Annotated in this window: 56 protein-coding genes (2 of these 56 running past the window's edge); 27 read left to right on the top strand and 29 right to left on the bottom strand. The window is 64.4% G+C overall.

Annotated features, from left to right (window positions below; translation table 11 throughout):
• From AC2TZ7_RS05135 to AC2TZ7_RS05110, 6 genes are all read right to left on the bottom strand, one after another.
• A protein-coding gene (locus AC2TZ7_RS05135) for a flagellar hook assembly protein FlgD (RefSeq protein WP_489866122.1) crosses the window boundary here: on the bottom strand, positions 1 to 637 show its 5' portion. Its footprint begins 44 nt before the window's first position; 637 of the gene's 681 nt are visible here — the first part of the coding sequence; its start codon is at positions 635 to 637; the stop codon falls past the left edge of the window.
• 10 nt (positions 638 to 647) lie between these two features.
• Positions 648 to 2,018, bottom strand: a complete 1,371-nt coding sequence (locus AC2TZ7_RS05130) for a flagellar hook-length control protein FliK (protein WP_489866121.1) — start codon at positions 2,016 to 2,018, stop codon at positions 648 to 650.
• 13 nt (positions 2,019 to 2,031) lie between these two features.
• Positions 2,032 to 2,796, bottom strand: a complete 765-nt coding sequence (locus tag AC2TZ7_RS05125; RefSeq protein WP_489866120.1) for a hypothetical protein — start codon at positions 2,794 to 2,796, stop codon at positions 2,032 to 2,034.
• A gap of 10 nt (positions 2,797 to 2,806) precedes the next feature.
• Positions 2,807 to 3,550, bottom strand: a complete 744-nt coding sequence (locus AC2TZ7_RS05120) for a sigma-70 family RNA polymerase sigma factor (RefSeq protein WP_078540288.1) — start codon at positions 3,548 to 3,550, stop codon at positions 2,807 to 2,809.
• Between the two features lie 239 nt (positions 3,551 to 3,789).
• Positions 3,790 to 4,197, bottom strand: coding sequence for a hypothetical protein (locus AC2TZ7_RS05115; protein WP_489866119.1), 408 nt, complete (start codon positions 4,195 to 4,197; stop codon positions 3,790 to 3,792).
• 354 nt (positions 4,198 to 4,551) lie between these two features.
• Positions 4,552 to 5,295 (bottom strand): response regulator transcription factor, encoded by a 744-nt coding sequence (locus tag AC2TZ7_RS05110; RefSeq protein WP_489866118.1) that lies wholly within the window; start codon positions 5,293 to 5,295, stop codon positions 4,552 to 4,554.
• A 322-nt stretch (positions 5,296 to 5,617) separates the two neighbouring features.
• Here AC2TZ7_RS05110 and AC2TZ7_RS05105 point away from each other — a divergent pair, with 322 nt between their 5' ends.
• The 3 genes from AC2TZ7_RS05105 to AC2TZ7_RS05095 all read left to right on the top strand — a co-directional run bounded on the left by AC2TZ7_RS05105 (position 5,618) and on the right by AC2TZ7_RS05095 (position 7,876).
• Positions 5,618 to 5,887, top strand: coding sequence for a MucR family transcriptional regulator (locus tag AC2TZ7_RS05105; protein ID WP_489866117.1), 270 nt, complete (start codon positions 5,618 to 5,620; stop codon positions 5,885 to 5,887).
• Between the two features lie 169 nt (positions 5,888 to 6,056).
• Positions 6,057 to 6,521: a Ros/MucR family transcriptional regulator gene (locus tag AC2TZ7_RS05100; protein ID WP_489866116.1), complete on the top strand. Its 465-nt coding sequence runs from the start codon at positions 6,057 to 6,059 to the stop codon at positions 6,519 to 6,521.
• A 200-nt stretch (positions 6,522 to 6,721) separates the two neighbouring features.
• Positions 6,722 to 7,876, top strand: coding sequence for a flagellar motor protein MotB (locus tag AC2TZ7_RS05095; RefSeq protein ID WP_489866115.1), 1,155 nt, complete (start codon positions 6,722 to 6,724; stop codon positions 7,874 to 7,876).
• A 76-nt stretch (positions 7,877 to 7,952) separates the two neighbouring features.
• On the opposite strand, the gene dapA is transcribed toward AC2TZ7_RS05095, so the two are convergent.
• The gene (gene dapA / locus AC2TZ7_RS05090) at positions 7,953 to 8,825 is read right to left on the bottom strand and encodes a 4-hydroxy-tetrahydrodipicolinate synthase (RefSeq protein WP_078522012.1); all 873 of its coding nucleotides are present in this window, start codon (positions 8,823 to 8,825) and stop codon (positions 7,953 to 7,955) included.
• 157 nt (positions 8,826 to 8,982) lie between these two features.
• Here dapA and AC2TZ7_RS05085 point away from each other — a divergent pair, with 157 nt between their 5' ends.
• Positions 8,983 to 10,926, top strand: a complete 1,944-nt coding sequence (locus AC2TZ7_RS05085; protein ID WP_489866114.1) for a lytic transglycosylase domain-containing protein — start codon at positions 8,983 to 8,985, stop codon at positions 10,924 to 10,926.
• A gap of 112 nt (positions 10,927 to 11,038) precedes the next feature.
• On the opposite strand, the gene AC2TZ7_RS05080 is transcribed toward AC2TZ7_RS05085, so the two are convergent.
• Positions 11,039 to 11,914 (bottom strand): DMT family transporter, encoded by an 876-nt coding sequence (locus tag AC2TZ7_RS05080; protein ID WP_489866113.1) that lies wholly within the window; start codon positions 11,912 to 11,914, stop codon positions 11,039 to 11,041.
• Entirely contained in the window at positions 11,907 to 12,581 is a 675-nt protein-coding gene (gene mnmC2 / locus AC2TZ7_RS05075; protein ID WP_489866112.1) for a tRNA (5-methylaminomethyl-2-thiouridine)(34)-methyltransferase MnmC2, read from the bottom strand. Before mnmC2 ends, AC2TZ7_RS05080 begins: the two co-directional genes overlap by 8 nt.
• A gap of 49 nt (positions 12,582 to 12,630) precedes the next feature.
• Between mnmC2 and AC2TZ7_RS05070 the strand changes: the two genes are divergently transcribed.
• A complete protein-coding gene (locus AC2TZ7_RS05070; RefSeq protein ID WP_489866111.1) occupies positions 12,631 to 13,680 on the top strand; it encodes an NAD(P)/FAD-dependent oxidoreductase in 1,050 nt (349 codons plus the stop codon).
• 212 nt (positions 13,681 to 13,892) lie between these two features.
• Here the strand turns inward: AC2TZ7_RS05070 and AC2TZ7_RS05065 are convergent, their stop codons facing one another.
• The 7 genes from AC2TZ7_RS05065 to AC2TZ7_RS05035 all read right to left on the bottom strand — a co-directional run bounded on the left by AC2TZ7_RS05065 (position 13,893) and on the right by AC2TZ7_RS05035 (position 20,982).
• Positions 13,893 to 14,636 (bottom strand): sterol desaturase family protein, encoded by a 744-nt coding sequence (locus tag AC2TZ7_RS05065; protein WP_489866110.1) that lies wholly within the window; start codon positions 14,634 to 14,636, stop codon positions 13,893 to 13,895.
• 101 nt (positions 14,637 to 14,737) lie between these two features.
• Positions 14,738 to 15,154 (bottom strand): Na+/H+ antiporter subunit G, encoded by a 417-nt coding sequence (locus AC2TZ7_RS05060; protein WP_078540299.1) that lies wholly within the window; start codon positions 15,152 to 15,154, stop codon positions 14,738 to 14,740.
• Between the two features lie 7 nt (positions 15,155 to 15,161).
• Positions 15,162 to 15,431: a K+/H+ antiporter subunit F gene (locus tag AC2TZ7_RS05055; protein WP_078522019.1), complete on the bottom strand. Its 270-nt coding sequence runs from the start codon at positions 15,429 to 15,431 to the stop codon at positions 15,162 to 15,164.
• On the bottom strand, positions 15,428 to 15,919 hold the full coding sequence (locus AC2TZ7_RS05050) for a Na+/H+ antiporter subunit E (protein ID WP_078522020.1): 492 nt from the start codon (positions 15,917 to 15,919) through the stop codon (positions 15,428 to 15,430). Before AC2TZ7_RS05050 ends, AC2TZ7_RS05055 begins: the two co-directional genes overlap by 4 nt.
• Before the next feature lie 13 nt (positions 15,920 to 15,932).
• Positions 15,933 to 17,648 carry a monovalent cation/H+ antiporter subunit D gene (locus AC2TZ7_RS05045; protein WP_489866785.1) on the bottom strand — a complete coding sequence of 572 codons (1,716 nt, stop codon included), beginning with the start codon at positions 17,646 to 17,648 and terminating at the stop codon, positions 15,933 to 15,935.
• Positions 17,648 to 17,986, bottom strand: a complete 339-nt coding sequence (locus tag AC2TZ7_RS05040; protein ID WP_078522021.1) for a Na+/H+ antiporter subunit C — start codon at positions 17,984 to 17,986, stop codon at positions 17,648 to 17,650. Before AC2TZ7_RS05040 ends, AC2TZ7_RS05045 begins: the two co-directional genes overlap by 1 nt.
• Entirely contained in the window at positions 17,986 to 20,982 is a 2,997-nt protein-coding gene (locus AC2TZ7_RS05035) for a monovalent cation/H+ antiporter subunit A (RefSeq protein ID WP_489866109.1), read from the bottom strand. Before AC2TZ7_RS05035 ends, AC2TZ7_RS05040 begins: the two co-directional genes overlap by 1 nt.
• 415 nt (positions 20,983 to 21,397) lie before the next feature.
• On the opposite strand from AC2TZ7_RS05035, the gene AC2TZ7_RS05030 reads away from it, so the two are divergent.
• From AC2TZ7_RS05030 to AC2TZ7_RS05015, 4 genes are read left to right on the top strand one after another with little or no spacing between them, the layout of a single operon-like run.
• Positions 21,398 to 23,050, top strand: coding sequence for an OpgD/OpgG family glucan biosynthesis protein (locus AC2TZ7_RS05030; RefSeq protein WP_489866108.1), 1,653 nt, complete (start codon positions 21,398 to 21,400; stop codon positions 23,048 to 23,050).
• Complete coding sequence (locus AC2TZ7_RS05025; protein ID WP_489866107.1) at positions 23,047 to 23,259, top strand: hypothetical protein; 213 nt, start codon at positions 23,047 to 23,049, stop codon at positions 23,257 to 23,259. The genes AC2TZ7_RS05030 and AC2TZ7_RS05025 overlap by 4 nt, the downstream gene beginning before the upstream one ends.
• Before the next feature lies 1 nt (position 23,260).
• A complete protein-coding gene (gene mdoH / locus AC2TZ7_RS05020) occupies positions 23,261 to 25,075 on the top strand; it encodes a glucans biosynthesis glucosyltransferase MdoH (protein ID WP_489866106.1) in 1,815 nt (604 codons plus the stop codon).
• Positions 25,068 to 26,264: an OpgC family protein gene (locus tag AC2TZ7_RS05015; RefSeq protein WP_489866105.1), complete on the top strand. Its 1,197-nt coding sequence runs from the start codon at positions 25,068 to 25,070 to the stop codon at positions 26,262 to 26,264. The genes mdoH and AC2TZ7_RS05015 overlap by 8 nt, the downstream gene beginning before the upstream one ends.
• Before the next feature lie 13 nt (positions 26,265 to 26,277).
• Here AC2TZ7_RS05015 and AC2TZ7_RS05010 read toward each other — a convergent pair whose 3' ends face one another.
• A complete protein-coding gene (locus AC2TZ7_RS05010) occupies positions 26,278 to 27,174 on the bottom strand; it encodes a LysR family transcriptional regulator (RefSeq protein WP_078522028.1) in 897 nt (298 codons plus the stop codon).
• A 123-nt stretch (positions 27,175 to 27,297) separates the two neighbouring features.
• Between AC2TZ7_RS05010 and AC2TZ7_RS05005 the strand changes: the two genes are divergently transcribed.
• Positions 27,298 to 27,870: an FMN-dependent NADH-azoreductase gene (locus tag AC2TZ7_RS05005; RefSeq protein ID WP_489866104.1), complete on the top strand. Its 573-nt coding sequence runs from the start codon at positions 27,298 to 27,300 to the stop codon at positions 27,868 to 27,870.
• A 76-nt stretch (positions 27,871 to 27,946) separates the two neighbouring features.
• Here AC2TZ7_RS05005 and AC2TZ7_RS05000 read toward each other — a convergent pair whose 3' ends face one another.
• Entirely contained in the window at positions 27,947 to 29,014 is a 1,068-nt protein-coding gene (locus AC2TZ7_RS05000) for a bifunctional transcriptional activator/DNA repair enzyme AdaA (RefSeq protein ID WP_489866103.1), read from the bottom strand.
• Positions 29,015 to 29,273: 259 nt separating this feature from the next.
• On the opposite strand from AC2TZ7_RS05000, the gene ffh reads away from it, so the two are divergent.
• The 9 genes from ffh to rpmE all read left to right on the top strand — a co-directional run bounded on the left by ffh (position 29,274) and on the right by rpmE (position 35,527).
• Complete coding sequence (gene ffh / locus AC2TZ7_RS04995) at positions 29,274 to 30,770, top strand: signal recognition particle protein (RefSeq protein WP_489866102.1); 1,497 nt, start codon at positions 29,274 to 29,276, stop codon at positions 30,768 to 30,770.
• A complete protein-coding gene (locus AC2TZ7_RS04990; RefSeq protein WP_489866101.1) occupies positions 30,767 to 31,318 on the top strand; it encodes a GNAT family N-acetyltransferase in 552 nt (183 codons plus the stop codon). The genes ffh and AC2TZ7_RS04990 overlap by 4 nt, the downstream gene beginning before the upstream one ends.
• Complete coding sequence (locus AC2TZ7_RS04985; RefSeq protein ID WP_078522032.1) at positions 31,315 to 31,611, top strand: chorismate mutase; 297 nt, start codon at positions 31,315 to 31,317, stop codon at positions 31,609 to 31,611. Before AC2TZ7_RS04990 ends, AC2TZ7_RS04985 begins: the two co-directional genes overlap by 4 nt.
• 45 nt (positions 31,612 to 31,656) lie before the next feature.
• Complete coding sequence (gene rpsP / locus AC2TZ7_RS04980) at positions 31,657 to 32,031, top strand: 30S ribosomal protein S16 (protein WP_078540310.1); 375 nt, start codon at positions 31,657 to 31,659, stop codon at positions 32,029 to 32,031.
• Between the two features lie 83 nt (positions 32,032 to 32,114).
• Positions 32,115 to 32,621 (top strand): ribosome maturation factor RimM, encoded by a 507-nt coding sequence (gene rimM, locus AC2TZ7_RS04975; protein ID WP_098409829.1) that lies wholly within the window; start codon positions 32,115 to 32,117, stop codon positions 32,619 to 32,621.
• 4 nt (positions 32,622 to 32,625) lie between these two features.
• Positions 32,626 to 33,441, top strand: a complete 816-nt coding sequence (locus AC2TZ7_RS04970; RefSeq protein WP_489866100.1) for a hypothetical protein — start codon at positions 32,626 to 32,628, stop codon at positions 33,439 to 33,441.
• Positions 33,434 to 34,243: a tRNA (guanosine(37)-N1)-methyltransferase TrmD gene (gene trmD, locus AC2TZ7_RS04965; protein ID WP_489866099.1), complete on the top strand. Its 810-nt coding sequence runs from the start codon at positions 33,434 to 33,436 to the stop codon at positions 34,241 to 34,243. Before AC2TZ7_RS04970 ends, trmD begins: the two co-directional genes overlap by 8 nt.
• Before the next feature lie 673 nt (positions 34,244 to 34,916).
• Positions 34,917 to 35,294: a 50S ribosomal protein L19 gene (gene rplS / locus AC2TZ7_RS04960; RefSeq protein ID WP_075775806.1), complete on the top strand. Its 378-nt coding sequence runs from the start codon at positions 34,917 to 34,919 to the stop codon at positions 35,292 to 35,294.
• An 11-nt stretch (positions 35,295 to 35,305) separates the two neighbouring features.
• Entirely contained in the window at positions 35,306 to 35,527 is a 222-nt protein-coding gene (gene rpmE, locus AC2TZ7_RS04955; RefSeq protein ID WP_078522037.1) for a 50S ribosomal protein L31, read from the top strand.
• A gap of 84 nt (positions 35,528 to 35,611) precedes the next feature.
• Here rpmE and AC2TZ7_RS04950 read toward each other — a convergent pair whose 3' ends face one another.
• Complete coding sequence (locus AC2TZ7_RS04950) at positions 35,612 to 36,322, bottom strand: YoaK family protein (RefSeq protein WP_489866098.1); 711 nt, start codon at positions 36,320 to 36,322, stop codon at positions 35,612 to 35,614.
• A gap of 272 nt (positions 36,323 to 36,594) precedes the next feature.
• Here AC2TZ7_RS04950 and metG point away from each other — a divergent pair, with 272 nt between their 5' ends.
• The gene (gene metG, locus AC2TZ7_RS04945) at positions 36,595 to 38,304 is read left to right on the top strand and encodes a methionine--tRNA ligase (protein WP_489866097.1); all 1,710 of its coding nucleotides are present in this window, start codon (positions 36,595 to 36,597) and stop codon (positions 38,302 to 38,304) included.
• 144 nt (positions 38,305 to 38,448) lie between these two features.
• Here metG and AC2TZ7_RS04940 read toward each other — a convergent pair whose 3' ends face one another.
• The 4 genes from AC2TZ7_RS04940 to argC form a co-directional block, all read right to left on the bottom strand.
• A complete protein-coding gene (locus AC2TZ7_RS04940) occupies positions 38,449 to 38,937 on the bottom strand; it encodes a holin family protein (RefSeq protein ID WP_489866096.1) in 489 nt (162 codons plus the stop codon).
• Positions 38,934 to 39,545: a holin-associated N-acetylmuramidase gene (locus AC2TZ7_RS04935; protein ID WP_489866095.1), complete on the bottom strand. Its 612-nt coding sequence runs from the start codon at positions 39,543 to 39,545 to the stop codon at positions 38,934 to 38,936. The genes AC2TZ7_RS04940 and AC2TZ7_RS04935 overlap by 4 nt, the downstream gene beginning before the upstream one ends.
• Positions 39,546 to 39,630: 85 nt before the next feature.
• Positions 39,631 to 40,074 (bottom strand): cytochrome c maturation protein CcmE, encoded by a 444-nt coding sequence (gene ccmE, locus AC2TZ7_RS04930; protein ID WP_098409822.1) that lies wholly within the window; start codon positions 40,072 to 40,074, stop codon positions 39,631 to 39,633.
• A gap of 63 nt (positions 40,075 to 40,137) precedes the next feature.
• A complete protein-coding gene (gene argC / locus AC2TZ7_RS04925) occupies positions 40,138 to 41,166 on the bottom strand; it encodes an N-acetyl-gamma-glutamyl-phosphate reductase (RefSeq protein ID WP_489866094.1) in 1,029 nt (342 codons plus the stop codon).
• Between the two features lie 102 nt (positions 41,167 to 41,268).
• On the opposite strand from argC, the gene AC2TZ7_RS04920 reads away from it, so the two are divergent.
• Entirely contained in the window at positions 41,269 to 42,075 is an 807-nt protein-coding gene (locus AC2TZ7_RS04920; protein WP_489866093.1) for a DUF805 domain-containing protein, read from the top strand.
• 12 nt (positions 42,076 to 42,087) lie between these two features.
• Here AC2TZ7_RS04920 and murI read toward each other — a convergent pair whose 3' ends face one another.
• From murI to AC2TZ7_RS04905, 3 genes are all read right to left on the bottom strand, one after another.
• Positions 42,088 to 42,900, bottom strand: coding sequence for a glutamate racemase (gene murI / locus AC2TZ7_RS04915; protein ID WP_098409819.1), 813 nt, complete (start codon positions 42,898 to 42,900; stop codon positions 42,088 to 42,090).
• A gap of 40 nt (positions 42,901 to 42,940) precedes the next feature.
• Positions 42,941 to 43,843, bottom strand: a complete 903-nt coding sequence (locus AC2TZ7_RS04910) for a lysophospholipid acyltransferase family protein (RefSeq protein ID WP_489866092.1) — start codon at positions 43,841 to 43,843, stop codon at positions 42,941 to 42,943.
• Between the two features lie 77 nt (positions 43,844 to 43,920).
• Positions 43,921 to 47,331, bottom strand: coding sequence for an indolepyruvate ferredoxin oxidoreductase family protein (locus AC2TZ7_RS04905; RefSeq protein WP_489866091.1), 3,411 nt, complete (start codon positions 47,329 to 47,331; stop codon positions 43,921 to 43,923).
• A gap of 157 nt (positions 47,332 to 47,488) precedes the next feature.
• Here AC2TZ7_RS04905 and AC2TZ7_RS04900 point away from each other — a divergent pair, with 157 nt between their 5' ends.
• The 6 genes from AC2TZ7_RS04900 (at position 47,489) to grxD (ending at position 53,535) form a co-directional block, all read left to right on the top strand.
• Complete coding sequence (locus AC2TZ7_RS04900; protein WP_078522049.1) at positions 47,489 to 48,391, top strand: LysR family transcriptional regulator; 903 nt, start codon at positions 47,489 to 47,491, stop codon at positions 48,389 to 48,391.
• A 426-nt stretch (positions 48,392 to 48,817) separates the two neighbouring features.
• Complete coding sequence (locus tag AC2TZ7_RS04895; protein ID WP_489866090.1) at positions 48,818 to 49,414, top strand: hypothetical protein; 597 nt, start codon at positions 48,818 to 48,820, stop codon at positions 49,412 to 49,414.
• Between the two features lie 141 nt (positions 49,415 to 49,555).
• On the top strand, positions 49,556 to 51,718 hold the full coding sequence (gene purL, locus AC2TZ7_RS04890; protein WP_489866089.1) for a phosphoribosylformylglycinamidine synthase subunit PurL: 2,163 nt from the start codon (positions 49,556 to 49,558) through the stop codon (positions 51,716 to 51,718).
• Between the two features lie 101 nt (positions 51,719 to 51,819).
• Positions 51,820 to 52,812: an FUSC family protein gene (locus AC2TZ7_RS04885; RefSeq protein WP_489866088.1), complete on the top strand. Its 993-nt coding sequence runs from the start codon at positions 51,820 to 51,822 to the stop codon at positions 52,810 to 52,812.
• 78 nt (positions 52,813 to 52,890) lie between these two features.
• Positions 52,891 to 53,133 carry a BolA/IbaG family iron-sulfur metabolism protein gene (locus AC2TZ7_RS04880; RefSeq protein ID WP_075775791.1) on the top strand — a complete coding sequence of 81 codons (243 nt, stop codon included), beginning with the start codon at positions 52,891 to 52,893 and terminating at the stop codon, positions 53,131 to 53,133.
• A gap of 42 nt (positions 53,134 to 53,175) precedes the next feature.
• Positions 53,176 to 53,535, top strand: coding sequence for a Grx4 family monothiol glutaredoxin (grxD, locus tag AC2TZ7_RS04875; protein ID WP_489866087.1), 360 nt, complete (start codon positions 53,176 to 53,178; stop codon positions 53,533 to 53,535).
• 105 nt (positions 53,536 to 53,640) lie between these two features.
• Here the strand turns inward: grxD and AC2TZ7_RS04870 are convergent, their stop codons facing one another.
• From AC2TZ7_RS04870 to AC2TZ7_RS04860, 3 genes are all read right to left on the bottom strand, one after another.
• Positions 53,641 to 54,264 (bottom strand): DUF1523 family protein, encoded by a 624-nt coding sequence (locus AC2TZ7_RS04870; RefSeq protein WP_078540327.1) that lies wholly within the window; start codon positions 54,262 to 54,264, stop codon positions 53,641 to 53,643.
• 7 nt (positions 54,265 to 54,271) lie between these two features.
• Positions 54,272 to 54,550, bottom strand: a complete 279-nt coding sequence (locus AC2TZ7_RS04865; RefSeq protein WP_489866086.1) for a hypothetical protein — start codon at positions 54,548 to 54,550, stop codon at positions 54,272 to 54,274.
• 61 nt (positions 54,551 to 54,611) lie between these two features.
• A protein-coding gene (locus AC2TZ7_RS04860) for a hypothetical protein (RefSeq protein WP_489866085.1) crosses the window boundary here: on the bottom strand, positions 54,612 to 54,664 show its final stretch. The gene runs 256 nt beyond the window's last position; 53 of the gene's 309 nt are visible here — the last part of the coding sequence; its start codon lies off the right edge, out of view — the gene reads right to left on this strand; the stop codon is at positions 54,612 to 54,614.

Genomic DNA, 54,664 nt, shown 5'->3' with positions numbered 1-54,664 from the left:
CATTGCGCAGAACCAGCGACTGCCCCTGCGAGGAGAAGCGCACCTGCTCGACCTGCGTGCTGGGATAGGTGTCATAGGGGACCGCATTGCCATCGGTATCCTGTGCGTCGATCTCGACCCGGAACGTGTCATCGGGCACCGGCAGCCCCGCGGAATCCCGCCCGTCCCAGTTCAGCGCGATCTTCTCGCCCGAACGTCCGGGCAGGCCTGTGATCCGGCGCAGTTCGGTCCCGTCCTCCGTCTTGATGATCGCGGTCACCTTGTCGGCGGGTGCGGCAAGCTCGTAGCTGGTACTGGCCTGACCGTCGCGCAGCTCGATCCGGTCAGAGGCCAGCGACACCGTCTTGCCCATCAGGGCCACATCCGCCATCCCGCCCATCGCACTCAACTTCGCGTCGATGGTCTTGAGGTTGGTATTGGTCTGCACCGATTGCTCGACCTGACTGAGCTGCGCCAGCTGCGAGACGAATTGCGTCGAGTCCATCGGCTTCAGCGGATCCTGATTTTTGATCTGCGCCGTCAGCAGCTGCAGGAAGCTGTTGTAATCCGCCGAGAGCTTCGACTGCGCCGGATTTGCCTTGGCGGTCGTGTCGGTCGCAGTCGCGGCCGGATTGGTGCTTGTCGGGGAGATGCTCATCTGTGGCTCCTCAGGTCCTGATATCCAGTTGTCCGTCGTCGATGGTGGGCTGCCAATCGGCGCCCAGCACGGGGACGTCTTCGTCAATGCTCGCGCTCTGGCCGGAGGAGCGTTCTTCTCCGCCCTCGCCATGACCGCCGAATTGCTCGAAATCGAGCGCGCCGCTATCCATCTGCAAGCCCTGCCCCGCCAGGATCGCCGCGAGCGTCTCGCGATCCCCACGCAAGGCGCTCAGCACCGCCGGGCTTTCGGCCCGAACGACCACGTTGACCTGACCGCGCTTGTCGCGCTCCACGTCGATCTCGATATCGCCCAGCCCGCGCGGGGTCAGGGCCACGCGGGTGCGTCCCTCCTGCAGATCGGCGCGGCGGAGCTGCGTTGCGACGAAGGCCGCAAAGCGCGGCGAGGGCTGGTCCGCCTGCCCTGGTTGCGCCGCCGCCTCGCTGCGGGCTGCGTGACTTGCGTCATGCTGCGTGAGCCGTGCCACGGCCGCATCGGGCAGAGCCCCGGCGCGGGCGGCCTCGGCGAATGGCTGCGCCGGTTTGGGGTCGGCTTTGCTCGGCGCGACGGGCAACAGTGCTGCCTGCGCGTCGGCCTTGCCGGTCTTCGCCGCGCCTTTCGCGGCCGCTTCCAGAACGGCGCGCACACGCGGGTCCATGTCGTTCTGCGGGACCTCCGGCGCCAATGGCGCGGGCACCGCCCCGGCAAGCCCCTGCGGAACGGACGTGATGACCTGCGGCTGCGGCTGCGACGCCTCAGGCTTCGGCTGCGCCGCCGGAGAGGGTAGATCGCCCGCAGAATGTGCGGGCATGAGCGCCATTACCGATGGGGTCTGCGCGCCGCCCTTTTGCGGCGATGCGGGCTCAGGCGGCTTCGCATGCAGACCGAGCGAGACCAGAAGGCTCGCGAAGACCTCGTCGACCGTGTCGCTTTTGTCGTGCGCATGATCCGAGGCGGGCTTTGCCTCCGCGCCACCAGTTTGTAGCTGCACCCCTTTTAGCGCTTGGGCGAGAGTTTCCTGCAATTTCGTGCCATGCGCGGCGTCGAACTCGGCGAGCACCGTCGCGAGCGACGTGCCCAGCTCTTTCAGCACCGTCCCGATCGGCTCGCCCTGCGCCAATTCTGCCAGCGCACCGTCCCGAACCTTCTGCAGCTTCCCGGCCAGCTCGGCCTTAAGCGCGGGATTCCCCGCAAGGACCGCCGCTGTCGCACCCTTGGGCGACGTGGCCACAGGCGACACCCCCGCCTTCGCGGCACTTCCCCCATTCGGGTTCGCGCCCTGCAAAAGCGATCCGAAGCCGGTCGCCTCCGATGACGACTTCCGCCCGGCCCCTGCGCCAGAGGCCGTCGTCTTCAGCAATGTCGCAGCTATCGCGTCCATCTCATCGTCCTCGTCACACTAAACCCAAGCGCTTGCTCCGGCACCCCGACGCCGCCTGCCACTCCGTGAAGGGCGCGAACCAGTCGCGGTCCTTTTCGTAGCGAAGCTGCTCGAGCAGATCGAACAGCACCGGGAAGCGCGAGAACTGGTCGAAGATGCGCGCCTGATGTTCTTCGTCGAGCCACTTCGCGCGGGCCTTCTCGACCGGACGAATGCCGTTGAGCGGCCCCTTCAAATCTTCCGGAATCTCGGCACTGCCGAAATCGGAGAAGTGCCCCTCGAATTTCAGATCGAGCGCATCGCGCAACTTCTCCTGAATCCTGTCGGGATCGTCGGCAAGGTCTTCGTATTTCAGAAGGAAGACGCCTTGCGGGAAAATGCCGGAGTTCAGCACGGTCGCGATCGCCTCGTGGATCTGCAGCAGCCCCGGCATGACCGGCGCGGGCGCATCCGGGCCGCCAATGAAATACATCGCATCTGCCGAGATAAAGTAGTCGTCCGGCACCGCCGAATGACGGCTCACGAGGATGTCGCGCGGATCGCGCAGCGGCACGATCAGATCGATCCGCTTGTTGCGGACATTGGCCCGCGCGATATTCGCGATCTGGAAGATATCCAGCGGCCGCTTGCTGACCCAGTCGCCCGGCTGCCCGATCGTGGACAGCGCGCTGGTCTCGCGCGGAGGGATCTCGAACCCTTTGAGGGTCTCGCGCAGCATATTGTAGAACAGCGTCGTGCCCGCGCGCCCATGTCCTGCGATCATCAGATGACGTGCCATCCCAGCCCTCTCAGTTCAGCATCGCAGGGCTGAACCCGCGCTTTTCAAGGCATCGTTTCAACCGGATGAGCGCGCGCTTTTCGACCTGCCGCGCGCGTTCCCGGCTCATCCCGAGATCGCGGGCCAGATCGTCGAGCGATTCCGGCGGCGTCTGCAATTTGCGCCGCAAGACCATCTCGCGATCCGGCGCATCCAGATCGTCCAGCGCATCTTCGAGAACCTCATGCGCGGCGCGTGCGGCAGAGGCTGCCACAGTCTGCTCTTCCGGCGTGAGGTCCGGGCTGCGCATCATCTCCATCATCTCGGCGTCACTGTCATCGAACGACCTGGCATCGAGCGCCACCAGACCGGTCAGAAGCTGGCTCGCCTCGGGATTGTCCAGCCGCCCCATCCGCGCATCGAGATAGACCCGCGCCGGCACATCGATCACCGTCTTGATCCGGGCAAGCGCATTGAGGACGCAGGTCATCACCCACCAGTGTGAATAGGTGGAGAACCGCACGTCCTGCGTCAGATCGAAGCGTTCGGCGGCGCGCATCAGACCGATGATCCCTTCCGCGACGAGGTCTTCGAGCTCGACCGGATTGGTCGCCCAGCGACGCGCCTGCGCATAGGCCTGACGGACATGCGAGCGCAGGAGAATTTCGAGCGAGTCCCGATCTCCATATTCCTGCCAGCGCGAGATGGCCTGCCGTTCTTCTTCAACATTCAGAAATGGCGCATCAAGTGCAGCACGGAAGCTCAATGCAAACATTACTCCGCCTCTATCCGCTCTATTCTTGAAGAACAGAAGACCACGGGGGCATGTTTGGAGAAAGCTTTACTTGATTAAAGGCAAGTTAATCGGAGGCTTTTCTGGTTAACCTCGGATTAATTCTGCGGGAGGCCGCGCCGCCTTCGGGACGGCGCGGCATACTCATGACTTTGCCAGAAAGGCCCGGTCCGCCAACCGAGCGCAGAACTCATATCGGCCGTTTTCCACGGCCTTCGCGCTCAAAGGCGACTGCCCGTCGCGCTCGCGCCGCGATCCCGCGCATCTTCGTGAACAGAAAAACCACGGCGTGCGGGCGACGCCATCGCTGGCAGCCGGAGGTCGATCGCACGGTCCCCAAAACCATGCTTCACCCCTGCGACATGCGTCGGTTCGATCACCACGAGGCTTCCATAAGGCACCTCGATTCCAAGCTCTTCTGCAAGAATATCACCAAGCGATATACCCGGCAAAAGCTCTTCGGCTTCGGGCAGCACGAGCAAGCTTGCATCCTTGCGAATCGAGCGCAGCAAAACACTGTGCGCAGGCAGAAGCGCAGCCGCCACCAAGCTCCCTTGGGAGCCCGCGGATGATGACGCTTGCGTCACCGAACCCTCCCAAATCTGCGCTAACAAATCGTTATTTTTCATAGACATCCCTGATCCCTGTGTCCCCCAATTCCAGTGACAGCAGATTATCAGCGATTCAGGATCGGGTAAGGTTAAAGATTGTTAAACCGCGAGGCGAGTAAGGATAGATTTTCTGTAAAAAGACCGTGAAACCGGCCCTTGAGTTATCCCCAGACCAACATCGCGTGAGGCGGCCGCAGGCCTGTTTTTCATAGACTCGAACGCTAAGGGTTGTGGTTGCAACCTCGATCATCCACAGCTTGTCGATGCTCCAGCCACAGGTTGTGCGCTCACGGACAATCGCTGAGACGTTAACAATTCGGCGCTTGACAGCTACTACCGCAAAACACGTCACAGCGACTCGGTGACTCAACCTTAGGTTGTGTCTGTTTGCTGCCTTCCTTTGGGAATCTCGTAGAACGAGTATCCAGCCGCCCGAATCGTTTCCACGACGTATCTTTCTCCAAAGGCACCGCGCAACTTCTTGCGAATCTTGGTGATGTGAACGTCGAATTTGCGGTCGCCGTAGACCCACATGCATTTATCGATTCGACGCGACAGCGCGTCGCGCGTCACGATTCGCCCGCCGCTCCGGATCAGCTCGCACATGATCTCCCCTTCCATCGGGGTGAGCTGCACCGCTTCGGCAGCATCGGGCCCGGTCAGCCGGTTTTCCTTGTCGATCTTCAACCGAGCGACGCGTTTTTCTTCGCCCGGGAAGCTGATTGGCAGACTGCTCCCCGCACGCAGCCATAGCCGCGCAGCCAATTCTCTCTCGGAATAAGGCTCACGCAGCACATCATCGGCGCCCGCCAGAATCATTTCGGCGGCCAGATCTCCGCCCGTGGTCGGATCGACGAAGAGGACGAGGCTCTCCATCTCACTGCCGCGCGCGGTGCGGATCAGATCCGCCGCCCCCTCCGGCTCCGCGAGATTAATTAACAACAGGCGTGGGTTTCCATGCAGCAGGATGTACTGCTCCGCCTCAAATGCTTTCGCAAAAGGCAAAGGATCCCAGCCGCAGCACTCGCGAAAGAAGCCGGGCAACTGGCCTTGTTTCGCCTCGTCTTCCGCTACGATGATGACGTTCTGTCTCCGCATGGCATCTGCGCCAAACAAAAGGCAACTCCCCGAATACCCCAGCGCTTCGGGTCGAAACTCAGGTCTCGCGCCCATCCCCGTTGCGCAGTCACTTCCGATTAACGCCGAACGCCAGACGGGACCTCAGAGCATAAATCCGCCGAGCCTGACTTCTTTGCATTTTCGAATTTTTTTACCTGCGATATGCGATACTTCACGCTTTCGTGCCTGACAAGCCGCGCGCACGCTTTGAAATAGCGTGTAACTGCGGCGTCTTGCGGGAAAAAATCGATTTCTTTGACCTAACTTTAAGATTTCCTTCAATCTTTCCCCCTAAGGACAAAAATATGTGAGTGGAGACATGACGCAACATCCTCCGGCCCGGACCGGCGAGCCTGCGACCTCCCGCATCCCTGCGGTGCCGATTTCGGAAAGCGTGTATCCGGATCGGTTGATCTGTCTGGAAACGGGCCGTCCGATCAAGATGTTGAGGCGTCACCTCAGAAATCTGCTCGGAATGACCTTCGAGGAATATCGCGCGAAATGGGGACTTCCGCCGGACTATCCGACCAGCGCTCCGGACTATCAGCTCGCCAAAGAGCGATGGCTCACGCGCGACAAACTGCACTGACCAGCCCGAGGACAGTCAAAGCATTCAGCGAAACAATCCCGTTCAGGAAATGTATCTTTGCAAGGAACCCAAGCACAGATACGCGCGTTTGTTGACAGAAACAGAGGTTGCCCGTAACTTTCTCTACTAGTCCGGGGAGAGTGCAAATTTTAAGCATTGGAGAGACCAGATGTCGAAGGATCGGCCCACGGATGCAGCAAACATTATCGCGACAGTTGCTGCCGCCTATGCCGCCCGTTCGGATGTAACGGCGGATCAGGTGGTCGACCTCGTGGCGAAGCTCTCCGCGCAGTTCGGCGAAGAGCTGAACGATGCGACGGCCTCTCATGCGATGGATACGGCCTCTGCCAGCTCCAGCCCCGCGCGGCCGCACCCCGCGCTTCCTATTGAAGACGCAGTGACCGAAGATAAGGTCTTCTGCCTGTGCTGCGGGCGCGGGTTCAAGATGCTCAAACGCCATCTCGGCTCGGAACACGGGCTGAGCGAAGACGAATACCGGACCCTGTTCAATCTGCCCGCGGATATGCCGCTGGTCGCGCCCAGCTATTCGGCGCGCAAAGCGGCCTATGCCAAGAAGGTCGGGTTGGGAAAACACAGCCGCGACGACCTCGACGCCTCGCTCCACGGGGCGTGATAACGGGCAGCAAGGCGCAAGCCTTTCTGCTCAAAACGGATTCCAAAGTCAGCGTTGCGAATCTTTGTTTCCAGATCATGAACGATTGTCGCCCTTTTTTGGCCCACATTTAATCCGAGAACCCACAGTCAGGGGCTGCAGGAGACGTATGCCCTGAGAATACGGCTGGCTCCGGTCAGCGAGGTGGGAAAGGGCAATCCATGGCACGGTCGAACCAAGCGCCGATCATTGTGAAGCGGAGCGACGACGATCACGAAACCGAGCATCATGGCGGTGCGTGGAAAGTCGCCTACGCGGACTTCATGACCGCGATGATGGCCTTCTTCCTGCTGATGTGGATTCTCTCCGTGTCGGACGAGAACCAACTCACCGGGATCGCCGATTACTTCGCTCCGGCGAAAATCTCGATGCAGGCGCCCGGCGGCACCGGCCCGCTCGCAGGCGAGACGCTCGGCCCGAAAGGGATCATGAACGCGTCGCGCGCCAATGATGCGATCCCCGCCAATCCCGGCATCGGAAGCGTGACCGATCCCTCGACCGAAATGGCCAACGCCTCCGGGAAATCCAAGGACACCACGCCCGACGCGACGGCTGAAAAGCTCGCGACCGCGGCGCAGGCGACGGCCAAGGCCGGCGATGTGACCGACGCCAAGACCGCTGCGGTCACGCCGCATGCCGTCGATGACGCCCGCTTCGAGACGCTTCAGACCCGGATCACGCAAGCGATCCAGCACGTCCCGGACCTTCGCCCGCTGCAGCAGAACGTGTTGTTCCGCCGCACGCCGGACGGGCTGAATATCGAGGTCGTGGATCAGGCAGGCAAAGCCATGTTCGCCTCGGGCAGCGCGAAGATCGACGGGCCGACGTTGAAGCTGATGGATCAGCTTGGCCGCGCCCTGTCCGATCTGCCCAATGACGTGCTGATCGCGGGCCACACCGACTCGGTGCCCTATCAGAAAGCGGGCGGCACCTATGGGAACTGGGAACTGTCCTCGGACCGCGCCAATGCGACGCGCCGGGCGCTCGTGACCGCCGGGGTCGCTCCGGAGCGTATCACCCGCGTCTCGGGCCTGTCGGACACCGATCCGCTGAAACCGGCAGAGCCCCGCGATCCCTCGAACCGCCGGATCACCGTGACCCTCGCCTATCTTCATCCGAAAACCGATGCGCCCGCGCCGACCGATACTGCAACGCCGCGGCTCGAGGCGAAGGCGGAGCCCGTGGCCCCGCAACCGGTCCCCGCAGTCGAACACGCGGCCCCCGAAACCGTCGCGCCCGCCGCGCCGGGCACGCAGGAACAGCCGCAGAAATACAGCTCCGTCGCGCTCGACGATCTGCGCAGCGCCCTGCAATAACCCCCATCGTCAAAGAAAAACGCCGGCGCGATCCTCATCGCGCCGGCGTTTTCTTGTCTTCGCTTGGGTCGGAACCTCAGATCAGACCGGCATGCGCCATCGCGGCGTCGATCGCGGTCTTCGTCTCGGGCAGAAGCTCGGTCAGCGGCAGACGCACCTCGGCCGAGCACATGCCCAGCTTCGACATCGCGTATTTCGCGCCCGCGACACCCGGCTCGAGGAAGATCGCCATATGCAGCGGCATCAGCTTGTCCTGATAGCTCAGCGCCTTGGCGTAATCGCCCGCAAGCGTCGCCTCCTGGAACTCGGCACAGAGCTTCGGCGCGACATTCGCGGTCACCGAGATGCAACCCACGCCGCCATGCGCGTTGAAGCCGAGCGCGGTCGCGTCCTCGCCCGAAAGCTGGATGAAATCGGGCCCGCAGGTCGCGCGCTGCATCGAGACACGCTCCAGCTTGCCAGTCGCGTCCTTCACACCGACGATGCGCGGCAGCTTGGCCAGTTCGCCCATCGTCTCGGGGATCATGTCGATCACCGAGCGGCCGGGGATGTTGTAGATCACGATCGGCAATTCGCAGGCATCGTGCAGCGCGCGGTAATGCTCGATCATGCCGCGCTGCGTCGGCTTGTTGTAGTAAGGCGTCACAACGAGCGCCGCATCGGCCCCGGTTTCGGCGGCGTGCTGGATCAGCCGGACGCCTTCCGCGGTCGAGTTCGAGCCCGCGCCCGCGATGATCGGGATACGACCCTTCGCGGCTTTCACGACCTCGGTGATGACGGTCATGTGCTCGGCATGGCTCACCGTCGGGCTTTCACCGGTGGTGCCGACCGGCACGAGGCCGTGGCTGCCCTGGTCGATATGCCACTCGACGAGTTTCTTGAGCGTGTCCAGATCCAGTTCGCCGTCCTTGAACGGCGTGACCAGTGCGGGAAGAGACCCTTTGAACATGACACGCTCCTTTTTTGGTTGGGCCGGGAAGGTGAGTCGTCCCGGCGGAAATCGGCCGGGTTATAGGCGGTTGCGCGACGGTTGCCAACTTGTGATTCATCCCCATCTGTGAGAGGCCCGTATCAAAGGGGCAACCCCGCGACCACGAGCAGCCATGATGATCCGACGCCAGTTCCTCGCCGCGCTTGCGGCTTCGAGTTTCGCGCTCTCGCCGGCCGCGCTTCGCGCCGCGAGTTCCGCGCTGTCCGATGCTTTCGCCGCAGCCAATTCCGGCAACTGGGACGAGGCCGAAAATCTCGCGCGCCGCGTCGGCCCCCTGGGCTTCGATGTCATCGAGTGGAAACGCCTGCGCGACGGCGAAGGAGACTTCGCCGACTATCTCGATTTCGCCACCCGCCGCGCCGATTGGCCCGGCATGCCGTGGCTGCGCGAGAAGGGCGAAGCCACGCTCGACGGCATCCCGCCGCGCGAGGTGATCGCCTATTTCAAACTCGGCCCGCCGCAGACCGGCACCGGCGCGCTGGCGTTGATTGGTGCGCATCTCGCCTTGGGCCAGAAGGCGTTGGCGGCCGAGGTCGCCAAGACCGCATGGCGCCAACTGCCAATGGACGAAGACGAGCAGGCGAAGTTCTTGGCCGACTACCCCTCGCTCATCTCCGCCGATCATGGCGGGCGGATGCAGAACATGCTCGATCGCGGGCATCTGTCGGATGCGCGCCGGATGATCGGTCTGGTCACGCCCGGCACCAAGGCTGTGGCCGAGGCACGGATCGCCCTGCAGGCGCGCAAGCAGGGCGTGGACGATCTCGTCGCCGCCGTCCCCCAATACATGGTCGAGCGCTCCGCAGGGCTTGCCCGCGACCGCGCGATGTGGCGCTGGCGCGCAGGGCTGGAAGACGGGGCGGCAGAGCTGATCCTCGAGCGGTCGAAATCCGCAACCGATCTGGAAGACCCCGACCTTTGGGCGACGCTCCGCGGCTATCAGTCGCGCTGGGACCTGCGCGCGGGCAATACGCAGCGCGCCTATGATCTGGCCTCCTCGCACCATCTGGAACCGGGCGGCGCAGATTACGCCGATCTCGAATGGGTGGCGGGCTATGCCGCGCTGAAACTGGGCCGAGCCGATACGGCCTACAGCCATTTCCACAATCTCGAAAAGGCGGTGGACGGGCCGATCTCCTCCGCGCGGGCATGGTATTGGCAAGGCCGCGCGCTGGAGGTTCTGGGCCGCAGCGACGAGGCCAAGGCCGCATGGCGCAAAGGCGCGGAAAATCAGGACGCCTATTACGGGCTCCTGTCGGCAGAGCGGCTGAACCTGCCCTTGCCCGCGAATTTCGCCAAAGGCCCCGACCTGCCAGACTGGCGCCGCTACAAGCTGCGCCATTCTTCCGTCTTCAAGGCCGCGCAGCTGCTCTACGAAGCCGGGGAAAACGAGCTGGGCGCGCGCTTCGTGCTGCATCTTGAGGAAAGCCTCGGGCCGGGCAATTTCGGTGCGCTCACGAATTTTGCGCTTGAGGAGGACGACACCTATCTCGCGCTGATCATCGGCAAACGCGCCGCGCTGAAGGGCGAGATCATTGCGCAGGCGCTCTGGCCGATCCCGGGGCTGACGAGCCATGATCTGGGCGTGCCGGAAGAAGTCGTCCTCGCGGTCGCCCGGCGCGAGAGCCAGTTCGCGATCGGCGTGGGCTCTCCGGTGGGCGCGCAGGGTCTGATGCAGCTGATGCCCGGCACCGCGAAGATGATGGCGGATAAAACCGACCTGCCCTACGAGAAGGCGCGGCTGACGACCGACGCGACCTATAACCTCAAACTCGGCGGCGCCTATCTGGCGGAGCTTCGCGACGAGTTCGGACCGTCTTCGGTGCTCGTCGCCTCGGGCTACAATGCCGGACCGGGCCGCCCGCGCAACTGGATCGAGGATCGCGGCGATCCGCGGGTCGGCACGGTCGACGTGATCGACTGGGTCGAGATGATCCCCTTCACCGAGACCCGCAACTACGTCATGCGCGTCTCCGAGGCGATCCCGCCCTACCGCGCGCGGCTGGGCAAGGGCGAGGTGAAATTCACCGACATCCTGCGCGGTGACGTGACGGATTGAAGGGCGCGCGCCCCCCGTCGCCGCAGGTCGACAAATGAAAAGAGGAGAGGGGCGCCGCCCCTCGGCCTGACGGCCTCACCCCGGGATATTTGAACCAAGCCGAAAAAGGCGGTCACGCCCCTTCGGCCACCACCCGCGCGCGCCACAGGGTAAAGAGCCCCGCGCAGACCACGACGCCCGCGCCGATGACCACGTTCCATTCCAGCGACTCGCCGAAGACAACGACACCCAGCGTCGAAGCGAAGACCAGTTGCAGATAGGCGAAGGGCTGGATCGCCGAGGCCTCGGCCACCTCATAGGCCTTGATCAGCAGGAAATGCCCGGTCGCGGCAGTGAAGCACAGCACGACCATCCACGCCCAGTCCGACGCGATCATGTTCTCCCAGTGCCAGATGCCGACCGCCGTGATCACAAGCGCCCCGATCACGCCGGTGTAGAAGAAAGACACCGAGGCCGGATCGACGCGGCCCACATAGCGCGTCATCAGCGAGTAGAGCGCGAACAGCGTCGCCGCCGCCAGCGGGATCAGCGCATAGGGAGAGAACACACCGAAGCCGGGCTTGAGGATGATGAGCACCCCGATGAAGCCCACCCCGATCGCCGCCACGCGCCGCCAGCCGACCTTCTCGCCCAGCACCGGCCCGGAAAGACCCGCGACCAGCAGCGGGTAGCAGGCGAAGACCGCATGAGAATGGACGAGTCCGAGGTAGACGAAGGCCTGCACCATCACGATCACCTCGGTGATCAGGATGATCGAGCGGATCACCTGCGCCCAAGGCAAGCCCGAGCGGGTCGCCCGCTTGATCCCGCCGGGGCTGCGCGCCGCGATCACCAGCACGAAGGCGGCGAAGAACCAGAACCGCACCATGAGCGCCATGTAGACGTTATAGGTCTCGGCCAGATGGCGCGAGATGCCGTCCTGAAGCGCGAAGATGAAGGTCACCGCGACCATCAGCGCGATGCCGCGGCGGGTCGATTGTTCAACCATGTTTCACCCCGCGCGACATATGGCGTTTTCGCCCGAAGCCCGGGCTGCGGTTGACCTCGAAACCCGCGGCCTCGAGGGCGCGGCGCACGAAGCCTGCCGCCGTATAGGTCGCGAAGGAGCCGCCCGGCACCGTATGCGCACCTACCTCGGCCATAAGATCGTCGCCCCAAAGCTCGGGGTTTTTCGCGGGCGAAAACCCGTCGAGGAACCACGCATCGACTTTTCCTTCCCAAGCGGGAAGCGCCGTGCGCGCATCCCCCTCGATGATCTCCACCGCGACCGAACCGAGTTGAAACTGGCGCTGCCCCGCAGCCCAGGCTTCCAGATAAGGACCGGCCACGGGCGCGACCTCCGGAAATGCGTCCAGCGCCCGTGCGATCTCGTCGGCTTCCATCGGGTAGGCCTCGAAGGAGGTGAAGCGGATCGGGCAGTCCTCGGGACAGGCCAGCCGCAGCGCCAGCAGGTTCAGCCCCGTGCCGAAGCCCAGCTCGGCCACGTGAAAGCCGGGACGCAGCCGCGCGGGCAGATCATTGCCCGCCAGAAACACATGCCGCGTCTCGTCCAGACCGCCCGCAAGGCTGAAATAGGGATCGTCGAACCGCCGCGAGACCGGCACAAGGTCATCGCGCCAATCGAGATCGGCTTTGCTCTGGTCAGGGGCGTTCATCGGGGATAGTCCACAGTCTCCGGCCCAGCCTTGAAGCAGGAGGCGCGAAATGACAAGCGGCAGACACGACATAACCGTGCGCGGCGGCGGCATCTTCGGCCTCGCGATCGCGTATCAGGCAGCGAAGCGCGGCGCGAAGGTCCGCCTGATCGAACGCAGCCGCATCGGCGCGGGCAGCTCGGGCGGCCATGTCGGCGCGCTCGCCCCGCATGTGCCGGAGAACTGGAATCCCAAGAAGCAGTTCCAGTTCGAGAGCCTGCGCATGGCGGAAGCCTTCTGGGCCGACGTGCAGCGCATCGGCGGCGGCGATCCGGGCTATGCGCGTCTCGGGCGGCTGCAGCCGCTGGCGGATGAGGCGCAGATCGCACGCGCCAGGGAGCGAGCGGCAGGCGCGGCCGAGCTATGGCAGGGCTTCGCCACATGGCGCGTGGCCGAGGCCGCGGAATTCGGCGCCTTCGCGCCGCCCTCGCCCACCGGGCTCGTGATCCATGACACGCTCACGGCGCGCGCCAATCCGCGTGCCGCGGGGGCCGCGCTGGTCGCGGCGCTCAAAGCGATGGGCGCGGAGATCGTTATCGGCGAGGCCGAGGAGGTCGGCCCGGTCATCCACGCGACCGGCGCCGAAGGTCTGGCCGAGTTGAACGCGGTGGTCGGCAAAACCGTCGGCACCGGCGTGAAGGGCCAATCGGCGCTCTTCCGATACGCGGCTGGCGACGTGCCGCAGCTTTTCGCCGACAGCCTTCACATCATCCCGCATTCCGATGGAACGGTCGCGATCGGGTCGACCTCCGAGCGCGAATTCGATGCCCCCGACACGACAGATGCGCAGCTCGACGCGCTGATCGAGAAAGCCCGCGCGCTTTGCCCGCCGCTGACCGAGGCGCCGGTGATCGACCGTTGGGCCGGGGTGCGCCCGCGTGCCAAATCCCGCGCGCCGATGCTGGGTGATTGGCCCGACCGTCCGGGACATTTCATCGCCAATGGCGGGTTCAAGATCGGCTTCGGCATGGCGCCGAAAGTGGCCGAGGTGATGGTCGATCTGGTGCTGGAGGGACGTGACACGATCCCCGAAGGCTTCCGCGTGACCGACAACCTGTAAGGGGCTCCGCCCCCGGCCTGCGGCCTCCCCCGGGATATTTCTCCCAAGAGGAAGAAAAACGCCCGGCTCGAACCCGGTTGCGGGCGGCAGGCCGGGCGCTTCCCCTTGGGCGGCCATCGGCGTCCCCGCCTGTTCCGCGAGATCAGGGTCAGGCGATTCTGGTTACGGAAGGCTTAACTTCCTCTTGGCGGAAATATCCCGGGGGGCGCGCGTCAGCGCGCGGGGGCAACGCCCCCTCCGACATGACCTGCCCGCGAGACCTCTGCCTCGGTGATCCCGAAGCGCGGCGCGAATTTCTCCCGCGCCGCGATCAGGCGCGGATCGTCGGGGCGCAGGCCCAGTGTGCGGATGAACTCGACCCGGCTTTGCGTCTTGAGCTGATCGCGCGAAATCGCGGTGCCCATCAGACGGTCGATTACCTCGCCGCCTGCCGTGACGTGAAACCATTTCGAGAAGTCGCGGAAATGGTGCTGGTTGTGCAGCGTCGAGACATGGCGCTCGATCGCGGTCTTCTTCACGGTGACATGGGCGGTGGTGTGGAACCATTCATAGGCGAGGAAGGTCGCAGCGCCCCCAAGCGGCACGACGGCCACGGCGATATCGAACGCATAAGGCACGCCGATCAGCGACAGCACCGCCCAAAGGAGCGCGGTATTGCCCACGAGCACCGGCACGATCACCGAGAGCGGCGCGAACAGAAGCGGCCAGCAGGTCGGGAATTCGTGGTGGCCATAATGCACCCGGTAAAGCCAGTTGAAGGCCCATTGCCGCTTCGGCGGCGCCATGTGGAAGATGTAGCGGTGGAGCCCGTATTCGTTGAGCATCTGCGCCGGGATCCCCAGCAGCGCGACCGCCCAGAGCCACCAAGGCCCCTGCGCGATCCAATAGGCCGCCGCGGCGACGACTGCGATCATCACCCAGATCGACAGATGGGACAGCATCAGCCGCATCCGCATCGCGAAAATCTCCCGAAATCTCCTCCGGGGATCAGCCTGCCACGGGTTACGCGCGCGTCAAAGCGTTTCGCAACGTCAGGGAGCGTCAGTCGTTCTCGTCGTCAGTCGTTCTCGTGCGGGATGTTCTTTTCCCGCTCGACCGCCAGTTCGCCCTTCGAGGTATCGGCATCGGCCGTGTGCACCGCCCAGTCGCCCTCGCCTGCGGGCTTCGGCAGTTTCTCGGCCGGCCAGTCGCGGAAGATATTGGCCTTCGAGATGAAATGCGCGGTGATCGGGGCCGTCAGGAAAATGAAGATGGTGACCATCAGCTCGTGCAGGGTCACGTGGCCCTGCTTCACCGCGAACCAGACCATCGAGGCGATCAGGATCGCGCCCACGCCCAGCGTTGCGGCCTTGGTCGGCGCGTGCAGGCGGGTCATCGGGTCGGGCAGTTTGACCAGCCCGAAGCTGCCGACGAGGCCGAAAATGCCGCCGATCACGAGCAGCGCGGAAATCAGGATGTCCCAGAACAGTTCCATCACGCCCTCACTCGATAATGTCGCCGCGCAGGATAAACTTGGCGAAGGAGACCGTCGCCACGAAGCCCGTCATTGCGTAAAGGATCGACGCCTCGAAGAAGAGCGCCGTGCCCTCCCAGATGCCGAACAGCACGATCATCGCGATCGCGTTGATCGCCATCGTGTCGAGCGCGAGAACCCGGTCGGTCACGCCCGGCGCCTTGACGACCCGGTAGAGGTTGAACAGCAGCGCCAGCGAATAGCAGGCGATGGCGAAGATCAGGGCATAGGTGATCATTCGAAAATCTCCTTCAGGCGGGCCTCGTAACGGGACTTGATCTCGTCGCGCACCTCATCGGCATCGGGCGCATGCAGCGCGTGGACCAGCAGCGAGTGACCGTCGGCGGCCAGTTCCGCCGTCAGCGTCCCGGGCGTCATCGTGATCGTGCCCGCCAGCACCGTCACCGCCTCGGGCGTGACGATATCGAGCGGCACCGTGACCCAGGCGGGGTGCAGTTTGGAATTGGGCATGAAGAGCACGATCTTCGCCACGGTGATATTCGCGACGATGATATCCCAGATCACGATGAAGATGTACTCGATGATCTTCAGCGGCTTCGCGAAACGCGGGCGCGCGGGCCAGTAGGGCGCGGTGATCCACGGGATCACGAGGCCTACGAGGATCGCGAAGACCAGCGAATTGAGCGTGTAGCTATTGGCCAGCATCAGCCAGACCATCACCAGCGTGACGGTCAGGTAGGGGTGGGGAAGGATCTTGCGGATCATCTCTTTGCTCCCCTCAATGCGCCGCGGCGGGGGCGTCCTGCCCCGTCTCGGTTCCGGCGTGGGTGTCGGCCTGATCGGCGGGCGGAGCGTCGGCATGCGGGTCCGCGGCACTGGCCTCGCCGCCATGCGCTTCCTCGGCCTGCATTTCCTCGCTCACTTCCATATGGCCATGCTCATGCGCCCCGATGCGTGCCGCCTCCTGCGCGCGCTCTTCCGCGCCGGCGAGAACCGCGTCGATATATTGCGACGGCGTGAAGAGCTGCGCGGAGGTGCCCTGCAGCCAGGTGCTCGCAGGTCCGGCCAGCGCGGTCAGCGCCACCGACCCGGCCAGCAGGATACCGGTCGCGGTAAAGGCGAGGCCCGGCGAACTCGCATCCTTTGGCGCGGGCGGCAGATCGTCTTCCTCGGCCTCGACCGCGTAGGAGCGCCAGAACACCTGACTACCCGCACGGGCATAGCCCACGATGGCGATCAGCGAGGTCACCAGAACCGTCGCCCAAAGCGCCCATTGGCCGCGCGTCGCATCGAGGATCATCAGCTTGCCGAGGAAGCCCGAGAGCGGCGGCATCCCGGCCATCGCGATCGCGCCCATGAAGAACATGCCCGCCATCAGCCCGTGGTTCTTCATCAGCGGCGCATCGGTGAAGCCGAGCCCCCAGCGCCCGCGCCGCTCGCGCACGAGATCGGCGATCAGGAACATCGCCCCGGCGATCAGCGTCGAGTGGATCATGTAGTAAAGACCCGCCGTGGTCGCACCTTGGGTGAACTGCGCAAATGCCAGCATCATCGTCCCGACCGAGCCGATCACCGCATAGGCGACCGTGCGGCCCATATCGCGGGCGCCGAGAATGCCGATCATCCCGATCGCTATCGTCAGGAAGGCCGAAGGCAGCAGGATGTCATGGGCAAGCGTGCCGATCGTGCCGGTGATCGGGAAGATCAGCGTGTAGACGCGGACGATCGCATAGGTGCCGACCTTGGTCATGATCGCAAACAGCGCCGCCACCGGGCCGGGTGCATTGGTGTAGGTCGCGGGTAGCCAGAATTGCAGCGGCACCAGCGCGGCCTTGACCGCGAAGACCAACATCAGAAGCGCCGCACCGACCTTGATCAGTGCCGTCTGCTCGGATGGCATCTGCGCCACCTTCACCGCCAGATCCGCCATATTGAGCGTACCTGCCGTCGCGTAGATCGTCCCCAGCGCGAAGAGGAACAGCGTCGAGCCCGCGAGGTTGTAGACCACATATTGCACGCCCGATTTCAGCCGTGCGCGGCCGCCGCCATGGATCATCAGACCATAGGAGGCGATCAGCAGAACCTCGAAGAAGACGAACAAGTTGAACGCATCGCCCGTCAGGAAGGCGCCGTTGATCCCCATCATCTGGAACTGCATCAGCGAGTGGAAATGCCAGCCGCGTTTGTCCCAGCCCGAACCGATCGCATAGAGCACGATCACGAGGCCGAGGATCGAGGTCAGCAGCAGCATCAGCGCGGACAGCCGGTCGAGGACCAGCACGATGCCGTAGGGCGGCTCCCAGTTGCCGAGGCGATAGACCTCGGGCGGGCCCATCGAGGCCGAGACCATCAGCACGATGGCCAGCACCAGAAGCGCCGACATGCCGAGGATCGAGGCCACGCGCTGCGTGACCAGATCGTAGCGCATCCACAGCACGATCAGCGGCGCAAGCATCGCCGGGATCAGGACGGGCGCGATGATCCAATGCTCCATCATTGGCCGTCCTCCTCTTCCTCGAGGTCGATGCGGTCATTGCCCGCCTCGATGAAGGCGCCAAGCGCGAGCATCACCACGACCGCGGTCATCCCGAAGGAGATCACGATCGCGGTCAGGACCAGCGCCTGCGGGATCGGGTCGGTATAGGAGGTCACGCCGTCGCGCAGGATCGGCGGCTGGTTGATCACCAGACGACCGGTGGCGAACAGGAACACGTTCACCGCGTAGGACAGCAGCGACATGCCCACCACCACGGGGAAGGTGCGCAGACGCAGGATCATGTAGATGCCGGCGGCGGTCAGCACGCCGATGGCCGATGCAACGAGCACTTCCATCAGTGATCGCCCCCGTTGGTCTTCTTGTTCTCGTGCACGGTGTCACGCTCGTTCTGGGTGGCTTCGCGCGCGGCGCGGGCGGTCTTCCACCAGCGGCGCGGCACTTTGGCTTCGGGCGGATAGGGCCCGGCCGAGAGCGGCGCGAGCACGCGGGCCTCGGGCTTCTCGGCCGCGATATGCGCGCCCTCTTCGCCGCCTTCCTCGCCCATCGCGGCGCGGCGCGCGAGGCGGCTCAGCCCGCCAAGCGCCAGCATCACCGAGCCGACGACGCCGAGGAACACGCCGAGGTCGAAGCCCGCAGCGGTCGCCAGTTCGAACTTGTCGAGGCCGGGCAGTTTCACATAGCCGAAATCGGAGGTCAGGAAGGGCATGTCGTTGAAGAACGCCCCGGCCCCGGTGATCCCGGCCACCAGCACGCCCGACGCGATCAGCACGTGGTAATAGACCTTCTGGCGCGCCTGCGTCCATGCAAAGCCCGAGGCCATGTATTGCGTCACCAGCGCGATCGCGACCACGAGACCGGCGATGAAGCCGCCGCCGGGCTCATTGTGGCCACGCAGGAAGATATAGAGCCCCACGACCAGCGCGATCGGCATCATCACCCGCGTCACGATCAGCAACATCAGCGGGTGCTTGTCGCCGCCACGCGGCACGTCGGGGCGCCATGCGATCAGCTTGCGCGAGGACGCCCCCTGCAGCAGCGCCTCGGTCAGCGCGAAGATCACCAGCGCGGCGATGCCCAGCACCGTGATCTCGCCGAACGTATCGTAGCCACGGAAGTCCACGAGGATCACGTTCACCACGTTATCCCCGCCCGCGAGGTTGTAGCTGTTGTCGAGCATGTAGCCGGACATCGTCGGGAAGGCGAAATCGCGGGTCAGCAGCGCGTAGATCAGCCCCGAGACCGCGACGCCCGCCGCGACCGAAAGCCCCACGTCGAAGCCGATCTTCATCCGGCTGGATTCGATCGAGGTGATCTTGGGCAGGAAGTTCAGCGCCAGGAGCATCAGCACCGTCGTCACGATCTCGACCGAGATCTGCGTCAGCGCGAGGTCGGGCGCCGAGAGGAAGATGAAGGAGATCGAGACGGTCAGGCCGACGATCCCGATCAGCACCAGCGCGAGGATGCGGTTGTGATGGAAGGCGACGATACAGATCGTGGCCGTCAACAGCAGCAGCCACGAGGTCACCGCCGCGCCGTTCACCGGCGTCAGCGCACGGGTCTGCGGCCCCAGCGTGCCGCTCATGAAGGCGTAGAGCCCCACCCCGACCGCGGTAATCGTGAACAACATCAGGTAACGCGCCATCGCGCCGGTATGCAGCCCCTGCGTGATCCACGCGGCAAGGCTCTGCACCTTCGCGACCACCCAGTCGAACATCACCTTGGCCTCGGGGCGCGGAGTGGCGTCCCAGATGCGCTGGAACGGGCGATGCGCGGCGAGCAGAGCGATACCGCCGGTGACGGCAATGGCCGACATGATCAGCGCGGGCGTGACGCCGTGCCAGATCTTCAGCTCGTGCATGTGATAGCCGCCACCGACGACCGCATTGGTCGCCATCTGGACATAGCCGCCCGCCACCGCCATCGGGAACAGACCGATCGCGATCACGAGGAAAGACAGGAAAGCCGGGCTGATCCACATGCCGAAGGGCGGATCATGCGGCGTCTTCGGCAGGTCCTGCGGCGGCGGGCCGAAGAAGCCGTGGCTGATGAAGCGGAAGGCGTAGGTGGCCGAGAACAGCGCCGCGATGGTGGCCAGCGCCGGGATCAGCCAGCTATTGTCGAGCCACTTCGTATGCGCGGCGGCTTCCAGCATCATCTCTTTCGAGAGGAACCCGTTGAAGAAGGGGATACCGGCCATCGACAGCGCCGCGATGGTCGCGATCACGAAGGTGATCGGCATCAGCTTGCGCAGCCCCGAAATGCGGGTGAGGTCACGCGTGCCCGCCTCGTGATCGACGATGCCCGCCGACATGAACAGCGCCGCCTTGAAGGTCGCGTGGTTGATGATGTGGAACACGGCGGCCAGCGCCCCGGCCTCGGTGCCCAGACCCAGCATGAAGGTGATGAGCCCCAGATGCGAGACGGTCGAGAAGGCCAGCAGCGCCTTCATGTCGTGTTTGAAGATCGCGATCTTCGCGGCGATCAGCATGGTGATCAGGCCGACGCTCGCGACGATATAGAACCATTCCGGCGTGCCCGAGAGCACCGGCCACATCCGCGCCATCAGGAACAGCCCCGCCTTCACCATCGTGGCAGAGTGCAGATAGGCCGAGACGGGCGTCGGCGCCGCCATCGCGTGCGGCAGCCAGAAATGGAACGGGAACTGCGCGGATTTCGTGAACGCGCCGCCGAGGATCAGCAGCAGCGCCGGGATGTAATAGGGGCTCGCCTGAATGGCGTCCTTGTGCTGCAGGATTTCCGAGATGTCGTAGCTGCCCGCGATATTGCCGAGGATCAGCATCCCCGCAATCATCGACAGGCCGCCCAGACCGGTCACGGTCAGCGCCATACGCGCGCCCTGACGGCCCGCAGGCAGGTGCTTCCAATAGCCGATGAGCAGGAAGGAACTAAGCGAGGTCAGCTCCCAGAAGATCAGCAAAAGCAGGATATTGTCGGACAGCACGATGCCCACCATCGCGCCCTGGAACAGCAGCAAGTAGGTGTAGAACTGACCGACCGGGTCCTTGTTCGACAGGTAGAATCGCGCATAGAGGATGATCAGCAGCCCGATCCCGAGGATCAGCGTCGCGAACAGCATCCCCAGACCGTCGATCCAGAAATTCACGTTCAGGCCCAGCCAGGGCAGCCAGTCGATCTTGGTCTCGACGACACCGCCTGCCATCACGGTCGGCAGGTTTAGCAACAACCCGAGCAGCGCCAACCCCGTGAACAGGGCCGAAACCGCGGCGGCATTGGTGCGTCCGGTGCGGATAAGGATCGACGGCATGGCTGCGCCCAGGAAGGGCAAAGCGGCGATCAAGGCAGGCGACATCTTCTCTCCGGTCCGTTCTTTGGCGGGCCTTGGGGCGATGGATGCGACCGCACTCTCCCCCGCGCAAGCATTACTTTACCTGCGCACAGGGGGCATGTCTGTCAAGCTTCGCGACGGCGTTTCCTGAGTAGAATCGCAAGGCATTGTGCGGAGGCCGCCTCAAAGCGGCCGCGATCGCCCCCTCTCCCGCCATTTTGCACATGCGGCATTCTGCGGCGAAAATGTCGCTGAATCGGCGGGAAATCGCGCTTTTCGATGCATGGATGGGCGATGTTATGCGAGAATCGCATGGCTCGACCCTGTCCGCCCGATGGGCCTCGCTTACCCTCTTGCAGTTTTTCCAGGCATGTGGCTATGAAAATTGCAGCACGGCGGTTTTTCTCCGTGCGAAGCGACTGTAATCGCAGGGAAACAGATGCCTAATCCCCGCACTGTGCAAGTGCCCCATTTCTCCCGCCGACAGCTCCTCGCCGCCGGTTCCGCTTTTGGCGCGCTCGCTGCCACGGGGGGCTGGCCCGGCCATGCGCTCGCGCAAGATAGCGCCCCCGCAGCCGACCCCGCCTCCGCGCCAGCCTCGCCCCCTGCCGCACCGCAGAAATCGCCGTTTTCCTTCGACGATCTCGCGGCGCGGATGCAGAAGGCCGCGAAGGGCGACGCCGTGCCGCCCGAGACCAGCTCGGCCGATTTCCTGAGCAAGCTGGACTACGACAGCTACCGGATGATCCGCTTCGACCCGGACAAGTCGCGCTTCGAGAATATCGAAGACACGCGCTTCGAGTTGCAGGCTTTCCATCTGGGCTGGCTGTTTAAAGAGCCGGTGCATCTCGCCAGCATCGAGAACGGGCAAGCGAGCCCGATGACCTTCTCGACCGACGATTTCATCTACCAGAGCAAAGCCCGCAAGATCGTCCCCGAACATGCGCCCCTGCCCGGCGTCGCAGGCTTCCGCCTGCACAGCCCGATCAACCGCCCCGATGTCATGGACGAGCTGATCGCGTTTCAGGGCGCCTCCTACTTCCGCGCGCTCGGGCGCGGGTCGGCCTATGGCCTCTCGGCGCGCGGGCTTGCGGTCAACACCGGCATCTCGGTCGCCGAGGAATTCCCGCGCTTCACTCAGTTCTGGGTCGAGACCCCGGCCTCGGGCGCGACCTCGATCACCGTCTTCGCCGAGATGCATTCGGCCTCGCTGACGGGGGCCTACAAATTCGTCATCACCCCGGGCGAGGCGACCTCGGTCGACGTGACCGCGCGGCTCTTCATCCGCGAGGACATCCAGCAGCTTGGCGTCGCGCCGCTCACCTCGATGTTCCTCTACGGGCCGCGCAACCGGCATAATTTCGACGATTATCGCCCGCGCGTGCATGACAGCGACGGGTTGGCGATCGAGCAGGCCGACGGCGACAAGCTGTGGCGGCCGCTGCAGAATCCCGACAAGCTCGCCTCCTCCTATTTCGCCGAGAGCGCGCCGAAGAGCTTCGGCCTCTATCAGCGCGAGCGCGACTTCGATCACTATCAGGACGCCTCGGCCCGTTACGAGCGCCGTCCGTCGGTCCGCGTGACGCCGCAGGGCGACTGGGGCAAGGGCATGGTTCGGCTGGTCGAGATCCCCTCGAAACTCGAGGTGAACGACAATATCGTCGCCTTCTGGGTGCCCGAGGCCCCGGCAAAAGCAGGCGATGCGCTGGAATTCGCCTATCGGCTGGAATGGGGCGATCTGCCCCCCGATCCGAGCGATCAGCGCGCCTATGTCGACCAGACCTGGGCCGGGACCGGCGGTGTCTCGGGTGTCGAGAACACCAAGGGAACCCGGAAATTCGTCATTGATTTCAAGGGCGGAGAGATTGCGGGCCTGCCAGCCTCGGCTGTCGACGAGATCAAGCCGGTCACCCACGCGAACAAGGGCAAGATCGAAACGCAGACCCTTTCGAAGGTCGAACAGGACAATGTCTGGCGTCTCGTTCTGGATATTTCCGCCGATGGCGACGCGCCCGTGGAACTCTCTGCCACTCTTGCTGGTTTTGGACGGAACCTCTCCGAGACCTGGCTCTACCAGTGGACCAAAACATGATTTCACATTTGACGCTGCCGGAAGTGCCGGCGCTGACCGACCAGCCGCGCGCCCAGCGCCGGCTGTCGCCCGAAGACCTGATCGACGGCCCCGCTGCGCTGCCGGTGGCCCCCATGGCCATGCCTGCGCAACAGATCGAACCCGATCTTCGGCTGAGTACCCGGCTCGCCCGGATGCTGACCCGCCGCCCGGTCGGGGAAGGCACCTGACATGTCCGCGCTCGCGCGTCCTCGCGGCGCATTGCTGATCGGCCTGCGCGCTCTCGCGCTCGGGCTGGCGGCGCTTGCGGGTATCGGGGCTTTCGTTCTGTTCATCCAGTTCGGGCAGGCCGATGGCTTGCAGACGCTCGACGTGGTGCGCGCGCTTCTGATCCTGATCTCGACGCTGTGGCTCGCCTGGGGCGCGGTGCAGGCGCTGATCGGGCTAACCTCGCGCGCCGAGCCGCCGCCGCGGGTGGACCCGCATGCGCGCATCCAAGGCCGCACGGTCGTGCTGGTGCCGGTCTATAACGAAGACCCGGTCTCCACCTTCTCGCGCGTGGCCGCGATGGATGCCTCGCTCGCCGCGACCGGCGACGACGCGGAGGTGCATTTCGCGATCCTCTCGGACACCCGCAAGGACGACATCGCCCAGCGCGAGGTGCAGGTCTTCGCCCATCTCGTGGAAGAGCGTGACGCGCTTGGCCGGTTCTTCTATCGCCGCCGCACCAACAACGTCGGCAAGAAGGCCGGCAATATCGAGGATTTCATCACCCGTTCCGGCGCGGCTTATGATTTCGCGCTGATCCTCGATGCCGACAGCCTGATGGAAGGCGAGACAATCCTGCAGATGATCCGCCGGATCGAGGCCGAGCCGCGCCTAGGTCTGCTGCAGACCCTGCCGAAAGTGGTGCGGGGAAGCTCGCGCTTCGCCCGTGCGATGCAATTCTCGGCCAGCTTCTTCTCACCCGTCTTCGCCCGTGGCCTCGCGATGCTGCAGGGCAGGACCGGCCCGTTCTGGGGCCACAACGCCATCGTGCGCACCCGCGCCTTCGCCGAAAGCTGCGGCCTGCCCGCGCTGAAAGGGCAGCCGCCCTTCGGCGGGCATGTTATGAGCCACGACTATGTCGAGGCAGCCCTTCTCGCACGCAACGGCTGGCTCGTGCGGCTCGACGACGATCTGGAAGGGTCCTTCGAGGAAGGCCCGGAGAATATCGTCGATCACGCCAAGCGCGACCGCCGCTGGTGTCAGGGCAATCTGCAGCACGCGCGCATCATCGGCGCGCCCGGGCTGCGCGGCTGGTCGCGGTTCGTCTTTGCGCAAGGCATCATGGCCTATATCGCGCCGCTGTTCTGGCTGGGCTTTCTCGTGGCCTCGGTCGCGGCGCCCCTGTTCGTGCCGCCGCCGGATTACTTCCCCGAGCCCTATTGGCCTTTCCCCTATTTCCCGCCGTCAGAGGCCTCGAAAGCGATCGGCCTCGCCATCGGCATCTTCGGGCTTCTGCTGGTGCCGAAATTGCTGATCGCGGCGCGTGCGGCGATGAACGGCACCGCGCGGGGCTTCGGCGGCGGCAACATCGCCTTCGCTTCGACGCTGAGCGAATTGCTGTTTTCCTCGCTCACGGCCCCGGTGCTGCTGGCCTTCGCCACGCGTTCGGTCTTTCAGGTGCTGTTCGGCGCGGATGGCGGCTGGCCCACCAACAACCGCGGCGACGGACGGCTGAGCGTGGCCGACGGGTTCAACGCGGCGTGGTGGATCGTCGCCATCGGTGCTGCGGGCCTTGCCGTCACATGGTGGCTCGCGCCGGGTCTGCTGTTCTGGCTGCTGCCGGTGGGTCTGCCGATGATCGCAGCGCCTTGGCTGATCTCGTGGTCGTCGCAGCCCTCGGCCTCGCAGCTGATGCTGGTGCCGAGCGAGATCGAGACGCCCCGCATCCTGCGTCTGCACGATGCGATCTTCACCCGCTGGGAAAACGCTTTCCCGGCCCCCGAGGGCGACCGCGCCGGTTTCGCGGACGCCCCTCACCGGAGCCCCGCACATGCGTAACATTGCGCTGATGAAACCCGGGCGCGACCTGCGGATCGACCTGTTCCGCGGTCTCGCGCTGGTGATGATCTATATCGATCACATCCCCGGCAATCTCTACGAGCATTTCACTTCCCGCAATCTGGGCTTCTCGGATGCGGCGGAGGGCTTCGTCTTCATGTCCGGTCTCGCCGCCGCGCTGGCTTACGGTCCGGCGCTGGCGAAGGGACTGAGCTGGGAAGGCACCTCGCGGCTCTGGGGCCGGGCGTGGCTTCTCTACCTCGTGCATATCCTGACCGCCGTCTGGGCGATCGCGATCGTCTCGGCCGCCGTGCAATTCTGGGGCAACGAGGCGATGCTGTCGAAGAATGCGATGAAGATCTATGGCACCGACCCGTTCGGCTTCCTGATCGGGATCGCGACGCTGGGCCACCAGCTGGGCTATGTGAACATCCTGCCGATGTATATGGCGCTCCTGTTGATGGCGCCCGCGCTGATCCGGATCGGCCAGCGCAGCAAATTGGCATTGCTGGCGACCTCGGTCGGGCTTTGGGTGGCGACGGGGCTGTTCCGGCTGAATCTGCCGAACTACCCGATGGAAGGCGGCTGGTTCTTCAATCCGCTGGCGTGGCAACTGGTGTTCAGCCTCGGAATCCTGACCGGGCTGTCGCTGCGCCAAGGCAAGCGGCTCGTGCCTGTGAAAGGCTGGATCATCGCCCTCGCGGCGGGCTGGCTGGCGCTGACTTTCGTGTGGGTTCACAACGGCTGGATGCTGAAGAATTTCGGCCACGCGGTCTCGCAGCTGCGCCAATGGAACGTGCCCTTCTTCATCGCGGGCTTCGACAAGACCTTCGTGTCGCTGCCACGCCTGTCGCACCTGCTGGCGCTCGCCTACATCCTGTCGCTGCCGGGGATCATCCCGCGCATCGCCAAGGCGCGCGTGCTGGAGCCCATCCGGATGCTGGGCCGTCACTCGCTGCCGATCTTCGCGCTCGGCACGGTGCTGGCGATCGCGGGCCAGACGGTGAAGCAGGTGCATCCCGGCGGAATTTGGCAGGACAGCGTGCTGATCTTCGGCGGGCTCGCGCTGCAATTCGCCTTCGCCTACGGGCGCGACAATTTCGGCGCGAAGGCCGTGGCGCGACGCCGGAAGGCACGCGAAGAGGCCGCGCCCGCGTCGCCCCCGGTGCAGCTGCACGCAGCCGAATAGCTCAGCTCTTGAGTCAGCTCAGGATCAGACCGTCCGAGCGTGCCGCCTGTTCCTTGATCGCCTTCACGGCGGCCTGAACCTTCGGCGTGCGGTGCAGATCGACATGGGTCACCAGCCACAGGTTGGTGTCCCAGGTCTCGTAGGGCTTCACCACCTCTTCGAGCGTCGGATCGGCGCGACCCATCGGCACGGTCAGGAAGCCCAAACCAAGCCCCGCCTTGATCGCATCGACCTGGCTCTCATGCTCGTTCGCGCGGAACACGACCTGCTCGTCCGGCACGTTGTCACGCAGCCAGCGATAGAACGGAGCGCGGCTGTCGCGGTTGTCGTTCGAGACGAAGCGATGTTTGGCGAGCTCTTCCTTGGAGCGCGGAATTCCGAAGCGCTCGACATAGGCGTGGCTCGCATAGAGCGCGTTCTGCATCCGGCCCAGCGACTGCACCACGTTGTCGGGCTCGGTCGGGCGGTTGCCGGCGCGGATCGCGACATGCGCCTCGCCATATTCCAGCCGGAACACGCGCTGATCGGTGAGATAGCGCAGACGCAGCCCGGAATATTCGCCCAACAGCTTTTCCATCGCGGGCAGGACAAGCACCGAAACCGCGGTCAGCGAGGTCACGATCAATTCGCCCGTGACTTCGTCGCCCGCGCCTGCGATCCGGGCGGCGAGCTGGCTGAACTGGTCCTCGGTCGCCTGCCCCACGGAGAGCAATTGCTGCCCCGCTTCGGTCGGCGTGTAGCCCCGCGGATGGCGCTGGAACAGCTTGGTGCCCAGCTTGTCCTCCAAGGCATCGACATGGCGGATCACCGTCGCGTGGTGAACGCCCAAAACCTCTGCCGCCCCCGAGACGGTGCCGATGCGCGCCACGTGGAAAGCGGTGCGGATTTCATCCCAACTGTCAAAGCTCATGCTGTGCATCCGTGAACATAATCTGCTCGATCATGCCCGTTGCGTTCTGGATTGCAAGAGACAAGTAAGGGTCAGACCGAAATTCACGACCCCACATCGAACACGTTTTACGGAGTCCTCCCCATGACTAAGACCCTTCGTATCGACAGCTCCATCAAAGGCGACGCGTCGATCTCCAAACGCCTCACCGACAAGATCGTCGAGCGGCTCGGCGGCGACGTCACCACCCGCGATGCGACCACCATTCCCACCATCGACGGAGCATGGATCGGCGCAGCCTACACCCCCGCCGACCAGCGCAGCGACGAGCAGAAAGAGCTGCTCGCCCTGTCCGACGAGCTGATCGCGGAAGTGAAAGCCGCCGACACGATCGTCATCGGTTGCGGCGTTTACAACTTCGGCGTCACCGGCCCGCTCAAGCACTGGATCGACATGGTGTGCCGCGTGGGCGAGACCTTCCGCTACACCGAGGCAGGCCCTGAAGGCCTCGCCGGTCCGAAGCGCGTCATCATCGCCTATTCCTCGGGCGGCGTGCCGCAGGGCTCCGCCTTCGATTTCGCGACGCCCTACATCAAGCAGGTTCTGGGCTTCATCGGCATCACCGACGTGACCGTGGTGGCAGCCGAGGGCGTGAACCTCGACGAGGCCGCCGCGATCGCCAAGGCCGAAGAGCAAATCATTCACCTCGCGGCCTGATCCGCTCAAGCCTGCAAAGACGTTCCCTACCTCCCCCGACTGGCCCCGTGGATAACACCGCGGGGCCTTTTCTGTCTCAACCGGGATGATCGGCGCGCCGATAGGCCTGCTCGATCTCGATCAGGCGCTGCTTGCGCCAAAGCCCGCCGCCATATCCCGTCAGCGAACCATCGGCGCCGATCACCCGGTGGCAGGGCACGACGAGCGCGGTCTGGTTCGCACCATTGGCCCGCGCCACCGCCCGCACAGCCGAAGGCCGCCCGATCGCCGCCGCGATCTGCCCATAGCTGCGGGTCTGCCCGGCGGGGATGCGCTGCAACTCGGCCCAGACCGCCTGCGAGAACGCGCTTCCCGCCTGCGCCAGCGGCGTATCGAACCGCGCCGAGCGCCCGGCGAAATAGGCGGCGAGCTCCGTCTCGATCTGATCGGTCGGCGCGAAGCGTCCGAGACCCAGGTCCCCTTTCGCATCCTCGCGCAGCCGCGCAAGCTCTGCGGGCAGCCCCTTCCGCTCAACGAATTCCAGCAGGTGCAGGTGCCGCTCGCTCGCCACCGCGATCATGTCGCCCAGCGGTGTCGCGATCCAGTCGGCGCGCAGCACGCCCCCCTGCCGCAACGCGGCTGGCGGACAGCCCAGCAAGCCCGCGAAGGCGCGCCGGAAGGCGCTGGCGGAGTCGAAGCGCGCCTCATGCTGCGCGGAGATCACCTTTTGCCCCTCGGCCAGACTGCCGAACCCCTCGCGCAACCGCCGCTGCCGCGCCATTTCCAGGAATGTCATTCCGAACTGCCGCTTGAAGCTGCGGCGCACCGTGGACAGGTCGAACCCCATCCGCGCGATGTCTTCCTCGCGCCAGCGTCGCCCCGGATCGGCCTCGAGCGCCGCCAGAAGCGTGCCGATGGCAGGATCGGCTTGCGCGGCGGGACCAAGGGGGTGGCAGCGTTTACAAGGCCGGAACCCGGCGGCGATACACGCCCCGACGGTGTCGTGAAAACTGCAATTCTCCGGGCGTGGCTTGCGCGCAGGACAGGTCAGCCGACAGAAGATGCCGGTCGTCGCGACACAGACATAGGCCTGCCCGTCGAACCGGGCATCGCGGGCGAGAAGCGCCTGATAAAGCGTATCGTGATCGGGCAGGTCAAACAGCATGGCGCGACATTACCACTCCCGCAGCACCCCGCCGCCGAAAAACGGGCGGCGATTTCACTTTGCCAACTGGCGAGGCAGGCGGGCGCAAAGCCCCTGTCGCGGTTGACTCGGCGGGGCCTTTGTCATAGTTCACGCGAGATTTCCCCGGAGGACGAATCCCTCCGGTCCCGGCATGAGGTCGGGATCGCCACCAGTCAGCGCGTTGCGCCCACTGGTGCGCTTGTCGTTTGTCCCGGCCCCAATCACAGGAGGGTGACCCATGTTCGAAAGTCTATCAGAGCGCCTAGGTGGCGTCTTCGACCGGCTGACCAAACAAGGTGCGCTTTCCGCCGATGACGTGAAAACGGCCATGCGCGAAGTACGCGTCGCGCTTCTCGAAGCCGACGTTTCGCTGCCGGTCGCCCGCCAGTTCATCAAATCGGTCGAGGGCAAGGCCACTGGTGCCGCTGTCACCAAATCGGTCACGCCGGGCCAGCAGGTCGTGAAGATCGTCCATGACGAGCTGATCAAGATGCTCGCGGGCGAAGAGGCCGCCGATGCGCTGAAGATCGACAACCCGCCCGCGCCGATCCTGATGGTCGGTCTGCAGGGTTCGGGTAAGACCACCACCACCGCCAAGCTCGCCAAGCGTCTCAAGGACCGCGAAGGCAAGCGCGTGCTGATGGCCTCGCTCGACACCAACCGCCCGGCGGCAATGGAGCAGCTGCAGATCCTCGGCACCCAGATCGGTGTCGACACGCTGCCGATCGTGAAGGGCGAGAGCGCCGTGCAGATCGCCAAGCGCGCGAAGCAGCAGGCGACGCTCGGCGGCTATGACGTCTACATGCTCGACACCGCGGGCCGTCTGCATATCGACGAAGTGCTGATGGACGAGGTTCAGGCGGTGCGCGATGTCGCGAACCCGCGTGAGACGCTCCTCGTCGTCGATGGCCTGACCGGTCAGGACGCGGTGAACGTCGCGACCGAGTTCGACGAGAAGGTCGGCGTCTCGGGCGTCGTGCTGACCCGGATGGACGGCGACGGTCGCGGCGGTGCGGCGCTCTCGATGCGCGCGGTTACCGGCAAGCCGATCCGCTTCGTCGGTCTGGGCGAGAAGATGGACGCGCTCGAAACCTTCGAGGCCGAGCGTATCGCGGGCCGCATCCTCGGCATGGGCGATATCGTCGCCCTCGTGGAGCGCGCGCAGGAGACGCTGGAACAGGAACAGGCGGAGCGCATGGCCAAGCGCTTCCAGAAGGGCCTGTTCAACATGAACGACATGAAGAACCAGCTCGATCAGATGATCAAGATGGGCGGGATGCAGGGCGTCATGGGGATGATGCCGGGCATGTCGAAATACGCCAAGCAGGCCGAAGATGCGGGCCTGAACGACAAGACAATCACCCACCAGATCGCGCTCATCAACTCGATGACCAAGAAAGAGCGCGCCAACCCGCAGATCCTTCAGGCGAGCCGCAAGAAGCGCATCGCGGCGGGCGCGGGTCTGGAGGTCTCCGACCTCAACAAGCTGCTGAAGATGCATCGCCAGATGTCCGACTCGATGAAGAAGATGGCCAAGATGGGCAAGGGCGGCATGATGAAACAGGCGATGAAGATGATGGGCGGCAAGGGCGGCACGCCGGACCTGGCCAACATGGACCCCGCCGAGGTCGAGGCCGCGGCGAAGGCGATGGGCGGCAAGCTGCCCCCGGGTGGCCTGGGTGGTCTGGGCGGCGCGCTGCCGCCGGGCCTGTCGGGCTTCGGCAAGAAGAAGTGATCGAGGTGACCGTCGCGCTCTCCCCCACCCCTGTTCTCGAGACCGAGCGTCTCGTGCTCCGCGCCCCGAAGGCCGCGGATTGGGCGGCATGGCGCGATTTCTACATGTCCGAGCGCAGCCACTGGTTCCGCCCGGTGAAGGACCCGACCCCGGAGGACGCCTGGCGCAGTTTTGCTGCAATCACCGGCCATTGGGTTCTGCGCGGCTGGGGCATGTTCGTGATGACCGAGCGCGGCTCGGATCAGGGCTTCGGCGCGCTCGGCCCCTGGATGCCCGAAAGCTGGCCCGAGGCCGAGATCGCCTGGTCGGTCTGGAGCGCCGAGGCCGAGGGCAAGGGCTACGTGGCCGAGGCTGCGCGCGCGGTGATCGCACATGCGTTCCGCGACCTGAACTGGTCCACCGCCGTCAGCTACATCGACCCGAACAACACCCGTTCGACCGCGCTGGCCGAGCGTCTGGGCGCGCGCCCCGACCCGCAGGCCGCCTATCCCGGGGAGCCGCCGATCGTGGTCTGGCGTCACCCCGCACCGAAGGAGGCCGCCGCATGAGCGATGCAACCACCCGTGCCGCCGAGCTTCTCAAGGAGCATCGCGACAGCATCGACCGGCTCGATGCGGTGATGATCTACACGCTGGCCGAACGCTTCGCCCAGACGCAGGCCGTCGGCAAGCTGAAGGCAGAGCACGACCTTCCGCCCTCCGATCCCGATCGGGAGGCCAAGCAGATCGCCCGGCTCGAAAAGCTGGCGAGCGATTCCGGGCTCGACCCGGAATTCGCGAAGAAGTTCCTCAATTTCGTGATTTCGGAAGTGATCCGGCATCACGAGAAATTCCAGAAATGACGGGCCATCCGGCCCATCACCAGCCATCCAAAGGAGACAACTGACATGGCTATGAAAATCCGCCTCGCTCGTGGGGGTTCCAAGAAGCGTCCGTTCTATTCGATCGTCGCAACCGACTCGCGCATGCCGCGTGACGGTCGCTTCCTCGAGAAGCTGGGCACCTACAACCCGCTGCTGCCGAAAGACAGCGAAGACCGCGTGAAAATGAACATCGAGCGCGTGAAGTACTGGCTCGACCAAGGCGCGCAGCCGACCGACCGCATCGCGCGCTTCCTCGAAGCCGCTGGCGAGCGCAGCAAGCCGACCCGCGCCAACATGAAGAAAGCCGTTCCGGGCAAGAAAGCCCAGGAGCGCGCCGAGCAGCGTGCCGCCAAGGCCGCCGAGGCGAACGCCGCTGAAGAAGCACCCGCCGAAGAATAATCGGCAGCTATGGATGGCTGGCGGGCCGGGCGCGATATGCGCCCGGCCCCTGCCCCATCCGATCTAGCACAGAGGACCGCATCATGACCCAACCCGAACGCGTCTGCGTGGGTGCCATTGCCGGAGCTTTCGGCGTGCAGGGCGAAGTGCGCCTCAAGAGTTTCTGCGCCGAACCCGAGGATATCGTGGGCTACGCCCCGCTTTATACCGAAGACGGCGCGCGCCAGTTCGACGTGACGCTGACGCGGGGCCTGAAAAACGGGCTTGGCGCGCGACTGTCGGGCGTGGCCACGAAGGAAGAGGCCGATGCGCTGCGTGGCGTGACCCTCTGGGCCGACCGCGACAAGCTGCCCTCGCTTCCTGACGACGAATTCTACCATGCCGACCTGATCGGGCTGACGGTGGTCGATACCGGCGGCGCCAAGATCGGCACCGTGCGCGCGGTCCATAATCATGGCGCGGGCGACATTCTCGAAATCTACGCGCCCGGGCGCAAACAGGCGCTGCTGCTGCCCTTCACCAAGGCCATCGTGCCGACCGTGGACCTCGCCGCGCAGCGTATCGTCGCCGACCCGCCCGAGGATCTGTAATCGGATGCGCGTGATCGTCCATCCGGGCTTTCACAAGACCGGAACCTCCACGATCCAGACCGGACTGCGCGAAGCCAGCGCCCATTTGCCAGATTGGGTGATCGCGCTGCGCGAGGATATTCCCGACGCAGCCGCCGCCGCCCGCGCCTATTCGCTGACCCGCGATCCGATGGAGCTGGGGCTTTACCAAGCCGCACTCGCCAATTGGGCCGATGCCCTTCCCGAAGACACAACCCAGGCCGTGATCTCGATCGAAGGGCTCGCAGGCCATATGCCGGGCCGCGATGGCGTGCTGGACTATTCCGCAACGCCCGCCCTGATGGGCGCGCTGGCCGAGGTCTTCCGCGCGAAATACGAAGACGCGCTGGAGTTGCAGCTCTTCCTGACCACCCGCGAAAAGACCGCGTGGATCGAGAGCCTGCATTGGCAGCATGTGCGCAGCGGCATGTTGACGGACACGCTCGACAGCTTCCGCACCCGGCTGTCGGGCTTCGACCTCGCCCCTGTTCTGCGCGAGATCGTGAGCACTGTGGACCCCGCCCCAGTGACATGGGTGATGCTCGACGAAGCCCGCGACAATCCCCACGGCCCGCTGACACCGCTCCTCGATCTGATGGGCGTCCCCCCCGAGGCGCGCGCGTCTCTGGGCCTCGGGATCACGGCCAATGCACGCCCGCGGAGGGTGGACCGGGCGGCGCTGGCCGACCAACTCGCCGCAATCAACGCGGAAGGGTTGCCACGCGAGGCCACAAAAGAGAAAAAGCGCGCCATATTGCGAGCCGCATGGCGCGAAGAGGCAGAGGCGAAATCCGATGAGTGACGACAAACCCAAGCTCGCGACCAAGTCGCATGGCCGCCTGACGATCTCGCCGACGCGCAAGCCCAGCTCACTGATGGACGAGCCGCCGCGGCTGAAGGGCGCGTGGACCGCAAAGATCGTCACGCTCTTCCCCGAAGCCTTCCCCGGCACGCTGGGCCTGAGCCTTCTGGGCCGCGCCCGCGATCTGGGCCTTTGGGCGCTGGAGACGGTCGACCTGCGCCCGTTCGGCATCGGCAAGCACCGCAATGTGGACGACACCCCCGCCGGCGGCGGCGCGGGGATGGTGCTGCGCGCCGATGTGGTGGGCGAGGCGCTCAAGCAGGCCGCCCACGGCACGCCGGATGACCGTGCGCGCTGGCCGGTCGTCTATCTCTCGCCGCGCGGCAAGCCCTTGACGCAGGAGATGGCGCGCCGCTTTGCCGAGGCCGATGGCATGACGCTTCTCTGCGGGCGGTTCGAAGGCGTGGACGAGCGTGTGCTGGAACATTTCGGCGTCGAGGAAGTCTCGATCGGCGATTTCGTCCTGACGGGTGGCGAGGTGGCCGCCCAAGTGCTGATCGACGCCACCGTGCGGCTTCTTCCGGGCGTGCTGGGCAATGCGGAGAGCGCGGTCGAGGAAAGCCATTCCAGCGGGCTGCTGGAGCATCCCCAATACACCCGCCCCGCCGAATGGGAAGGCCGCTCGATCCCCGAGGTGCTGACCTCGGGCAACCACAAGAAGATCGAAGACTGGCGCCGCGAGATGAGCGAAAAACTCACGCAGGACCGGCGGCCGGATCTGTGGGAGAAGCGTGGAGAGTGAGGGCCCGTTGAAGGCCAAGGTGCACCTAGAAGCCTCGCGCCCCTTGGCTCAACACTTGGAATCTAGACCTAAATACAGACATTATCGGTCCGGCTTTGTGTAATCCGAAGCGTAGATTTTTTCCCGATTTCCTGACATTTCAACTCCGCCGCCTCTGGCGTCATTAGATCACCGGTGGCTGTCGAGCCTATTATCACAGGGCCGGAGTTCAGGGATGGCGTACAACCGACCGCTGCGATTGGTAGCACGCATACAAGCAAGATAAGTCCTTTTGATTGCACTGTATGTTCCTCCCGGCTTCTGTTTGCTTTCCAATCAGATTTTCGCAGGCGCCTCGGTCCGTCGAACCTCAGGTTCTCAAATGATACCAGATGTTCGCCTCGTCCGCATAGCGAACCTCGCCACCCCCACTTCCCCCTTGCCACATTGGTCATTTCCCCGTAATACGCGCGGGTCCGGACCGGAATCGGCCCTCGGACCCTTTTGCTGTTGCCCGGCGGAGCCTTCTTCGGTCCGCGTCACGGCACCGGCGAAGGGCGCAAAAAGCGAAAGACGACCTGAAATCTCCCGCGGGCGCGACCCTGAAAAGGCGACCGGACCCGATGAAGACGCGGAGCTCTGAGGCGGCGAAACCTTCACGGGACAAACCGTGAGCATGTGAAAGGACGTTGCGATGAACCTGATCGCACAGCTCGAGGCGGAACAGATCGCCGAGCTCAACAAGACCATCCCGGATTTCAAAGCCGGTGACACCATTCGCGTCGGCTACAAAGTGACCGAAGGCACCCGTTCGCGCGTGCAGGCCTATGAAGGCGTCTGCATCTCGCGCAAGGGCGGCGACACGCTGGCGGCTTCGTTCACCGTGCGCAAGATCTCCTTCGGCGAAGGCGTGGAGCGTGTGTTCCCGCTCTATTCGACCAACATCGACTCGATCGAAGTCGTCCGCCGTGGCCGCGTGCGTCGCGCCAAGCTGTACTACCTGCGCGCACGTCGCGGTAAGTCGGCTCGTATCGCCGAAGACACCCACTACAAGCCCAAAGCTGCGAAATAAGGAGCGGGACGATGAAAGCCGAAACCCATCCCGACTACCACACGATCACCGTCAAGATGACCGACGGGACCGAGTATCAGACCCGCTCGACCTGGGGCTCCGAGGGCGACACCCTCACCCTCGACATCGACCCGACCTCGCACCCGGCGTGGAACGGTGGTTCGTCGCGCCTCATGGACACCGGTGGTCGCGTGTCGAAGTTCAAGAACAAATATGCCGGCCTCGGCTTCTGAGCCTGAGCTGCATGACTGTTACGGAAAAGGGCGCCTCGCGGGCGCCCTTTTTCATGCGCGCCCCGACGCCTCTCTATCGAAGCCTCACCGCCCCCCGCGATAGACCTTGCGCAGTTCCGGCACTGCGATGACGATCAGCAGCGCCGCCGCCAGCGCGAAGACCATCGGGCCGATGCGCTCATATCCCAGCACGCCTGCGATACCGCCCGCGAAGAAGGAACACAGCGTCGCGACATGCAGCAGGAGCCGCGAGCGCAGCACCTGTCTGGTCTCCGCATCGCGCGCGCCCGGCAAAAGCGCCGCGAGCTCCAGCCCCAGATCGGTCGCGATGCCGGACACATGGCTCGTGCGCACCCGCCCGTCCGAGATCTTCGTACTCGCCGCGTTCTGCAGCCCCATCAGGAAGCTGAGCCCGATCATCATCAGATGCTCGCTCATCGCCGCAGCCCAGACCATATCGAGGATCGTCAGCACGATCAGCAACGCGGCCTCCAGCAGGATCGACAGCGCGTAGATCCCGTGCAACCTCCGGCGCTGCCCGACATCGATCAGCACCCCAGACGCAAAGGCCCCGAAGACGAAGGCCAGAAGCAGCAGCAGGAACCAGATCGCCGAGCCGAACCGCCCCAGCGCGAGCAGGTCGGTCGCGGTCGAGACATTCCCCGTCATGTTGGCCGAGAAATAGCCGAGCGCCCGGAACCCGGCCGCATTCACCGCGCCCGCGACCAGCGCCAGCCAGATCGCCAGCGCGAGGTCGATCGAAACGCTCCGATCGTCTCCGGCATGTATCAGCACCGCTTGCCCCCTACGCTCACTCCGTCTCGCCCCGACTATCGACGCCACCTGCGCAAAAGCAAGCCTTCGGCACGCAGAACCCTCTCTGCCCTCGTCGCCTACACTCAAGCCAGCACCGAGACATGGCGCGAAACCGAGGGCGCAACCGGCAAGATCCACACGCTCGACTGGCCCTGAAGCCGCAAGCGGTGCGTCTCGGCGCTCCCCCCTAGCCCTTCCCATGATTCCCTAGTAAACCCGCGCTCAAACGCTCCACAGCAAGAGGGTCCTACATGGCGCGCCATCTCATCACCTCGGCCATTCCCTATATCAACGGCATCAAGCACCTCGGCAATCTCGTGGGCTCGCAGCTGCCGGCTGATCTCTTCGCCCGCTACCAGCGCGCGCGGGGCAACGAGGTGATGTTCATCTGCGCCACCGACGAGCACGGCACCCCCGCCGAACTGGCCGCCGCGAAAGCGGGCAAGCCGGTCGCCGAATATTGCGCCGAGATGCACGATGTGCAGGCCAAGATCGCGGAAGGCTTCCGCCTCAGCTTCGATCATTTCGGGCGCTCGTCCAGCCCGCAGAACCATCGCCTGACGCAGCATTTCGCGGTGAAGCTGGCCGAGGCCGGGCTGATCCGCGAAGTCTCGGAAACCCAGATGTATTCCAAGGCCGACGGGCGCTTCCTTCCCGACCGCTATATCGAGGGCACCTGCCCCAATTGCGGCTTCGAGAGCGCGCGCGGCGATCAATGCGACAACTGCACCAAACAGCTCGACCCGGTCGACCTGATCAACCCGCATTCGACGATCTCGGGTTCGACCGATCTGGAGATGCGCGAGACCAAGCACCTGTTCCTGCGCCAGTCGGCGATGAAGGACCAGTTGGATGCGTGGATCGACAGCAAGTCCGACTGGCCGGTGCTGACCACATCGATCGCGAAGAAATGGCTCCATGACGGCGACGGGCTGCAGGACCGCGGCATCACCCGCGATCTCAGCTGGGGCGTGCCCGCGCAATTCGAGGGTGCGCCGTGGTCGGGCATGGAAGGCAAGGTCTTCTATGTCTGGTTCGACGCGCCGATCGAATATATCGCCGCGACCGAGGAATGGACCGAGAAGACGGGCGGCGACTGGGAGCGCTGGTGGCGCACCGACAGGGGCGCCGACGACGTCACCTACACCCAGTTCATGGGCAAGGATAACGTACCCTTCCACACGCTGAGCTTCCCCGCGACCATCCTCGGTTCGGGCGAGCCGTGGAAGCTCGTGGATTACATCAAGTCGTTCAACTACCTGAACTACGATGGCGGCCAGTTCTCGACCTCGCGCGGCCGTGGCGTCTTCATGGATCAGGCGCTGGAGCTTCTGCCCGCCGATTACTGGCGCTGGTGGCTGTTGTCCCACGCGCCCGAAAGCGCGGATGCCGAATTCACCTGGGAGAACTTCCAGGTCTCGGCGAACAAGGACCTCGCCGATGTGCTGGGCAACTTCGTCAGCCGGATCACCAAGTTCACCCGCTCGAAATTCGGCGAGGCGATCCCGGAAGGCGGCAGCTGGGGCGAGCAGGAAGCGGCGCTGATCGAGGATCTGACCACCCGCATCCGCGCCTACGAGACGCATATGGAAGAGAAGGATATCCGCAAGGCGGCGATGGAGCTGCGCGGGATCTGGGTCGCGGGCAACGAATACCTGCAGGCGTCGGCACCGTGGTCGGTGTTCAAGACCGATCCCGATCAGGCAGCGGCCATCGCACGGCTCGCGCTGAACCTGATCCCGATCTACGCGGTGCTCTCCGCGCCCTTCATTCCCGATGCGGCGAAAATCATGCTCGAGGCGATGGGCGACGCGGATCGCGGCTGGCCGGGCGATGTGAAAACGGCGCTCGAGGCGCTGCCCGCGGGCCATGCTTTCACCACGCCCGAGGTGCTCTTCCGCAAGATCACGGATGACGAGCGCGAAGAGTGGCAGGAACGCTTCGCAGGCACCCGCGACTGAGGCGCATCAGGGGCTCCGCCCCTCTTCGCCTTCGCGAATTCACCCCGGGATATTTCCGGCAATTGGAAGCAAAGACCTGCCCTCTTCCAACTGCCTCAAATATCCCGGGGGAGATCCCGCAGGGAGCGGGGGCAGCGCCCCCCCCTAACCGGCCGGTTTCTCGCCCGCCCGCCAAGCCGAGAGCGCGGCGTTTTCCTCTGACGAAGTGGTGGCGAGCGCTGCGGGAGGCACTGCCGACACCTTCTTCATCCGGAAGTAATGCGCCTCGCGCGCGCCGAAATAGAAACTGACCACCGCGCCCAGAAGCCACCAAAGCGGCTCGGGCACGTAACTCAGCCCAACCATCCGCTGCGCGAAGCCGACCGGGTCGAGCATCGCATAGACGAAAAGCCCCACGATCCCGAAGGCGAGCACCGGGCGCGGCAGGCGGTTTAGGCCATTCACGACACGGTCGAAGCGGCCCGGTCGGATATATTCGAACTCCGCCCCGTGTTCCTGAAGCGCTGCGAGATAGGCGGCCTGCGCGGCCTCGAGCTTCTTCGTGGCATTGGGCACGAAGACCTCCGCCACCGAACTGGCGGCCTCGCCTGCCGCCTTCACCGCGCCCGCACCGCCGAACAGTTTCTCGATCATGCCCATTTCGCCACCCGCTTGCGATGCTCGCCCTCGGTGAGGTGAAAGCGCGGCGAAATGAACTCCTCGGCGCGGCGGATCCAGCCGCCCTTCCTGCCCGCCCGCGTCGTCGCATATTTGCGGCTGGCGGGGCGCGCATCGGCGATCCGGTAGTAATAGTTGCGCCGCGCGATCCCGTAGGCATCGGCGAAATAGCCGGGCGCGGCCGCATCGGCGAGTTCGGCGGCGGCGATGGTCTGCGGGCCGATGATACCGTCCACCACGACGTGCTGGCCCATGTCGCCCAGCAGACGCTGCAGGATGACGACCGCATTGCCGCCCGCATTCACATACATGTCGAAGACCGAGGCCTGCACCGAGACCGGCAGCCGGTCGATGCGCGGGCTCTCGTAGTAATGCTCGATGAAAATCTCGGCGGCTTGGCCCGGGTCGAGCGCGCGGACATCCATCTCGTTCACTCGGCCATCGCCGGTGAGATCGCGCCCCAACCGGCGCAGGGTTCCGAGCGTGACGCCGTGCTTGGTCGCACCGCCCGGATCGTCCGGATCATCGACATAACCGCCTTCGCGCGCGACGATCTCCGCCGCGATCTGGGTGACCGATTTCATGGCCTGCCTCCGTTGATGACAACGTCAGGCAGGCTCGGGCCGTGCGATTAAGAGGGCTAGAAGAGAGCGTTCGCCGGGGTTGCGATCAGGAGGACGGGCCCTCGTAGACGCCCTGTTCCTTCAGCGCGTCCGCGACTTCCTTGGGCATGTAATTCTCGTCATGCTTGGCAAGAATTTCGGAGGCCACGAACGTGTCGCCTTCCATCTTGCCCGTGCCGATCATGCCCTGTCCCTCTTTGAAGAGGTCCGGCAGGACGCCCGCGAATTTCACCGGGACGGTCGCGCCGCCATCGGTGACCTTGAATTCGATGACCTCGCCCTGACCGCGCTTGAGCGAGCCTTTCTCGACCAGCCCGCCGAGGCGGAACACCTCGCCGGGCTGCGGCGGTTCGGTGGCAAGCTGCGAAGGCGCACGGAAGAAGTTGATGCCGCCGCGCATCGAATAGCCGATCGTGACGGTCGCGATCACCAAGGCCAGCGCCGCTACGCTGAGCACCTGGATACGACGTTTCTTCTTCAGACTCTTCATCTCTTCGCCTCCTGAGATGCCGCTTCGTCTACCTTACCGCGCTGGCCGTGCCATTGACGCGGATCAAGGGAAGACGGGGGCGAGCATCAGCCCTTCGCTTTCCTCCAGCCCGAGCATGAGGTTCGCGTTCTGGATCGCTTGTCCCGACGACCCCTTGCAGAGGTTGTCGATAGCCACGACCACGAGCGCGCGCCCGGGGATCCTATCTCCTGATACACCAATATGGGCATAATTGGAGCCAGTTACAGACCTGGTGGACGGAACTGCGCCGAAAGGTAGCATTTCGATGAAGGTTTCTTCCGCATAGCGGTCGGCCAGCGCCTTGTAGACGGCCTCGGGCTCGCCTTTCACATAGGCCGAGGCGAGGATGCCGCGGTTGAAGGGCGCCAGATGCGGGGTGAATTGCACCATCACGGGGCGGCCCGCCAAGGCACTGAATTCCTGATCGAATTCGCCAAGATGACGATGCTTGCCGCCTTGCGAATAGGGGGCGACACCGCCCGACAGCTCCGCATGGAGCAGGTTTTCCTTCAGCGAACGGCCCGCGCCCGACACACCGTTCTTCAGATCGAGGATGATATCGTCGAGGTCGATTACCTCGGCCTCGATCAGCGGGCGGATCGCGAATTGGCCCGCGGCGGCGTTACAGCCCGTGCCCGCAACCAGCCGCGCGTCGCGAATCGCATCGCGGTAGAACTCGGTCAGCCCGTAGACCGCCTCTTTCTGCAGCTCGACCGCAGCATGGGGCTTGCCATACCACTTCTCGTAATCCGCCGGATCGCGCAGCCGAAAATCGGCCGAGAGGTCCACGATCTTCAGATCGCGCGGCAGCTCCTTGATGACCGCCTGCGAGGTCGCATGCGGCAGCGCGCAGAAGGCCAGATCGACATTCGAGAAGTCGATCTCTTCGATCTTCACCAGATCGGGCAGGCCCAGATGGCGCAGATGCGGGAACACGTCGCCCATCGCCATACCGGCTTTTCGCTCGCCCGAGAGGGCCACGATGTCCATATTCGGATGGGTGGCGATCAGCCGGACGAGTTCGGCGCCGGTGTAGCCCGATGCGCCCAGAATCGCGATTTTCTTCGTCATATCAACCTCCGCGCTTGTCGCTCGGCTCTCCCTTACCCTAAGCTCACACTCAAATAAACTCCGTGTGAAGCGGGGCAAGGCGAGAGTGAACGAGGCAGGGCGATGGCAGAGCAGTGGTATTACGCCGATGGCAAGAATCCCGTCGGCCCGTTTCCCGCAGAACATATGATGGACATGGTCCGGGCCGGGCGCATCAAAGCCGAGACGATGGTCTGGCAGGACGGCATGGAGGGGTGGGAGCCTGCGGGCGATCACTTCTTCCGACGCCCGCCGGAAACCTCGGCCACGGGCGCCGACCCGCATAGCGGCGCGACGAATTACGCGGCTCGCATCGCGCAGCGCCATCAGCAGGAGGGCAAGCTCTCCTCCGCCGATCCCCGCGCCTATGCCGATGCCTCGATCAAACGCGAGCGCACGCAACGCGGGATCGGAGCGGACGGGATGTATGCCGGAGCGCCTTCGCGCGGTTTCGGCGAGGCGATCAAGGTTTGCTTCCGCAAATACGCGACCTTCAAGGGCCGGGCGAGCCGGTCGGAATACTGGTGGTTTGTGCTGTTCGTCATGCTGGCAGGGTTCGCGGGCGGTATTGCGGAAGCCTCGATGGGCCAGGACGGGGCGGCAATCAGCGCGGTGATTTCCATCGCGACCTTCCTGCCCTCGATCTCAGTGACGGTGCGACGGCTACATGATACGAACCGTTCGGGCTGGTGGTACGGCGGCGGAATTATCGGGACGCTTCTCGCCACCATCCTTGCCATAGCCGTTACCGTTCCGCAGGGAACACCAATTGGACAAAGCGGATCCCTTGCGATCTGGATCATCTTCGGTTGTGTCGGGCTTGCTTACGCGATTGCTATGCTAATCTTCATGCTCAAGCGCGGCACGCGCGGGCCCAACCGGTTCGGCTGAGGCGGCCGTAGATCAGGCAGCCTCGAACCGGATCGAATAGCGCAGAAACTGCGTCGCGTGGCTCGACACCGAGGCCGGATCGCCGGTGGTCAGGAATTTCGATTCCGTACCCGCGCCTCTGAATTCGGGACGACGCTCGAGATAATCCGCGAGGCTTTCGGCCACCAGATTGGCCTGGCTGTAGACATCGACCGTGTCGCCCAGCGCTTCTTGGAAGGTCTTCTGCATCAGCGGGTAATGGGTGCACCCCAAGATCGCGGCCTCGGGCTTCGGCATCCGACGCTTGAGCGCTTCCACATGGGATTTCACCAGCGCTTCGGCGAGGATCTCGTCGCCGGTCTCGATCGCATCGACCACGCCGCCGCAGGGCTGCGCCTCGACATCGACGCCGATCGCGCGGAAGGCCAGTTCGCGCTGGAACGCGCGGCTCGCCACCGTCGCGGGGGTCGCGAACAGCGCCACATGTTTCACCGCCACTTCGCGCGGCGGGGAGTTGTCCCCCCATTTGCGTTCGGTCAGCGCCTCGATCATCGGCACGAAGACGCCCAGCACGCGCTTGCCCTCGGGGATCCAGGTTTCCTGCATCCGCTTCAGCGCGGCGGCAGAGGCCGTGTTACAGGCGAGGATCACCAGATCGCAGCCTTCCTCCCACAGACGCTCGACGCCCGCGCAGGTCAGGTTGAAGATGTCATCGGCATCGCGCACCCCGTAAGGCGCATGGGCGTTATCGCCATAATAGCAAAAGGCCATATCCGGCAGCCGCTTGGCGCAGGCGTCATAGACCGTCAGCCCGCCCAGACCTGAATCGAAAACGCCTACTGCCATGCTCGCGCCCCTCGCCCGTCCGGGCCGCAACAGGCGCCGGTCAGTTTCTATATTTCGCCTCGAACTCGAAGCCATAGCCGTAAGACTTCAAGGGAGTCGGCGACAAGTCATACGTCGCACGGCGCAGGAAATCCATCATCTGTTTCGGGCTCTCACGTAGCGGTGCGAGATCGGCCTGCGGGATCAGCTCACCGACGCAGAGTCGCACCGGCCGATTGGCGTGGCGTTTGAACTCGCGGATCATCAGCCCCATGCGCAGGCTGTAATGCAGATGGCTCGCGAGCTGGAACAGGCGGCTGTTATGACCCGCGAAGTAGACCGGCACCACGGTCGCCTCGGATTTCGCGATCATCTTGGCCGTGAAATTGCGCCAGCCCGGATCCATCGGCGCACCGAAAGGCTTGGCGGCGGTCGAGACCGTGCCGCCGGGGAACACCCCGATCGCGCCGCCGTCGCCGAGGTAGCGCAGGGCGTCCGAACGGGTGCGCAGATTGGCCTTCATGGCCTCTTTCGTCTCGGAAAAATCCACCGGCAGGATGATCCGGTCGATCTCTTCGGCGCGCTTGAAGACGTTATGCGCGAGGATGCGGAAGTCGCCGCGGATGCGCGACAGCAGCAGGCCCATGATCAGCCCGTCGAGAATGCCGTAAGGATGGTTCGCGATCAGCACCAACGGCCCGGTCTGCGGGATATTGGCCAGCGCCCCGCGGGTCACATCGATCTGCAGCCCGTAGCGTTCGGCCATCACCTGCCAGAAATCCGCGCCTTGCGCGATGTCATGCTCGTAGCCGCGGGCGCGTTTGATCAACCCGATCCGCCCGGTCGCGTTCTCCATCGCGCGGATCAGCACCCGCGCGCCTTTCGAGCGCGCGGACCAAGCATATGAGATTTCTTGTGTGGCATGGCGGACAGGCATCCGTGGGGCCATCGGGGTGGCGGTCATCTCGAACCTCCGCAACATGGGCTGGCTTCACTCTGCCAGCGCCATGTCACGAAGGTACGACACTCAGATGACAGCCCTCACTCGGCAGCCATTTTCTGCGGAGTACCGCCTGCGCGGAAAGCGGCGAGCAATTCCTCGCGCCGCTTCGCCGCCATTTGCTCGGCCTGTGCCTTGACCGGGCCGAAGCCCCGGATGGTCAGCGGCAGTTCGGCCAGTTCGCGCGCGATCTCCATCGTCTCCGGCGTGACCTTGGGCAGCACTTCGGCCATGTCGGCCTCGTATTGCTTGATGAGCGCGCGCTCCATCTTGCGCTCGGCGGCATAGCCGAAGGGATCGAACGGCGTACCGCGCAGCCCTTTCAGTTTCGCCAGAAGACGGAAGTTGCGCTCCATGCCGGGGCCGAATTCACGCTTCTTCGGGCGACCGTCCGAGCCTTCCTTGGACAGGATCGGCGGGGCGAGATGGAAGTGCATCTCGAAATCGCCCTCGAACTCGGCCCGCGCCTTCTCTGCCGTGGACAGATGCAGCCGCGCGACCTCGTATTCGTCCTTATAGGCCAGAAGCTTGTGATAGCCCTTCGCGACCGCGTCACGCAGCTCCGACGGCGCCTCGTCCACCAGCTTGCGGAAACGCTTGGCGAGCCGCTTGTTCTGGTAGTCGACGAGATGGTTGGCCCGGAACTCGATCGGATCGACCGGGGCCTTCACGACCTCCGCCGCCATCGCCTTCGCGGCCTCCTCCGGATAGGCCATAGCCCAGCGCCCCAGATCGAAGGCGCGCTTGTTCTCGGCGGGTTTGGCACCGTTCAGCTCGATCGCCCGGAAGATCGCCTCGAGGGTCAGCGGCACGTAGCCTTGCTGCCACGCAGCCCCCAGCACGACCATGTTCGAGTAGATCGAGTCGCCCAGCATCTGCCGCGCCAGTTCCGAGGTATCGGCAAAGGCCACGCGATCCTTCAGCCGCGCCTCGAGGCTCAACCGAAGCTGTTCGCCCGGCAGGCGGAAGTCGCGGTTGCGGGTGAACTCGCCGGTGACGATCTCGTGGCTGTTGATGACGGCGCCGGTGCGGCCCGTCGTCATCAGCCCCAGTGTCTTGGCGCCGGCGGAGACCACCAGATCGCCGCCGATCACGCAATCGGCCTCGCCCACGGCGACGCGAATCGCCGAGATATCCTCGGGCTTGTTCGCGATGCGCAGGTGGATATGCACCGCCCCGCCCTTCTGGGCGAGCCCGGCCATCTCCATCATGCCAGCGCCCTTGCCGTCGATATGGGCGGCCATGGCGAGCACAGCGCCGATGGTCACGACCCCCGTGCCGCCGACCCCGGTGATCACCACGTTATGGGTACCGTCGATCGCGGGCAGCGTAGGTTCGGGCAGGTCCGGCAGGTCGAGCGCCTGCGCCTCGGCCTTCTTCACCTTCGCGCCGTGCAGCGTCACAAAGCTCGGGCAGAACCCGTCGAGGCAGCGGAAGTCCTTGTTGCAGGACGACTGGTCGATCGCGCGCTTGGTGCCGAGTTCGGTTTCTTCCGGCACGATGGAGACGCAGTTCGACTGCACCCCACAATCGCCGCAGCCTTCGCAGACATCCGTGTTGATGAAGACGCGCTTGTCCGGGTCGGGGAACTTGCCGCGCTTGCGGCGGCGGCGCTTCTCGGCAGCGCAGGTCTGGACATAGATCAGCGCCGAGACGCCTTTCGTCTTCGCCAGACGCTTCTGCACGGCCATCAGCTCGGCCCGTTCGACCTTCTCGACGCCGGCGGGGAAGGTGGACAGGTCCAGTTCTTCCTTCTCGTCATAGACCACCACGACCGGCTTCACGCCCATCGCCACGATCTCCGACGCGATCTGCTGCGAGGTCAGCCCGCCTTCGTTCTCCTGCCCGCCGGTCATCGCGACCGCATCGTTGAACAGGATCTTGTAGGTGATGTTGGTGCCGGCCGCCAAAGCCGCCCGGATCGCCTGCGCGCCCGAGTGGTTGTAGGTTCCGTCGCCAAGGTTCTGGAACATATGCTCCCGCGTGGAGAACGGGGCCTCGCCGACCCAGTTCACACCCTCGCCGCCCATATGGGTGAAGCCTTCGGTGTTCCGGCCCATCCACTGCACCATGTAGTGGCAGCCGATCCCGGCATAGGCGCGCTCGCCCTCGGGCACCTTGGTCGAGCTGTTATGCGGACAGCCCGAGCAATACCACGGCGTGCGGGTCGCGATCTCCGGCGCGTTATCGGCGCGTTGGGCGGCTTCGATCTTCTCGATACCCGCCTTGATCGCATCCGTGCCGCGGCCCTCTTCGATGAAGATGTCGCCGAGCTTGCGCGCGATCATCACCGGGTCGAGCGCGTAGCGCGTGGGGAACAGCTCCACCTGACGGCCATTCTCCCAGGTATCGCCCTTGTGCCAGCCATAGACGCGGCGACCGCGACGGTCGTCGAAGATCGCCTCCTTGACCTGCACCTCGATCAGCTTGCGCTTTTCCTCAACGACGATGATCAGCTCCAGCCCCTCGGCCCATTCATGGAACGAGGTCATGTCGAGCGGGAAGGTCTGGCCGATCTTGTAGGTGGTGATGCCGAGCCGTTCGGCCTCGGCCTCGTCGATCCCCAGAAGCGAGAGCGCATGGGTCAGGTCGAGCCAGTTCTTGCCTGCCGCCACCAGACCGATCTTCGCCCCGGGCTTGCCCCAGACGCGGTTGTCGATGCGGTTGGCACGGGCGAATGCCTCGGCCGCGTAGCGTTTGAAGTCGATCATCCGCGCTTCTTGCGCGACCGGCGTGTCGCCAAGACGGATGTTCAGCCCGCCTTCGGGCATCTTGAAGTCGGGGATCACGAATTGTTGACGGAAGGGATCGCCGTCGACGACTGCCGTCGCCTCGACCGTATCCTTCATCGTTTTCAGCCCGACCCAGACCCCGGCGAAGCGGCTCAGCGCATAGCCGTAGAGCCCGAAATCGAGGATTTCCTGAACGCCCGCGGGCGACAGAACCGGCATGTAGGCATCGACCATCGCCCAGTCGGACTGGTGCAGCACGGTCGAGGATTCGCCGGTGTGGTCGTCGCCCATCGCCATCAGGACGCCGCCGTATTTCGACGTGCCCGCCATATTGGCGTGGCGCATCACATCGCCGGAGCGATCGACGCCCGGGCCTTTGCCGTACCAGAGGCCGAAAACGCCGTCATACTTGCCTTCGCCGCGCAATTCCGCCTGCTGCGAGCCCCACAGCGCGGTCGCCGCGAGGTCTTCGTTCAGGCCCGGCTCGAAGCGGACATCGCTCTCTTCCAACACGGTCTTGGCGCGCGCCATCTGCAAATCGACAGCGCCGAGCGGCGAACCGCGATAGCCTGTGACATAGCCGGCCGTATGCAGTCCCGCCGCCTTGTCGCGCGCGGCCTGAGCCAGAACGAGACGCACCAAAGCCTGCGTCCCGTTCAGCAAAACCGGAGATTTCGTAAGGTCGAACCGATCCGCTAGGGATATTTCTTGCCTTCCCATTAAGCACCTCCCCTTGCTAACTGGGCATGGAGACATGGTAGGTCATAATATCTGACCTAGAAAGCGGAAAATTGTTACTTAGCGGTTTCGTAAATCGTCAAGATTAATGTAAAGAAACTTGCGCGGAACAGCAGTTGATAAAGCGAAAGTGACCTTAATGGATTGGGACAAGCTCAGAATCTTTCATGCAGTGGCCGATGCGGGGTCTTTGACCCATGCTGGCGACGCATTGCATCTGTCTCAATCTGCCGTGAGCAGACAGATCCGGGCGCTCGAAGAGGCCCTCGGAACGACTCTTTTTCACCGTCACGCCCGCGGACTGATTCTCACCGAGCAGGGAGAATTGCTGTTCGAAGCCACCTCGTCGATGGCGAAAAAGCTCGACAGCGCCTCCGCGCGCATCCGTGACAGCGAAGAGGAAGTCTTCGGCGAGCTGCGCGTGACCACCACGACGGGCTTCGGCACGCTGTGGCTCGCGCCGCGTCTGACTAAGCTCTACGAGAAGTATCCCGATCTGAAAATCGACCTCATGCTGGAGGAGCGGGTTCTCGACCTGCCGATGCGCGAGGCCGATGTCGCCGTGCGCATGAAAGAGCCCGCGCAGGCCGACCTGATCCGCAAGCGTCTGCTGAACATCCGGATGCGGCTTTACGCGACCTCCGAATATCTCGCGAAATGGGGCTCGCCCGAAAAGATCGAGGATCTGCGCAAGCATCGCCTGATCTGCCAGACCCCGCGCACCCCGCAAGTGCAGGCGGGCGCGCAGCTCGCGCGGCAGGTTCTGGCCTTCGATCAAAGCTCGACGCTGACGGTGAACAACTACTTCGGCGTGCTGCAGGCGGTGCTGAACCATATCGGCATCGGCATCCTGCCCGACTACCTGACCGCCGATTTCAACGATCTGCAGCGGGTGCTGCCCGATCTGGAATCGGTCGAGATCCCGATCTTCCTCGCCTACCCCGAAGAGCTGCGCTCTTCGCGCCGTGTGACCGCTTTCCGCGACTTCATTCAGGAAGAAATCACCAACTATCGGCGCTTCCAGGCGGGTGATTCAACCTAGGGTTGCACCGCGACTTTACCGCAACGCATACCGGCCATGATGCGCCCGCAGCATGTTTTCCCTTGATGCGTTAACAAACTGCCCATAAATGAGGCTCAGAAGGGTTGGCCGTGCCGAAAGGCGCAGCACCTTCTACCTCCCTGTTGGACTTTGGCCGAGCTTTGCTCGGCCTTTTTTTTGTCCAACGCCCGGATGCGGCTTTCACGCAGGGCACGAAGGCCCCTCCCCACAGCCCAGACCTCACGAAATTTCACGCGGTCGCGACCCGGAAAACCCCGCCCTACGCGCAACTATCCCCTTAGGTTCATTTAAAATTCCACGATCTCGTTCACAAAAATTTCAGTGAACTTTCGCCGATTCAGCCCGTTCCTTTTCCGACGCCAGCAACGGCGCAGCACTTGAGTAACCAGTTGGAAGGATACAGACATGACTACCGCGAAAAACATCTTTGCCGCTTCGACCGCTCTTATTGGCGCGATGACCATCGCAGGCTCGGCTTCGGCCCTCGACCTGTCGAAAGTGCCCTCCACGAATAATGATGACGGCCAGTATTACGGCATCGCCGACTATCGCACCGGCACCGTGCCGGGTCAGGAAACCTCGATGGGCACGCCGCCCGCGGTGACCTCCTCGAATACTTTCGAGTCGACCGACCAGTACGGCATCACCGACGTGAAGACCGGCACCGCGACGTTCAACAGCACCTCGATGGGTGAGGAAATGATCCCCGCGCAGCGCCAGCTGACCGACGAAGCCGGCATCACGGGCATGAAAACCGCCGCCAATGCCGAAGACAAGGCGATGAGCGTCGACGGCAACATCATCGGCATGATCGAGAAGGTCGAAGCGAATGACGGCTACGACACCGTCTATATCCGCACCTCGCCGAAGCTCGACACCACCGTGTCGCTGTTCAAGATCAACGTGCCGAAAGGCGCAGCCGCCAATGGTCAGGTCAAGCTCGGCTGGACCGTGTCGGAACTGCTGACCAATCTCGAGACGCAGGTGGACATGCGCTCGTAATCCGGGCTGCACTTGATACGTGCTTTTACGACGCGGGGCCTTCGAGCCTCGCGTTTTTTCTTTCCGCAACGTCCGGCCTCTCTTTTCCCCCTGCACATATTCGCCTAATAGGGGCGGCGAAGCCGATGCCGGAGGATCCTCATGAACGAGCCGCAGATCACGCCTGATCTCATCGCAGCCCATGGCCTGAAACCCGACGAGTACGACCGGATCCTCGAGATCATCGGACGCGAGCCGACTTTCACCGAGCTCGGGATCTTCTCGGCGATGTGGAACGAGCACTGCTCCTACAAGTCGTCGAAGAAATGGCTGCGCACGCTGCACACCGAGGGCGATCAGGTCATCTGCGGTCCGGGCGAGAATGCGGGCGTCGTCGATATCGGCGACGGGCAGGCCGTGGTCTTCAAGATGGAGAGCCACAACCACCCCTCCTATATCGAACCGCATCAGGGGGCTGCGACCGGCGTGGGCGGCATCCTGCGCGACGTGTTCACCATGGGCGCGCGCCCGGTGGCCGCGATGGACAGCCTGAGCTTCGGGATGCCCGACCACCCCAAGACCTCCCATGTCGTGAAAGGCGTGGTCGAGGGCGTGGGCGGTTACGGCAACTGCTTCGGCGTGCCGAACGTGGGCGGCGAAGTGCGCTTCCACCCCTCCTATAACGGCAACTGCCTCGTGAACGCCTTCGCGGCGGGCCTCGCGGATGCCGACAAGATCTTCTACTCCGCCGCCTCCGGCATCGGCATGCCGGTCGTCTATCTCGGCGCGAAGACGGGCCGAGACGGCGTCGGCGGCGCGACCATGGCCTCGGCCGAGTTCGACGACACGATCGAAGAGAAGCGCCCCACCGTTCAGGTCGGCGACCCCTTCACCGAGAAATGCCTGCTGGAGGCCTGCCTCGAGCTGATGCAGACCGGCGCCGTGATCTCTATTCAGGACATGGGGGCCGCAGGCCTGACCTGCTCCGCGGTCGAGATGGGCGACAAGGGCGGCCTCGGCGTGCAGCTCAACCTCGACGCGGTCCCGCAGCGCGAAGCCGCGATGACCGCCTATGAGATGATGCTGTCGGAGAGCCAGGAGCGGATGCTCATGGTCCTCAACCCCGAGAAGGAAGACATCGCGCGCGAGATCTTCGTGAAATGGGATCTCGATTTCGCCATCGTCGGCGAGACCATCGCGGAAGACCGTTTCCTGATCGTGCATGGCAACGAGGTGAAAGCCGACGTTCCGCTGTCGAAACTGTCCTCGGAAGCCCCCGAATACGATCGTCCGTGGGTCGAGACGCCCGTCGCGACCGCTGGCGAGGCGCTGCCCGAGATCGGTGCGATCGATGCGCTCAAGGCGCTGATCGGCTCGCCGAACTACGCGCATAAGTCCTGGGTCTATGAGCAATACGACACGCAGGTGATGGGCGACACGGTGCGCCGTCCGGGTCTCGGCGCGGGTGTCGTGCGCGTGCACGGCACCGACAAGGCGCTGGCCTTCACTGCCGATGTGACCCCGCGCTACGTCAAGGCGAACCCCTTTGAGGGCGGCAAGCAGGCCGTGGCCGAAGCGTATCGCAACCTGACCGCCGTGGGCGCGAAGCCGCTGGCCTCCACCGACAACCTGAACTTCGGCAACCCCGAAAAGCCCGAGATCATGGGCCAGTTCGTGGGTGCCATCAAAGGTATCGACGCCGCGGTGCGCGCGCTCGACATGCCGATCGTGTCGGGCAACGTCTCGCTTTACAACGAGACCGACGGTACCGGCATCCTGCCCACGCCGACCATCGGCGCGGTCGGTCTGCTGAGCTCGCTCGACGAGCTGATCGCGGGCCTGCCGACGGCGGGCGACGTGGCGATGGTGATCGGCGAGACCAAGGGTCACCTCGATCAATCCGCGCTGGCGTTTGAAGCCTTCGGGCTCGAGTCGGGCGACGCGCCCGAGGTCGATCTCGACGTCGAGAAACGCAATGGCGAGTTCCTGCGCGAGAACCGCGCGCTGGTCAAAGGCGCAAGCGATCTCTCGGACGGGGGCCTCGCGCTCGCAGCTTTCGAGATGGCGGAAGAAGCCGGTCTGGGCGTTACGCTCGAGGCTGACGACATCGCGACGCTCTTCGGCGAGGATCAGGGCCGCTACCTCGTGGCGTGCTCCTTCGATCAGGCCGAGGCGCTGATGGTTGCAGCCCGCCGCGCCGAGGTACCGCTTTATACCGTGGGTCGCTTCGGCGGTGACACGGTCGGCTTCGGTTCGGACAGCGCCCCGCTGGAGGAACTGTCGGCCCTCTATCGCAGTGCGTTCAAAGCGGCGATCGACGCCTGAGTTCTGTGACCTGACGCAGGGCGGACATGCGCGCCGGGCGGTTCCTGACCGCCCGCGCACAAGCTAATGTCGCGGCGATCCACCGATTTCAGGTTCCCGCTTTGACCAGTTCCACCCTCGCCTATGCCGCCCGGCTGTTCCTCGCCGCGACGCTCGCCCTGACTGCCGCCCGGCTACTGGGCCTGACCAATATCTACTGGGCGGCCATGCCGATCTGGGTCGTGATCCAGCCCCATCGCGAAGACATGGCCCTGCGCGCGGTGCTGCGGGTCGCAGGCACCTTGGTCGGTGCCGGTATCGGCATCGCCGCGCTGACATGGCTGCCGGTGCCGGGAATCGCGCTGACCGTGGCACTCACGGCGGCCATCGGCGTCGGCATCGCCTACCGGATCGGGACGCATTGGGCCTATGGCTTCACGCTGATGGCGATCACGATCGGCGTGGTGGTGATGCCCGCGCTGGGGATGGGGGCGGATGCAATCCCGCTCGCGCTCGACCGGGTCGCCTGCACCCTTCTGGGCGTCATCTCGGTGACGGCGGTGAACTGGCTCTTCACGCCGGCCCGTCGCGCGCCGATGCCGCCGCGCCCGAACCCGCATTTCGTACAGCAGCTTTGGTTGCGCATGGCGGCGGTGGCGGTGCTCACCGGCGGGGCCACGCTGATCGACGCCCATTTCACCCATCCCGCCGCGACGGCCGCCGCGCTTTCTGTGATCGTCTTCTCTTCGGTGCTGGGCTCCATGCCGAATCCGCGCCCCGCCGTGCGCTTCCTCATTCCCGGTGTCGCGCTTGGCGTGCTCGCCGCCGTCGCCTATCGCGGGCTTACGCATCAGTCGGGCGGCGATCAGACCGAGCTTCTGATCCTCGCCTTCGCCTTCATCGCAGGCGGTGCGCTGCTGCGCGCCCATCCCCGCACCACGCTGATGGGGATCGACATCAACATGTGCTTCCTGCTCGCCGGAGAGATCGGCGCGCCCGGCCATTCCCTGCCCGTAACGGCCGCCGGAGCCGCCGCGATGTTCATCGGCAGCGTGGTCATCGCGACGCTCATGTTTTTCCTATCGCGATTGCACCCGCTAGCGGCCACCGCATAGGTCCGCGCCCCCGCGCATCCCCTTGCAGCCAGCCGCCGCGCCACTTAAGTTTGCGGCAAAGGACGAGGAGCCCTATTTATGGCAATGGAAGCCCATGACATCGAAGCCCTGATCCGGGCCGAATTCCCCGATGCCAAGATCACGATCACCGATCTCGCCGGGGACGGGAATCATTGGGCAGCGGAGGTCATCGACGAGAGCTTCCGCGGCAAGAACCGTGTCCAGCAACAGCGCGCGGTCTATGCCGCGCTCAAAGGGGCGATGGACGGGCCGAACGGGGTGCTGCATGCGCTCGCTTTGACCACCAAGGCGCCCGAGTGATTTCACACACGTCTCCAAGCGGGACGGAGAAAGGATTTAGCGATGAACGCGCAAGACCAAATCGCCCAGCAAATCTCTGAGAATGACGTCGTTCTCTTCATGAAGGGCACCAAGGACATGCCGCAATGCGGATTTTCGAGCCGCGTCGCGGGCGTGCTCAACTTCATGGGCGTGACCTACAAGGACGTCAACGTGCTCGCGGATCAGGACATCCGTCAGGGCATCAAGGACTATTCGGACTGGCCGACCATCCCGCAGCTCTACGTCAAAGGCGAGTTCGTCGGCGGCTGCGACATCATCACCGAGATGGCCCTCTCGGGCGAGTTGGACCAGCTGTTCGAGACCAAGGGCGTGAGCTTCAACAAGGACGCCGCCGAGCAGATCCGCGCCGCCAACGCGTAAGTGCAGATCACCTGATTATCGAAAGCCCCGCCCTTAAGTGGCGGGGCTTTTGCGTTTAAGTGGCGGTCTGAGTCGGGCGCGGCCTGGCGGCCCTGCACCCTCGTCTCACTTGCGCCCGATGAAGCGGTCGAACCAGCCCTTCGCGCCCTCCTCGGCATCGTCCCAGGCCTCGCTCGCATCCTCGAATAACGGGTCGATCGAGCGTTGGCGGAACTGCCGCCACATCGCCCGAATCGTCAGCAAGACGATGACCAGAAGCGTCAGGATGATGATGCTGCCCCAGGGAATGATCCGCGTATCCGGCCCCGGCACGACCTTCAGCCCGACCGCATTGGGGTAGATCGTCAGCCAGCGCGAGCGCCAGCCATAGCGCGTCACCGACACCCAGATCGGATCGGCCGAGGTCGAGATCAGCGACTCCGCCTGCGCCTGCAGGTCCGAACTGTCGAGCTTGAAATAAGGCGGCCAGCCCCAGCCGGTATCCTCGTTGCGGAAGACCAGCGTCTTGCCGTTGGGCCGCACCGAGTTGATGAAACGCACGTCGCGGCTCGTCGCGGTCGCGGTGCCGACGTCGGGCGCGGCCCAGAAGATCGAGTTCTCGCCGAAATCGACGCGGCGCACCTCGGTGCCGACGATCCGCACGATGTCATGACGCGGCAGGTTGTAATGCAGGAACACCGCGACGAAGCCGATCACGACCAGCCAGAAGCCCCATTTCACGTAACGCATCGGATTCTCACCTGTAATTCATCAGATAGATAATGAGCCCCACCACGACGATCGGCAGGACATAGACCAGCCAGATCAGCTTGCGCAGCAGGCTTTTCTCATAGTCCCGCATCCCGGCCTCGACGAAGGTATCGCGCGTGGTCTCGGCCCGGCCTTCGGCGGCGGCCTCGTTCCAATCCTCTTCCAGCGCCTCGCGCCGGACCGACCGGGCATAGAGACGCACCAGCCAGAACAGGATCGTCAGCACGATCAGCCCGAAGATCGCCAGTCGAATCAAGGCCAGCATCGCGCGCCCTCCTTGCCCCTCGCTGTCGCAAGCCTAGGCCGCGGCGGCGCGGTTGACCAGATCAGCCCTTCCGACGCTCCATGCCGATCCGGATCAGCTTGATCACGATGGCCG

This window comes from Thioclava sp. ISO4 (assembly GCF_058105145.1).
The sequence above is the reverse complement of the archived record's forward strand: the minus strand, read 5'-3'. Positions and strand labels throughout refer to the sequence as shown.

Excerpts from the sequence above, each read along its gene's own strand:
- AC2TZ7_RS05130 (WP_489866121.1), bottom strand. The coding sequence starts at position 2,018 with ATGGACGCGATAGCTGCGACATTGCTGAAGACGACGGCCTCTGGCGCA.
- AC2TZ7_RS05125 (WP_489866120.1), bottom strand. The coding sequence starts at position 2,796 with ATGGCACGTCATCTGATGATCGCAGGACATGGGCGCGCGGGCACGACG.
- AC2TZ7_RS05120 (WP_078540288.1), bottom strand. The coding sequence starts at position 3,550 with ATGTTTGCATTGAGCTTCCGTGCTGCACTTGATGCGCCATTTCTGAAT.
- AC2TZ7_RS05115 (WP_489866119.1), bottom strand. The coding sequence starts at position 4,197 with ATGAAAAATAACGATTTGTTAGCGCAGATTTGGGAGGGTTCGGTGACG.
- AC2TZ7_RS05105 (WP_489866117.1), top strand. The coding sequence starts at position 5,618 with ATGACGCAACATCCTCCGGCCCGGACCGGCGAGCCTGCGACCTCCCGC.
- AC2TZ7_RS05100 (WP_489866116.1), top strand. The coding sequence starts at position 6,057 with ATGTCGAAGGATCGGCCCACGGATGCAGCAAACATTATCGCGACAGTT.
- AC2TZ7_RS05095 (WP_489866115.1), top strand. The coding sequence starts at position 6,722 with ATGGCACGGTCGAACCAAGCGCCGATCATTGTGAAGCGGAGCGACGAC.
- dapA (WP_078522012.1), bottom strand. The coding sequence starts at position 8,825 with ATGTTCAAAGGGTCTCTTCCCGCACTGGTCACGCCGTTCAAGGACGGC.
- AC2TZ7_RS05085 (WP_489866114.1), top strand. The coding sequence starts at position 8,983 with ATGATCCGACGCCAGTTCCTCGCCGCGCTTGCGGCTTCGAGTTTCGCG.
- AC2TZ7_RS05080 (WP_489866113.1), bottom strand. The coding sequence starts at position 11,914 with ATGGTTGAACAATCGACCCGCCGCGGCATCGCGCTGATGGTCGCGGTG.
- mnmC2 (WP_489866112.1), bottom strand. The coding sequence starts at position 12,581 with ATGAACGCCCCTGACCAGAGCAAAGCCGATCTCGATTGGCGCGATGAC.
- AC2TZ7_RS05070 (WP_489866111.1), top strand. The coding sequence starts at position 12,631 with ATGACAAGCGGCAGACACGACATAACCGTGCGCGGCGGCGGCATCTTC.
- AC2TZ7_RS05065 (WP_489866110.1), bottom strand. The coding sequence starts at position 14,636 with ATGCGGATGCGGCTGATGCTGTCCCATCTGTCGATCTGGGTGATGATC.
- AC2TZ7_RS05060 (WP_078540299.1), bottom strand. The coding sequence starts at position 15,154 with ATGGAACTGTTCTGGGACATCCTGATTTCCGCGCTGCTCGTGATCGGC.
- AC2TZ7_RS05055 (WP_078522019.1), bottom strand. The coding sequence starts at position 15,431 with ATGATCACCTATGCCCTGATCTTCGCCATCGCCTGCTATTCGCTGGCG.
- AC2TZ7_RS05050 (WP_078522020.1), bottom strand. The coding sequence starts at position 15,919 with ATGATCCGCAAGATCCTTCCCCACCCCTACCTGACCGTCACGCTGGTG.
- AC2TZ7_RS05045 (WP_489866785.1), bottom strand. The coding sequence starts at position 17,648 with ATGGAGCATTGGATCATCGCGCCCGTCCTGATCCCGGCGATGCTTGCG.
- AC2TZ7_RS05040 (WP_078522021.1), bottom strand. The coding sequence starts at position 17,986 with ATGGAAGTGCTCGTTGCATCGGCCATCGGCGTGCTGACCGCCGCCGGC.
- AC2TZ7_RS05035 (WP_489866109.1), bottom strand. The coding sequence starts at position 20,982 with ATGTCGCCTGCCTTGATCGCCGCTTTGCCCTTCCTGGGCGCAGCCATG.
- AC2TZ7_RS05030 (WP_489866108.1), top strand. The coding sequence starts at position 21,398 with ATGCCTAATCCCCGCACTGTGCAAGTGCCCCATTTCTCCCGCCGACAG.
- AC2TZ7_RS05025 (WP_489866107.1), top strand. The coding sequence starts at position 23,047 with ATGATTTCACATTTGACGCTGCCGGAAGTGCCGGCGCTGACCGACCAG.
- mdoH (WP_489866106.1), top strand. The coding sequence starts at position 23,261 with ATGTCCGCGCTCGCGCGTCCTCGCGGCGCATTGCTGATCGGCCTGCGC.
- AC2TZ7_RS05015 (WP_489866105.1), top strand. The coding sequence starts at position 25,068 with ATGCGTAACATTGCGCTGATGAAACCCGGGCGCGACCTGCGGATCGAC.
- AC2TZ7_RS05010 (WP_078522028.1), bottom strand. The coding sequence starts at position 27,174 with ATGAGCTTTGACAGTTGGGATGAAATCCGCACCGCTTTCCACGTGGCG.
- AC2TZ7_RS05005 (WP_489866104.1), top strand. The coding sequence starts at position 27,298 with ATGACTAAGACCCTTCGTATCGACAGCTCCATCAAAGGCGACGCGTCG.
- AC2TZ7_RS05000 (WP_489866103.1), bottom strand. The coding sequence starts at position 29,014 with ATGCTGTTTGACCTGCCCGATCACGATACGCTTTATCAGGCGCTTCTC.
- ffh (WP_489866102.1), top strand. The coding sequence starts at position 29,274 with ATGTTCGAAAGTCTATCAGAGCGCCTAGGTGGCGTCTTCGACCGGCTG.
- AC2TZ7_RS04985 (WP_078522032.1), top strand. The coding sequence starts at position 31,315 with ATGAGCGATGCAACCACCCGTGCCGCCGAGCTTCTCAAGGAGCATCGC.
- rpsP (WP_078540310.1), top strand. The coding sequence starts at position 31,657 with ATGGCTATGAAAATCCGCCTCGCTCGTGGGGGTTCCAAGAAGCGTCCG.
- rimM (WP_098409829.1), top strand. The coding sequence starts at position 32,115 with ATGACCCAACCCGAACGCGTCTGCGTGGGTGCCATTGCCGGAGCTTTC.
- AC2TZ7_RS04970 (WP_489866100.1), top strand. The coding sequence starts at position 32,626 with ATGCGCGTGATCGTCCATCCGGGCTTTCACAAGACCGGAACCTCCACG.
- trmD (WP_489866099.1), top strand. The coding sequence starts at position 33,434 with ATGAGTGACGACAAACCCAAGCTCGCGACCAAGTCGCATGGCCGCCTG.
- rplS (WP_075775806.1), top strand. The coding sequence starts at position 34,917 with ATGAACCTGATCGCACAGCTCGAGGCGGAACAGATCGCCGAGCTCAAC.
- rpmE (WP_078522037.1), top strand. The coding sequence starts at position 35,306 with ATGAAAGCCGAAACCCATCCCGACTACCACACGATCACCGTCAAGATG.
- metG (WP_489866097.1), top strand. The coding sequence starts at position 36,595 with ATGGCGCGCCATCTCATCACCTCGGCCATTCCCTATATCAACGGCATC.
- AC2TZ7_RS04940 (WP_489866096.1), bottom strand. The coding sequence starts at position 38,937 with ATGATCGAGAAACTGTTCGGCGGTGCGGGCGCGGTGAAGGCGGCAGGC.
- AC2TZ7_RS04935 (WP_489866095.1), bottom strand. The coding sequence starts at position 39,545 with ATGAAATCGGTCACCCAGATCGCGGCGGAGATCGTCGCGCGCGAAGGC.
- ccmE (WP_098409822.1), bottom strand. The coding sequence starts at position 40,074 with ATGAAGAGTCTGAAGAAGAAACGTCGTATCCAGGTGCTCAGCGTAGCG.
- argC (WP_489866094.1), bottom strand. The coding sequence starts at position 41,166 with ATGACGAAGAAAATCGCGATTCTGGGCGCATCGGGCTACACCGGCGCC.
- AC2TZ7_RS04920 (WP_489866093.1), top strand. The coding sequence starts at position 41,269 with ATGGCAGAGCAGTGGTATTACGCCGATGGCAAGAATCCCGTCGGCCCG.
- murI (WP_098409819.1), bottom strand. The coding sequence starts at position 42,900 with ATGGCAGTAGGCGTTTTCGATTCAGGTCTGGGCGGGCTGACGGTCTAT.
- AC2TZ7_RS04910 (WP_489866092.1), bottom strand. The coding sequence starts at position 43,843 with ATGACCGCCACCCCGATGGCCCCACGGATGCCTGTCCGCCATGCCACA.
- AC2TZ7_RS04905 (WP_489866091.1), bottom strand. The coding sequence starts at position 47,331 with ATGGGAAGGCAAGAAATATCCCTAGCGGATCGGTTCGACCTTACGAAA.
- AC2TZ7_RS04900 (WP_078522049.1), top strand. The coding sequence starts at position 47,489 with ATGGATTGGGACAAGCTCAGAATCTTTCATGCAGTGGCCGATGCGGGG.
- AC2TZ7_RS04895 (WP_489866090.1), top strand. The coding sequence starts at position 48,818 with ATGACTACCGCGAAAAACATCTTTGCCGCTTCGACCGCTCTTATTGGC.
- purL (WP_489866089.1), top strand. The coding sequence starts at position 49,556 with ATGAACGAGCCGCAGATCACGCCTGATCTCATCGCAGCCCATGGCCTG.
- AC2TZ7_RS04880 (WP_075775791.1), top strand. The coding sequence starts at position 52,891 with ATGGCAATGGAAGCCCATGACATCGAAGCCCTGATCCGGGCCGAATTC.
- grxD (WP_489866087.1), top strand. The coding sequence starts at position 53,176 with ATGAACGCGCAAGACCAAATCGCCCAGCAAATCTCTGAGAATGACGTC.
- AC2TZ7_RS04870 (WP_078540327.1), bottom strand. The coding sequence starts at position 54,264 with ATGCGTTACGTGAAATGGGGCTTCTGGCTGGTCGTGATCGGCTTCGTC.
- AC2TZ7_RS04865 (WP_489866086.1), bottom strand. The coding sequence starts at position 54,550 with ATGCTGGCCTTGATTCGACTGGCGATCTTCGGGCTGATCGTGCTGACG.